Source organism: Pseudomonas petrae, from assembly GCF_021728295.1.
GTDB classification, from domain to species: Bacteria; Pseudomonadota; Gammaproteobacteria; order Pseudomonadales; family Pseudomonadaceae; genus Aquipseudomonas; species Aquipseudomonas petrae.
The window spans coordinates 749,731-806,477 of record NZ_JAKJXE010000001.1; the positions used below are offsets into that span (position 1 = coordinate 749,731).

Below are 56,747 nucleotides of genomic sequence, written 5' to 3' on the forward strand. Positions count from 1 at the left end.
GTTGTACGTCATTCCAACCGTAACTCATGACAGCTTCTCGATCAGTGCGGCGCTTCGGCAGCGTGGTTAAGCGAATATTTCGGGATCTCGACGGTCAGGTCTTCCGTGCCGACCTTGGCCTGGCAGGCCAGACGGGACTGCGCTTCCAGACCCCACGCACGATCAAGATAGTCCTCTTCCAGCTCGTCCGCTTCTTCGAGGGAGTTGAACCCCGCACGAATGATGCAATGGCACGTGGTGCAGGCGCAGACGCCGCCGCATGCGCTTTCTATCTCGATGTGGTGATCGTGGGCGAGTTCCAGAATCGACTTGCCGACTTCGGCCTCGACAACCATCCCGTCCGGGCAATGCTCGGCATGTGGCAGAAATGTAACCTGCGGCATCAGTTATTCCTCAATCTCATTCAGGTTGCGCCCTGCCAACGCGGCTTTCACCGTCGAGTCCAGGCGGCGGGCAGCGAACGCATCAGTCACCTGCGACAGACGCTTGGTCTGCAGCTCGATGGCCGGACCGTCATTGCCCTTCATCAATTCACGAAGTTCTTCCATCTGCAGGTCTATGACCATGCGCTCTTCGGCATCGAGCAAGCGATCGCCATCGGCCTGCAACGCGCCTTCGACGGCTTCGAGCAAACGCTGGGCGTCGACCTGCTGTTCACGCAGCGCGCGAGCCACCATGTCATCACTGGCGTACTGGAACGAATCCTTGAGCATGCGGGTGATTTCACCATCAGTCAGGCCATACGAAGGCTTGACCTGAATGCTCGACTCAACGCCCGAAGCCAGCTCGCGGGCGGACACGCTGAGCAAGCCATCGGCGTCGACCTGGAAGGTCACGCGGATTTTCGCAGCGCCGGCGACCATCGCGGGAATACCACGCAGATCGAAGCGCGCCAGTGAACGGCAGTCGCTGATCAGTTCACGCTCGCCTTGCAGCACGTGAATCATCATGGCCGACTGGCCGTCTTTATATGTGGTGAATTCCTGGGCGCGGGCCACCGGGATCGTGGTGTTGCGCGGAATGACTTTCTCCATCAGGCCACCCATGGTTTCCAGCCCCAGGGACAACGGGATCACGTCGAGCAGCAACAGCTCGCCGCCATCGCGCTTATTGCCTGCCAGAGTATCGGCCTGGATCGCAGCGCCGATGGCGACCACTTGATCCGGGTCGATCTCGGTCAACGGCTGACGGCCGAACAGCTCGGCAACGGCTTCGCGAACACGCGGGACACGGGTGGAACCGCCCACCATGACCACGGCTTCGACTTCATCCAGCTCAAGGCCGCAATCACGAACGGCACGACGGCACGCTTTAAGACTGCGGGCGATCATTGGCTCGATGAGGGAATCGAATGCGGCGCGGGTCAGTAAGCCCTGCCAGTCGCCATGGACGACGTCGATGGAATCTGCGTCGGTCAGCGCTTCTTTCGCCGCACAGGCCGTTTGCATCAGGCGGCGCTGGGCAGCCGGATCGAGATCGTCGGACAGACCGGCTTCAGCGATGATCCAGGTCGCGATGGCGTGGTCGAAATCATCGCCGCCCAGCGCGCTGTCGCCACCGGTGGCCATGACCTCAAACACGCCGCCGGTCAGGCGCAGGATCGAGATGTCAAAGGTGCCGCCGCCCAGATCGTAAATGGCGACCACGCCTTCTGCGTTCTGATCCAGCCCGTACGCCACGGCAGCTGCAGTGGGTTCGTTGAGCAAGCGCAGGACGGTCAGGCCCGCCAGCTTCGCGGCGTCTTTGGTGGCCTGACGCTGGGCATCATCGAAATAGGCGGGAACGGTGATGACCGCGCCGACCAGCTCGCCACCCAGTGTTTCTTCAGCGCGCTGGCGCAGCACCTTGAGTATGTCGGCCGACACTTCGACCGGACTCTTCGGGCCCTGCACGGTTTCAATAAACGGCATGTGGGACTCGCCACCGGTGAAGCGGTAAGGCAATTGCCCACCCAAATGCTTCACATCGGAGATCCCGCGACCCATCAGGCGCTTGACGGAAATGATGGTGTTCAGCGGATCAGCCGCGGCAGCGTCCTTGGCCGACTGGCCGACTTCGACGCGATGGGCGTGATAGCGAACGGCAGACGGCAGGATGACCTGACCGTTTGCGTCGGGAAGCGGCTCACTGATGCCGCTGCGCAGGGCAGCCACCAGCGAATTGGTGGTGCCGAGGTCAATCCCGACAGCCAGGCGACGCTGATGAGGTTTTGGAGCTTGGCCGGGTTCGGCGATCTGCAGTAGAGCCATTGCTTTTCTGATATCACTGGCGTGCCGCCCCAGAGGGACGGCGCGGGGTTAATCGTCGAGGCGCTCTTCGAGCTGGCGCACTTCGTAGGAGAGCTTGTCGAGGAACTGCATGCGGCGCATCAGCCTTTCAGCCTGCTCACGCTGTGCAGCATCGTCCCAACAGGCCGCGAAGCTTTCGTTCAGTTCTTCCTGGGCAACCTTCAGCCGGCGCTTGAATACCGCGACACCTGCCAGATCCGCTTCGTCCTGGAGATCTTCGAGTTCTTCGCGCCACTGCATCTGCTGCATCAGAAACTCGGGATCCTGCACAGTGACTTCCAGCGGAACTTCGCCCTTCAGCGCCAACAGATAACGCGCCCTTTTCGGCGCGTTCTTCAGCGTTTGGTAGGCGTCGTTCAGACTGGCGGAGCGCTCCAGCGCAACCCGTTGCTCAGCCTCGGGGGCGTCGGCAAAACGGTCGGGGTGCACGCTCCGGGCAAGCTCACGGTAACGCGTCGCCAGCAGGTCGAGATCCAGATTGAAGCCAGGCTGCAGGTCGAATAAAGCAAAGTGACAAGGAGTACCCACAATTAGCCTCAGACGTTGAAGCTTTCGCCGCAGCCACACTCACCGCGCGAGTTGGGATTGTTGAACTTGAAGCCTTCGTTCAACCCTTCCTTGACGAAATCGAGCTCGGTGCCGTCGAGATAGACCAGACTCTTGGGATCAATGATCACCTTGACGCCGTGGTACTCGAACACCGTGTCTTCATTTTCCGGCTCATCGACGAACTCGAGCACGTATGCAAGGCCTGAACAACCGGTCGTGCGAACGCCCAGACGAATGCCGTCACCCTTGCCACGCCCATCGAGGGAGCGGCGTACATGGTTGGCGGCCGCTTCGGTCATGCTGATAGCCATCGGAACTCCTTACCTCACGCAAGTTACTTAACGCAGCGGAACAGGCTCTGCTTAGAGCAGGCCTTTCTTCTGCTTGTAGTCGCGAACGGCCGCCTTGATAGCGTCTTCAGCGAGCACGGAGCAGTGGATCTTCACTGGCGGCAGGGCCAGTTCTTCAGCCAGCTGAGTGTTCTTGATGGTCTCTGCTTCATCCAGAGTCTTGCCCTTCATCCACTCGGTGGCCAGGGAGCTAGACGCAATGGCAGAGCCGCAGCCATAAGTCTTGAACTTGGCGTCTTCAATGATGCCCTGCTCGTTGACTTTGATCTGCAGACGCATGACGTCGCCGCAAGCCGGCGCGCCGACCATGCCGGTGCCGACATCAGGGTCTTCCGCGTTCATCTTGCCGACGTTGCGTGGGTTCTCGTAGTGGTCAATGACCTTTTCGCTGTAAGCCATGGTGCAATCCTCATCAGGTACAACACGTCGCTCGTGGAGCGCTTCGAACAATCTGTTTTCAAAGCGCCCCAGGTGTGGCGACTTCGAATTAGTGCGCCGCCCACTCGATCTTGGAGATGTCGACGCCGTCTTGGAACATGTCCCACAGCGGCGACAAGGCGCGCAGCTTGGTGACAGCCTCGCAGACTTTCTGCGCGGCGTAGTCGATCTCTTCTTCAGTCGTGAAGCGACCGAAGGTGAAACGGATCGAGCTATGTGCCAGCTCATCGTTACGACCCAGGGCGCGCAGCACGTATGAAGGTTCCAGCGAAGCCGAGGTGCACGCGGAGCCGGACGAAACCGCCAGATCCTTGAGCGCCATGATCAGCGACTCGCCTTCTACATAGTTGAAGCTCAGGTTGAGGTTGTGCGGCACACGGGCAGACATGCTGCCGTTGACGTACAGCTCTTCCAGATGCGCAACCTGCTGATAGAAGCGATCGCTCAAGGCTTTGATGCGAACGTTCTCGGCAGCCATGTCTTCTTTGGCAACGCGGAACGCTTCGCCCATGCCGACGATCTGGTGCGTCGCCAACGTGCCGGAACGCATACCACGCTCGTGACCGCCACCGTGCATTTCGGCTTCGATGCGAACACGTGGCTTGCGGCTGACCCACAGTGCGCCAATGCCTTTAGGACCGTAGGTCTTGTGGGCCGAGAACGACATCAAGTCAACTTTGAGGTTGGCCAGGTCGATTTCAACCTTGCCGGTGGCCTGAGCTGCGTCGACGTGCAAGAGCACACCGCGGGAACGTGTCATCTCGCCAATTGCAGCGATGTCGTTGACCGTACCGATCTCGTTGTTGACGTGCATGATCGAGACCAGAACGGTGTCGTCGCGCATGACCGCTTCGATCATGGCTGGAGTGATCAGGCCATCTTCGGTCGGTTCGAGGTAGGTGACTTCAAAGCCTTCACGCTCAAGCTGACGCATGGTGTCAAGAACGGCTTTGTGTTCGATTTTGCTGGTGATCAGGTGCTTGCCTTTGGAGGCATAGAAATGAGCAGCGCCCTTGATTGCGAGGTTGTTGGACTCGGTAGCACCGGAAGTCCAGACGATTTCGCGCGGGTCGGCGTTGACCAGATCGGCGACCTGACGACGCGCGTTCTCGACCGCTTCTTCGGCCTTCCAGCCAAAGATGTGGGAACGCGACGCCGGGTTACCGAAGTTGCCATCCACCAGCAAGCAATCACTCATTTTCTGCGCAACACGCGGATCGACCGGGGTCGTCGCGGAATAATCGAGGTAAATTGGCAATCTCATTGAATATCTCCTATCGGGCAGGCGCGCCGCGCGTTCATCTGCGTTCACTCAACGGCGGATGTTTCAATCTTGTCCAGTGGCTGCGTCTTGCTACCGCAACGGCGCAGATCCTGACGTTGGGCGACTTCTTGCACTTCACGGCGAGTGACGAGGTCGGCCAGGCTGATACCGCTTAGAAATTCGTGAATCTGCTGACTGAGGTCGCACCATAAGTGGTGGGTCAGACAGGTATCGCCAGCATGGCAATCACCGAGGCCCTGGCAGCGCGTCGCATCAACTGACTCGTTAACGGCGTCGATCACCTGCGCTACCTGGATGCCCTGCATCTCGCGGGACAACTGATAACCGCCGCCGGGACCGCGTACGCTGGAAACAAGGTTGCCGCGGCGCAGCTTGGCGAACAGTTGCTCGAGGTAGGAAAGGGAAATCCCTTGCCGCTCGGAGATATCGGCCAGGGACACTGGCCCATGCTGCGCATGCAATGCCAGGTCGAGCATGGCAGTGACAGCGTATCGGCCTTTTGTAGTCAGTCGCATGGCGTGTACCGCGGAGGTTCGGAATGAGGGCGAGTATGCTATTCCCGAGTATTTAAGTCAACTATTAGACCTAGTGGAACAGTCGGGATTACCCGCAAAAGCGCGGCCGCATCATAGCAAAACACGCCAGGGATTGGCACATGTGCCGTCTGCAGGCGGGCGCTGCTTTATTTGCGAGGAGCATCAGCCTCGCAACGCTCTTTCATGCACTCGAAGACTTCCTGGCGCAACTCGGGCAGCTCCCTCTCGCGGTATTCACCGCCCAGGCTCTTCAACGCCTTGCCCATGTCTTCCACGCGCTCGTCCATCGCTTGCAGGTGGTCGAGCAACTGGCCGATCGCGCGCGCCACTGGATCAGGCATGTCCTCGCTGAGGCCATAAGCATCGAAGCCGAGCTTCTCGGCGATCGCCTTGCGCTTGGCTTCTGCCTCGTCGTCAGACTTCACGATGATCCGCCCCGGAATGCCCACCACCGTTGCACCTGCCGGCACAGGCTTGGTCACCACCGCGTTGGAACCGACCTTTGCCCCGGCGCCCACCGTGAACGGGCCGAGGACCTTGGCGCCCGCTCCGACAACCACCCCGGACTCCAGGGTCGGATGGCGTTTACCCTTGTTCCAACTCGTGCCGCCCAGGGTCACGCCCTGGTAAAGGGTCACGTCATCGCCGATCTCGGCGGTTTCGCCGATGACGATGCCCATCCCGTGATCGATGAAAAACCGCCGGCCTACTTTGGCGCCCGGGTGGATCTCGATCCCCGTCAGCCAGCGACCGAAATTGGAAACCATGCGCGCTGGCCATTTCAGCTCGTTGCGCCACAGCCAGCCGGACAGCCGATGCAGCCAGATCGCGTGCATGCCGGGGTAGCAGGTCAGCACTTCAAAGGCATTTCGAGCCGCCGGGTCACGATGAAACACGCTTTGAATGTCTTCCCGCAAACGCTCGAACATTACTGATCCTTCCGTTTATAGGGTTCGCCGTTCGCCGCTTTCTGGGTCTCGGTGAGAATGCCGCGCAAGATGCTCATCTCGGATCGATTGACCGCAGAGCGCCCGTACAGACGGCGCAGCCGCGCCATCAGATGACGCGGCTTCTCGGGATCAAGGAAGCCAATGGTGACCAGCGTGGACTGAAGATGCTCATAGAATTTTTCCATCTCATCCATGGTCGCCAGCTCGGTACTGCGCACTGAGTTGACCTCGAACTTCTCTACCTTGCTTGCCTGCCCGTCAGCCGCGAGCCAGGCCATGCGGGTTTCGTAACTCAACACCTGCACGGCGGCAGCCAGATTCAACGAGCTGAATTCCGGGTCCGAAGGAATGTGCACGTGGTAATGGCAGCGCTGCAGCTCTTCATTGGTCAGGCCGGCGTACTCACGGCCGAACACCAGTGCGATCTCTTCGCCCAGCGCGGCATGCTCGACGGTCTTGACGCCCGCTTCGCGAGGGTCGAGCAGCGGCCAGGGAATGCGACGATCCCGGGCGCTGGTGCCCAATACCAGATTGCAACCTACCAACGCATCTTCCAGCGTCGCCACCACCTGCGCGCCTTCCAGTATGTCGCCCGCGCCAGACGCCCGTGCATCGGCTTCATGGTGGGGAAACATGGCGGGATCAACCAGCACCAGACGCGAAAGACCCATGTTTTTCATGGCACGCGCGGCGCCGCCGATATTTCCGGGATGACTGGTACCGACCAGGACGACACGAATATTTTGCAGCACTGGTGAAGTCTCGCTAGCAGGTAAAAGAGGGGGACGAATGTTACAGAAGCGCTTGCTTCAATGCCATGAACCTTGCGCCTCAAGAACCTGATGCGCCACTAAAAGGCGACAGGGCACCGCCGAGTTGGTCACACCAAGCCGACCGGACGCGCGGCAAAGTCTGCACTCGCGCTGGAAATCATCCAAGAGAACCAATAGAATGGCCGGCTCTCTTTAACGACCTAGGTGATCCATCCATGCAGCCCATGCTGAATATCGCGCTGCGCGCCGCCCGCAGCGCCAGCGAATTGATTTTCCGCTCCATCGAGCGCCTGGATACCATCAAGGTCGACGAAAAAGACGCGAAAGATTACGTAACCGAGATCGATCGCGCCGCCGAGCAGAGCATCATCACCGCACTGCGCAAGGCGTATCCAACCCACGGCATCCTTGGTGAAGAAAGCGGCCTGCATGAAGGCAGCGGCGAAGGCACCGACTACCTCTGGATCATCGATCCTCTCGACGGCACCACCAACTTCGTGCGTGGCGTTCCTCACTTTGCCGTCAGCATCGCGTGCAAATACCGCGGTCGCCTGGAACACGCCGTTGTTCTGGATCCGGTCCGTCAGGAAGAATTCACCGCCAGCCGCGGTCGTGGCGCTGCCCTGAACGGTCGTCGTCTACGTGTCAGCCCGCGCAAGAGCCTTGAAGGCGCACTGCTCGGCACAGGTTTCCCGTTCCGCGAGAACCAACTCGATAACCTCGACAACTACATGAACATGTTCCGTTCGCTGGTTGGCCAGACTGCCGGCATCCGTCGTGCCGGCGCCGCGAGCCTGGATCTGGCCTACGTGGCTGCGGGCCGTTTCGATGCGTTCTGGGAATCGGGTCTGTCGGAGTGGGACATGGCCGCAGGCGCCCTGCTCATTCAGGAAGCAGGCGGTCTGGTCAGCGACTTCAATGGCGGTCACGACTTCCTTGAAAAAGGCCACATCGTTGCCGGCAGCACCAAATGCTTCAAAGCGGTCCTGACGTCGATCGCTCCGTTCGTGCCAGCTTCGCTGAAGCGCTAAGCCCAGCGCGCTGTACAAAAACCGGCCATGTGCCGGTTTTTTAGTGCCCGACTTCCTATGATTCGGGCAATAAAAAAGCACCCGAAGGTGCTTTTTTTATGAGCTGATCAGGCTATTACTGGCCCGCTTGACTCAACTCCAATTGACCGTCCTTGTTGACGGGGATCTGGCCGCCAGGATCGCGATCCATACGTACTTGCCCGACTTTGTCGTTGAGTTTGTACTTCACGTTGTAGCCGACGACCTTATCGCTGATGTCGTTGACGGTGTTGCAGCGCGATTCGGTGGTCGTGTAGGTATCGCGGTTCTGCATGCCTTCCTGAACCTTGTTACCGGCGTAACCACCGCCGACCGCACCGGCGACCGTGGCAATCTTCTTGCCAGTCCCGCCACCGACCTGGTTACCGAGCAGGCCACCCGCTACGGCACCGATGACACTCCCCACGATCTGATGCTCGTCCTTCACCGGCGCGCGGTGAGTAACGGCAACGTCTTTGCAGACTTGTCGCGGAGTTTTGATTTGTTCTTTAACAGGCTCGACGGCAAGTACGTCTGCGTACTCTGGGCCGCTTTGTTTTACGAGGCTATAGGTGGCCAAAGCACCACCGGCGGTTACACCGATAGCACCCAATACTGCACCAACTAGCAACGACTTGTTCACGTGAACCTCCTGACGATATTCAGCGCGATCGCTCGCACTACTCCCAGCCTTGGAGTACAAAAAAAGGCGCGAGTTCACACTCGCGCCTTTTCAGGTGATGGCCGGTTACCAGTATCGGTTACGGACGGTCATCTACTTTGTCGACGGCGACCGGTGGCAGCAGGTCTTCGCTACGCAGGTTCAGCCAGATCAGCACCACGTTGGCGATGTAGATCGACGAGTAAGTACCCGCCAGAACACCGATAAACAGCGCCACCGAGAACCCGTGGAGGCTGTCGCCGCCAAAGATCCACAGCGCGACGATCGCCAGCAACGTGGAAATCGAAGTGGCCATGGTCCGCAGCAACGTCTGCGTGGTGGAGATGTTGATGTTCTCGATCAGCGATGCCTTGCGCAGCAGACGGAAGTTCTCGCGAACCCGGTCGAATACCACGATGGTGTCGTTGAGCGAGTAACCAATGATCGCCAGCACCGCAGCCAGAACGGTCAGGTCGAAGGTCACCTGGAAGAACGACAGAATACCCATCGTCACCACCACGTCGTGGATCAGCGAGACGATTGCCCCTACCGCGAACTTCCACTGGAAGCGGAAGGCCAGGTAGACGAGAACGCCGCCCAGCGCCAGCAGCATGCCGAGGCCGCCCTGGTCGCGCAGCTCTTCACCCACTTGCGGACCGACGAACTCGACGCGCTTGACGGTCACCGGGTTATCGGCACCTGTCTTGCGCAACGCTTCGGCGACCTGAGTACCCAGCTGCGGGTCTTCACCCGGCATACGAACAAGCAGATCAGTGGTCGCACCGAAGCTTTGCACGACTGCTTCGGTGTAACCCGAAGCAACCAGCTCCTCGCGCACTTTGTGCAGATCGGCCGGACGCTCGTAGGTCAGCTCGATCAGCGTACCGCCGGTGAAATCCAGACCGAAGTTCAGCCCTTTAGAGAACCAGCTGAACAGCGCCAGAGCGGTAAGGAGCATGGTAATGGCGAACGCAATGTTGCGAACGCCCATGAAGTTGATCGTACGTTTCATGGCAGCCCCTTAAATCCACAACTTCTTGAAGTCACGACCGCCAAAGATCAAGTTGACCATTGCGCGGGTCACCATGATGGCTGTGAACATCGAGGTAAAGATCCCGAGGGACATGGTGACCGCAAAACCCTTCACCGGGCCTGTACCCATCGCGAAGAGAATGCCGCCAACCAGCAGCGTCGTCAGGTTGGCGTCGAGGATCGCGGTATACGCGCGGTCGAAACCTTCGTTAATCGCACGCTGGACCGTCAGGCCGTTGGCAATCTCTTCACGAATCCGCGAGAAGATCAGCACGTTCGCATCGACCGCCATACCCATCGTCAAGACGATACCGGCGATGCCTGGCAGGGTCAGCGTTGCACCCAGCAGCGACATCAGCGCCAGCAGCATGACCATGTTGAAGGCCAGTGCCACCGTCGCGATCAGACCGAAGAAACGGTAGATGGCGAGGATGAACAGCGAGACGAACAGCATGCCCCAGAGGGATGCATCGATACCCTTGGTGATGTTGTCGGCACCCAGGCTCGGGCCAATGGTGCGCTCTTCAGCGAAGTACATCGGTGCAGCCAGACCACCGGCACGCAGCAGCAGCGCCAGTTCGGAAGACTCACCCGCGCCGTTCAGGCCCGTGATGCGGAATTGAGCACCCAGCGGCGACTGAATGGTCGCCAGACTGATGATCTTCTTCTCTTCCTTGAACGTCTGAACCGGCACGTCTTTTTCGACGCCGTTGACCATTTGCTTGGTATAGATGGTGGTCGGCTTCTGCTCGATGAAGATCACCGCCATGCTGCGGCCGACGTTCGCGCGGGTTGCGCGGCTCATCAGATCACCACCATGACCGTCCAGCTTGATGTTCACCTGAGGACGGCCATGCTCGTCAAAGCCGGCCTTGGCGTCAGTCACCTGGTCACCAGTGATGATCAGACCACGCTCGACCGGCGCCGCAGGGCGACCGCCTTCGCGGAACTCGAACATTTCGGTGGTGGCTTTGTTGTCGTCGGGACCTGCGCCCAGACGGAACTCAAGGTTGGCGGTCTTGCCGAGAATACGCTTGGCTTCGGCGGTGTCCTGAACACCTGGCAGCTCAACCACGATGCGGTTGGCACCCTGACGCTGAACCAGCGGCTCGGCGACGCCCAGCTCGTTGACCCGGTTACGCACCGTGGTCAGGTTTTGCTTGATCGAGTATTCGCGGATTTCAGCGATCTTGGCTGGCGTCATGGCCAGACGCAGGATTGGCATCTCGCCGCGATCACTCGTGGTGATATCGAAATCGGTGTAGTCCTTGCGGATCAGCGCACGGGCCTGCTCGCGGGTATCAGCATCGCTGAAGCCCAGCTGGACGGCACCGTTGTCTTGCGGCAGGCTGCGATAGCGCACTTTTTCCTTGCGCAGCAGGCTCTTCACTTCGCCTTCGTAGACATTCAGACGCGCACTGAGCGCCTTGTCCATGTCGACTTCGAGCAGGAAGTGCACGCCGCCGGACAGGTCAAGACCCAGCTTCATCGGCGTGGCGCCAATGCTGCGCAGCCACTTCGGCGTGGTCTGAGCCAGGTTGAGCGCGACAACGTAATCGTCGCCCAGCGCTTTGCGTGCGACATCTTTGGCTGGCAGCTGGTCTTCCTGTTTGGTCAGACGCAACAAACCGCCCTTGCCATTCTCGGCCAGAGACGCGCCCTTGACCGCGATGCCAGCATCGGTAAGCGCCTTGCTTACGCGATCCAGATCAGCCTGATTGACCTGCAGCGCAGTGCTTGCGCCAGTGACTTGAATAGCCGGGTCATCAGGGTAGAGATTGGGTGCGGAATAAATAAAACCGATCACCAGCACTGCCAGGATCAGGATGTATTTCCACAGAGGGTATTTGTTCAACATCACGCCGCCTGCTTATAACGCGGGGCGCCTTGCGCGCCCCGTCGATTGGTAAAAGACTGGAATCAGATGGCTTTCAGAGTGCCTTTGGGCAGGGTGGCAGCGATAGCGCCCTTCTGGATCTTCAGCTCTACGGTGTCGGACACTTCGATAACAACGAAGTCATCAGTCACTTTATTGATTTTGCCCGCGATACCGCCGGTAGTGACGACTTCATCGCCCTTCTGCAAGTTACCCAGCAAGTTCTTTTGCTCTTTGGCGCGCTTGGCCTGTGGACGCCAGATCATCAGGTAGAAGATGACCAGAAAGCCGACCAGGAAAATCCACTCGAAGCCACCGCCCATAGGGCCTGCAGCGGCAGGGGCAGCCGCATCCGCGAAAGCGGAAGAGATGAAAAAGCTCATTTAACACTCCAGTTGCATATTTTAATAATAGGAAGCGAAAGACCGGATGTCGCTCAGTCCAGTAACGGCGTCACAAGCCCGCGTTTGGCATAGAACGTGTCGACAAAGGCGGCCAATGTACCTTGTTGAATAGCCTCGCGCAAACCAGCCATAAGCAGCTGGTAATGGCGCAAATTGTGGATCGTATTGAGCATGCTTCCCAGCATTTCGCCGCACTTGTCCAGGTGATGCAGATAGGCGCGGGAGAAGTTTTTGCAGGTATAGCAATCGCAGGTCGGATCCAGCGGCGACTCATCGTAACGATGAAACGCATTACGGATTTTCAGAACACCGGTGTCGATGAACAGATGACCGTTGCGCGCATTACGCGTAGGCATCACGCAGTCGAACATGTCGACGCCGCGGCGGACACCTTCAACCAGGTCCTCAGGCTTGCCTACACCCATAAGGTAACGAGGTTTGTCAGCCGGCATGAGACCCGGCAGGTAGTCCAACACCTTGATCATCTCGTCCTTGGGTTCGCCGACCGAAAGGCCGCCAATCGCCAGGCCGTCAAAGTCGAGTTCGTTCAGGCCCTCGAGGGAGCGCATGCGCAGGTTCTCGTGCATGCCGCCCTGAACGATGCCGAACAGCGCCGCCGTGCTTTCGCCGTGGGCAACCTTCGAGCGCTTGGCCCAGCGCAGCGACAGCTCCATGGAGGTGCGCGCGACTTCTTCGTCTGCAGGGTACGGCGTGCATTCGTCGAAAATCATCACGATGTCAGAGCCGAGATCGCGCTGAACCTGCATCGATTCCTCTGGCCCCATGAACACTTTCGCGCCGTCGACCGGGGAGGCGAATGTCACGCCCTCCTCTTTAATCTTGCGCATCGCACCCAGGCTGAACACCTGGAAACCGCCTGAGTCGGTCAGAATCGGGCCTTTCCACTGCATGAAATCGTGAAGGTCGCCGTGGCCTTTGATGACCTCAGTGCCCGGACGCAGCCACAGGTGGAAGGTGTTGCCGAGGATCATCTGAGCGCCGGTCGCCTCGATGTCCCGAGGCAGCATGCCCTTGACCGTGCCGTAGGTGCCGACAGGCATGAACGCAGGCGTTTCGACAACGCCGCGAGGAAAAGTCAGACGACCGCGACGCGCTTTGCCATCGGTGGCCAGCAGCTCGAAAGACATACGACAGGTGCGACTCATGCTTGATCCTCTGGGGCCGATTCCGGCGGGGTGGATTCCCCGGGAGCGGTCGGCGCGGGATTGCGGGTGATGAACATGGCATCCCCGTAACTGAAGAAGCGGTAACCGTGCTCCACCGCAGCCGCGTAGGCCGCCATGGTTTCGGGATAACCGGCGAATGCCGAGACCAGCATCAACAGCGTCGATTCCGGCAAATGGAAGTTGGTGACCAGCGCATCGACCACATGAAACGGTCGGCCCGGGTAGATAAAGATGTCGGTGTCACCGCTGAAGGCCTTGAGCACGCCATCGCGTGCGGCACTTTCCAGCGAGCGCACGCTGGTCGTGCCAACGGCGATCACCCGACCACCGCGGGCGCGACAGGCCGCCACAGCGTCGACCACTTCCTGAGTGACCTCAAGCCACTCGTTGTGCATGTGGTGATCTTCAATGCGCTCGACGCGCACCGGCTGGAACGTACCGGCGCCGACGTGCAGCGTGACGAATGCGGTCTCGACGCCCTTCTCGGCAATCGCGGCCATCATGATCTGATCGAAATGCAGACCCGCCGTCGGCGCCGCCACCGCACCGGCGCGCTGGGCGTACACGGTCTGATAGCGCTCGCGATCGGCATCGTCGTCGGGCCGATCTATATAAGGAGGCAACGGCATGTGCCCGACGCGCTCAAGCAACGGCAGCACCGGCTCGGCAAAGCGCAGTTCGAACAATGCATCGTGGCGCGCGACCATCTCGGCCTCGCCACCGCCCTCGATGAGGATCGTCGAACCCGGCTTGGGCGACTTGCTGGAGCGCACATGGGCCAGCACACGGTGCTGATCGAGAACGCGCTCAACGAGGATTTCCAGCTTGCCGCCCGAGGCTTTCTGCCCGAACAGCCGCGCCGGAATCACCCGGGTATTGTTGAAGACCATTAGATCGCCAGGGCGCAAATGCTCCAGCAAATCAGTGAATTGGCGGTGTGCCAGCGCGCCGCTTGGCCCGTCGAGGGTCAGCAAACGGCTGCTGCGTCGCTCTGCCAAAGGATGGCGAGCGATCAATGAATCCGGGAGCTCGAAGGTAAAGTCAGCGACACGCATGATGGGGTTCGTCTAGCAGGGCCGGGAAGTTTAGCGGAATAAGTGAAAATTGACCATGAAACATGATTGACCAACGGTAGGCTCGTCTCTATACTTCGCCGCCATTGAGCCCTGATGGCGGAATTGGTAGACGCGGCGGATTCAAAATCCGTTTTCGAAAGAAGTGGGAGTTCGATTCTCCCTCGGGGCACCAAACAGCAACACCTTCAAGTGGTTACGTGACTTGAAGCACAGAAAAACCGGCCAGATTTGAGCCGGTTTTTTTGTGGCCGGGATTTGGTGGAGGCTGTCAGGGGTCGACGCCGACCCCGCATCTGCCCGCTCGCCGAAACTTTACTGATCCAGTCTGACCGCTCACCAATCATTCTGAGAAGGGTTGGGAAGATGTTTCAGTCTTGAGTCGGCAGGTGGATCAATTCAAATTGGGCACAACCTTCAGGCGCGCTCATATGAATTTTAGGTGGAGCCTGACCGGTTGGTATCGAAGGAGCGCGCTGACCGAGAAGTCATGAGTGACGGCAGTCGAAACCGCCGCGCTCAATCTTCGGCAACGGCGCTCAAAACATGCGCCCGCCCGTCAATTTTGACATGAACAGTGCTACCCACTCTCGGAACAGTGTTTTGAAAGGAACGGATCGAGACGGTCATGGCCTGGCTGGCGCCATCCATGCCCCACACTGCCGGATCCATCTTCACGGTCAGCGTGCTACTTCCGCCGCTGTAATCCATCTCGATAATTTGCCCGCGTGGCAAGTCGGATTGCTTATGTTCGGCGCTTTCAATATGCACCTGCTCTGGCCTTAGAAGGATTCGAGCAGCACCGCTCAGATGACGATTGCTCACTGCAACTCTACCTAGCGCACTCACTGCCCAACCGGACGAGAGTTGCGCAGGCAGGACGATTGCATCTCCAAGAAAGTGAGCGGTCTCCTCATCCTTAGGGAAGCGATATAAATCCTCAGGCGGCCCGACCTGTATCAGCTTGCCGTGGCGCATGATTGCCAACTGATTGGCGAATGACAGTGCTTCGGCCTGATCATGAGTCACCAGAATAGCGGTGATGCCAGCCTCCCCCAGAAGCTGCGTCACGGTTCTGCGCATTATAGTCCGAAGCCCTGTATCGAGAGCGGAGAACGGCTCATCCAGAAGCATCAATTTGGGTCGTTGCGCCAATGCGCGTGCCAGTGCAACTCTTTGCTGCTGCCCACCGGACAACTCATGCGGCCACCGCTCATACATCGAGCCGTCCAGTGCAACCATCTTCATCAGCTCCAAGACTCGCTGCCTCTTGAAACTGGCGCCGCCTTGCAGGCCAAAACCAATGTTGCTGGCCACAGAAAGGTGCGGGAACAGCGCTCCGTCCTGAGGTACGTAGCCAATCAACCGTCTGTGTGCCGGCACTTCGGCAGTATTGTCAACGAGTGTGGCGCCATCAAGAAGGATACGGCCGGCGTCTGGAAACTCGAAACCCGCGATCATCCTCAGCAGCGTGGACTTGCCTGAGCCAGAGGCGCCTACGATGGCGACGCGACTTCCAGATGGCACCGACAGGCTGATATTTTCAACCGCATGGACCGCACCAAAACGCTTGGAAATTGAATCAAGTTCGAGAACGCTCATCGGCCGGCCACACGTTTGGATTGTGAATACAGGAGCCAGGTCAGTGGCAGGGATAATAGGATCATCAGCAAGGCATAAGGTGCTGCGGCGGCATAATCAATCTCACTGCTTTTAGCCCAGAATCCAGTGGCCAGGGTACGTGTCCCGTTCGGCGACAACAGTAACGTGGCGGTGAGCTCGCTGGAAATGGCGATGAAAATCATCGCGGCCCCGGCGGCCGCGCCTGGGGCGGCAAGTCTCATCGTTGTAAGGCGCAACGCGTGAATCGGTGAGCGTCCCAAACTTCGAGCAACATCCTCTAGCTCCACGGGCGCCTGGGCTATCCCTGCGCGAAGGCTCACGATGGCACGCGGTAAAAACATCAAAACGTAAGCCAGCAGAACGGTGATCGCGGTCTGGTAAATTGGCCTCGCGAAGTTGATCGTGATAGTCACCAAAGAAAGTGCGACGACGATGCCCGGAAGAGCACTGGCGAAGTAGCTACAGCTTTCGAGTAAACGAGTGAGCGATCCTGGCGAACGAACAGATAACCACGCGATGGGTAATCCGGCGAGGGACGTGAGGAGCGCGCCGCACGCTGCGAGCATCAATGTTTGCCCTAGAGCCGATACAAGATCGGCATTCAGCCAGGCCTCAATACCGCCAGCCATAAGCCATTTTCCGAGGGTCAACAAGGGTACGCCCAATGCCAGAACCGTGGTTATTGCAGGCACTGCACACGCCAGTAATTTCAGGGGCCCCTTCAGCGCCCACAGTCGCTGATCCCGGGCCGTGCCGGAGCCGACGCGCGCGTATCGAGCATTGCCTCGCGCGCCGAACTCCATAACCAACAACAGAAGACAAAGCAGTGCAAGCACCCCGCCGAGCATGTTCGCGGCGGGTCCGTTAAAACTGGATTGGAACTGATCAAATATCGCGGTAGTGAACGTATCAAAGCGGATCATTGCGAACAGACCATATTCGGCCAGTAAGTGAATACCCACCAAAAGCGCCCCTCCGCTGATTGCCACTCTCAACTGAGGCAGCACCACACGGAAAAACACCTTTGTAGGCGTCAGGCCCAATGACTGCGATACGTCCTCTATTCCCGGGTCCAGGCGCCTAAGCGCCGCTGCGGTTGGCAAATAAAGAAACGGAAAATAGGCAAGAACCGAGACCAATACGGCAGCAGGTAGGCCGGAAAGGGACGGCAGCAGGCTTATCCAGCCATAACTGTGCACGAACGCCGGAACTGCAATCGGTGCTATTACCAACAACGACCAAAGACGCCGACCTGGCAGATGGGTGCGTTCGGTTAGCCATGCCAAACCGACACCAAGCGCGACGCACAAAGGAAGGGTCGTCACCACCAGCAACAGAGTATTAATCAATAAATCCAGCACGCGCGGCCTGAAGACCAATTCAACTATGGTCGACCCACCTGTACGAACCGAGATAAAGATGACGAAAATCAGCGGCATTATCGCCACAGATGAAATCAGCAACGACGCGGCGATTATCCAGACAGGAAACCGACCACCAGCGGAACGCCGCCGTGATCGGCTACCCGGGGCATGCGCCGCCCAAGGAGACTTATCGCCCATGGGCAATTCTCGACCTAAACGTGAGGCATGCTCCCTTTTCAACTCAGAGCAGTCCAGCCTGGGTCATAAGCTGAATCGCTTTTTTGCTGTCCAGTTTTGAGGCGTCCACAACAGGAGCATCGAGCTCTTTGAGGGGGACCAGCTTGGCGTTCGACTGCGCACCCTCGCCGACTGCGTACTCAAACGAGCTTCCCGTTTTGAGAATTTCCTGGCCCTGCTTACCCGTGACCCATTTCAAGAAAGCCTGTGCTTGCTCTTTGTGTTTGCTGGAAGCAAGGACGCCACCGCCCGAGATACTGACAAACGCCCCGGGGTCTTTGTGACGGAAGTAATGAAGCGAAGTGTTATTGCTGTTCTCACCGGTTTTGGCCTGATCCCCGAAGCTGTAATAGTGATAAATCACGCCACTGTCGATTTGTCCGGCATTGACCGCTTTGAGAACCGCGCTGTTACCCCGGTAGATCGTCGCGTTCGATTTCATTGCTTTTAGCCAATCCAGCGTCGCGGCCTCGCCTTTCAACTCCAGCATGGCACTGAGAATCGCCTGGAAGTCTGCACCTGCTGGCGAGGCTGCCCAGCGCCCTTTCCATTCAGGCTGGGCAAGCTCCATGAGTGACTTGGGCAAGGCACCTGCAGCGAGTTTGTCCTTGTTGTAAACGAACACTGTTGAGCGGGCAGCGATGCCGATCCACTTGCCATGCGCAGGACGGTAAGCGCTATCGACCTGAGTAAGCGTGGAGGGCGTAATCGGTGCGAAAAGACCCGCATTGTCTACCAACACCATCGACGGAGAGTTTTCAGTCAGGAACACGTCCGCCGGGGACTTGTCTCCCTCCTGCACAATCTGATTCCCCAACTCGCTATCATCGCCGTTACGCAGGGTGACCTTGATGCCAGTGTCCTTTGTAAAGCCATCCACCCATGCTTTGGTCAACGTTTCATGCTGAGCGTTGTACACGACTATGCCGTCTGTATTGTCGGCCGCAAAGGCCAAGCCAATGCCGGATATCGCTATGGATATCAGAAACTTAGTTAACAAATTTCGAGTCATGAACGTCATAGATGAACAGCTCCATATCTATTTTTTGTACGGAAGTTGAAGAAGAAGCGTCCACTTGCCTTCCGTCAATACGAATTATTTGCATCAGCAGGATCGCGCAAAATAGGCCATATAACAGCAAAAATATGTGAAAGCACCGTTTGATCTATCGCCCACTGTTCCCGACGCCTGCGCGAACGACACGATGGGTATGGTTGACTGTCCTGACCTGCGGGAATGGGAGCGCTGAGGCGAACGCAGCGTGAGTGGGGCGCACTCATCATGCTCATCAAGAAGGGTCTCAATGCGCCGGAGGCCAAAGCGGTGAATAGCGCAAGAAGATTCGACTTAACGCGACCGAACCGATGAAGGCCCGCCTAGGTCGAACGCCATGCAATGCGCCCCCCCCCAGGCGCGCACGCTGTTGGATGTTCAGCAGGCACCCATTCACCGAAAACCACCGGCATTCCATGTTCGAACATATCGACTTCAACTATCTGCTTTCAAACTACGGGTACTGGGCTGTGTTTATCGGCTGTCTGCTGGAAGGGGAAACCATCCTGATCCTCGGCGGGCTGGCGGCGCACCAACACGTACTGCAATGGCAGCAAGTGCTCATCTACGCCACGTTGGGCGGGATGTTAGGCGATCAGATTCTGTTCTGGACCGGGCGCTACTTCGGACCGCGTCTGCTGCCACGCTTGCACCGTCAGCAGGCGACCATCGACCGCGTGTCAGACCTGATCAAGCGCTACCCAACGGCGTCCATTTTCTCAGTGCGTTTTCTCTACGGCATGCGCCTGATCGGGCCGTTGGTCATCGGCGCGAGTCGCTTGTCGCCCATTCGTTTTGCAATCATCAACCTGCTTGGCGCCGCTGTCTGGGCAAGCCTCTTTCTCGCGGCCGGCTATTGGGCGGGGGGCTTTCTCGAGACCATGCTCGGCAACTTGAAGCCCTATCGTCTGCCGATCTTCCTGGGCGTGGTCGTGGTGGGCGCCGCCGTCGCACTGTATCGGCATCGCCGGGCGAAAACCCGCCCTGCCCGGCAAGCAGCCAAGCGGGCGAAAGACGTCCCGCCCTCCTCTGCGGGATAACGCTTCCCATCTGCGGCGACCGACTCTATAACGGCAGACAGGCATTTGACGCAGAGGGATCGACTCGATGAACACATGCATCACCGCCGGTTTGCTGTTGGGCATGGTCAGCATCGCACAGGCCCAGGGCGCTGAGACGCCGTCGCACCTGGATACTGTCATGCAAAAGGGTCAGTTGGCCGTTTGCACGACCGGGGATTACAAGCCGTACACGTTTCTCAAGCCCGACGGCCAGTACGAAGGCATCGACATCGAGCTGGCTCAGTCGCTGGCGCAGAGCCTGGGCGTGAAAATCGAGTGGGTCCCGACCACCTGGAAAACCCTGATGACCGATTTCACGGCCGGCAAATGCGACATCGCCGTCGGCGGAATCTCGGTCACCCTGGAGCGGCAGAAGAAGGCGACGTTCAGCAGCACACTGGACATCGATGGCAAGGTGCCGTTGGTCCGTTGCGAAGATGAGTCGAAGTACCAGACCCTCGAGCAGATCAATCAGCCCGGCGTTCGGTTGATCGAGCCTCAGGGCGGCACCAACGAAGCGTTTGCCCACGCCTACCTGCCCAACGCCAGTCTGGCCTTCCACGACAACAAAACCATTTTCCAGCAGTTGCTCGACAAGCAAGCCGACGTGATGATCACCGACGCGTCCGAAGCGCTGTACCAGCAGAAACGCATGCCTGGCTTGTGCACGGTCAATCCTTCGCACTCCATGCAATACGGCGAAAAGGCCTACCTGCTGCCGCGGGATGACGTCGCCTGGAAGGCCTACGTCGACCAATGGCTGCATCTCTCCAAAGCCACCGGCGCTTACAAGAAAGTGGTCGGCGAATGGCTGGCGATGCCCAACGAGTGACAGTACGCAGCATCCCTGGAAGACTTCGGCACAGGACCCCGCCGTATACATGAAAACCAACAGATCCATTACCCGCGCGTTTTGCGTCGAGTTGCAGCAAGAGCTTTCCATTGTGACGGCGCGACGCGAGTACTTTTCTCAAGAGCCCCCTCGGGCGCGATTCAGTTTTCTGTGCTCGTCCGAGCCGTGCCGCGCCTTGGGTGTCAAAATCACCGGGGTTCGCTATGACGTGAAGCCGCAGGAGCATCCGACTTTCGTCGCCGCGCACTACCGGGCCAACCCGAACTACGAACATCACGCCGATTGCGAATGGGTGGATGATGCCGTCGAAACGCCGGTTGGGCAGGATGCAGAAACCGAGGCAGAAACCGAGCTGCGCAAGGTCAAGCGCAAGCTGGATGACTACATCGACGTCTTCGATCCCACCCCGAGGGAACGCGCAACACCCACGGCGTCGACCGATAAGCCTGACGCCGAGCGGCCCGAGAAGACCGCGGACGCCACGCCTCCAACTGACGCGCTCAAGGTCAGGCAGGACAAGCAGAACCGCACCAGCAATCTGGAGCGTCTGGTCGACAGCTTTCGTCAGGCCCAAGCCTCGTTGAGCAAGGAAGAACTCGCGCTGCTGACCCTGCGCATTCCGGGTCAGGGCGAGGTGTCCTTGCGCGCCTATTTCCGCCACATCAAGTTCGCTCAGCTGAATGACGAGCGTCGAGTGCTGTATGGCGGCGGACTGGTGGAGCGCTATGGGACAGGCTTCAAATTCAAGTTTTTTGATCGCCTGCAAAGCAAGTTGGTGACCTTGTACGTGTCACCCGCGCAGATGCAGGCCTACCGCTCCAGCCGCTACCTCAGCGAGCTGCTGAGTCACGCCGATGAGGTACGTTTCTTCACTGTCTTTGCCTTGGGCACACTGGTCGCCAGCCCTTCCGGGAAAAGCGTCAGCGTAGAGATCGAAGACTTGCGCCATCTGGCCATCGTGCTCGGGCCGGCCAAGGACGCCGAGGAGGCTCCTGCAAAAGAGCCGGACAGCTAAGCCAACACATTTATTCAGCTCAAAAAAAACCCGGTTCCTCTCGCGAGCAACCGGGTTTTTTCGTTTCATTCAAGGGACTAAGGCGCTGCGTATGTAACCAGCAGTTCCTTAGTTACCTGAAAATCCAGCGACATCGCCACGCTCAAGGCTGTGATGGTGAAGATGGAGAACACGAACAGCTTGCGTGCCCAAACGGTGTCGTCTTTGGCTTTGTAGCCGGTCCAGGCCATGTACAACCAGTACATGCCCATCGCCGCTGCAACGGCCAGATAATTGAGCCCGGCGTAACCACCGAAGGTCAGCATCAAGGTCGCGAGCAGGAAAGCCAGGATGTAAATCAGGATGTGCCGCTTGGCGACCCGGATACCACGCTTGACCGGCAGGACCGGAATCGACGCAGCCCGATAGTCGTTGAAGCGGAAAATCGCGATGGCGTACGAGTGAGGCATCTGCCAAAGGCTGAACATCACCAGCAAGGTCAACGCCGCAAGGTCGAAGGTGTTGCTGACAGCGACGTAACCAATCACCGGTGGCATCGCGCCAGACAGGCTGCCCACCAACGTGCCATGAACCGACCTGCGCTTCAGGTACAGGCTGTAGAAGCCGACGTAAATCACGAAACCGATCACGGCAAACAGCGCCGCCAGTGCGTTGGCCTTGGTGTACAGCAGACCGACGCCGACAACGCCCAGCACGGTGGCATAGATCAGTGCCAGTTTCACTGACACCAACCCTTGCACCAGCACCCGATTCTTGGTGCGCTCCATCTTCACATCGATATCGCGATCAATGCAGTTGTTGAAGACGCAGCCAGAAGCCACCACCAGTGAAGTCCCGATCATGGCTGCCAGGAACAGGCCGATGTCGACATGTCCCTTGGAAGCCAGAAAAAAGCCACCTGCCACCGAAAGCACGTTACCGAAAATGATCCCCGGTTTGGTGATTTGGATAAAGTGCTTCAGTGACATCAGGTTTTCCTCACTTCGCCATCATGGCGGTGTGAATGCTGAACATGATCCAGGTGCTCAAGCCAACCAGCAGCACGATCACAAGGCCAGCGAAGGCAAACGCGATCACGTTGTTGCGCTGTGCTGCCGAGCGGTCCAGGTGCAGGAAGTACACCAGGTGAACCAGAACCTGCACGACTGCGAAGATCAGAACGACCCACAGCGTGGCCACTTTCGAGATCGTCGGGAACATCACCAGACCGAACGGAATCGCGGTCAGGATGATCGACAGTACGAAACCGACCATGTAGGACTTGAAGCTGCCGTGGCCGGCATCGTCATGGGATTGATGTGAATTCGCCATTTAAATGGTCCCCATCAGATAGACAACGGTGAACACGCAGATCCAGACAACGTCCAGGAAGTGCCAGAACAGGCTGAGCATGCTCAGGCGAGTCTGGTTGGTCCCGGTCAGACCGTGCTTGGAGACCTGGTACATCATGATCGCCATCCAGATCAGGCCGCTGGTCACGTGCAGACCGTGGGTACCAACCAGCGTGAAGAACGCCGACAGGAAGCCGCTGCGGTTAGGACCGTAACCTTCGGAGATCAGCAGGTGGAACTCGTTGACCTCCATGCCGATGAAGCCCAGGCCGAACAGGAAGGTCACGAACAACCAACCCAGTACGCCCGACTTGTTGCCCTTGTGCATCGCCAGCATGGCGAAGCCGTAGGTGATCGAACTGAGCAACAGGCAGGCGGTTTCGCCAAGCACGTAAGGCAGTTCGAAAATATCGTGGCCCGCAGGACCACCCGCTACGTTGTTAACCAGTACCGCGTAAATGGCGAAGATCGACGCAAACAAAATGCAGTCGGTCATCAGGTAGATCCAGAAACCGTAGATCTTCATCTCGCCGGCATCATGGTGACCGTGGTCGTGGCCGTGCTCGTGGTCATGACCGTGGTCGTGACCCTTCGCGCCATCAAATACTAAGTTCGACATTGTTTATGCCTGCTCCAGCTTGTTGACAGGAGTGTTTGTCTGACCGTTACGGACCCGGGCCAGGATCGCGTGCTGTTCGCCTTCGATACGGGCCACTTCGGATGCAGGGACCATGTAGCCCTGATCGTCACGTGCAGCGTGAATCACGAAGTACACGATGGTACCGATCAAGCTGACGGCAGCCAGCCAGAAGATGTGCCAGATCATCGCGAAACCGAAGACGGTCAGCAGGCCGCCCATCACCATGCCTGTTGCCGTGTTGTTCGGCATGTGGATATCGGAGTACCTGGCCGGAACCTTGTACGCCTCGCCATCACGCTTGGCGGCATAGAACGGGTCGATCTCGTTGGCTTTCGGCATTTCTGCAAAGTTGTAGAAAGGCGGTGGCGACGAAGTGGACCATTCCAGGGTGTGGCCATTCCATGGGTCACCGGTCAGGTCGCGGTTCTGCTCGCGATCACGGATAGACACGAAGATCTGGATCAGCTGGCAGGCGATACCGACCGCAATCAGTGCGGCGCCGACGAACGCCACGTGCAGGTACGGCGTCCAGTCCGGGTTGTCAGTGGTGTTCAGACGACGTGTCATGCCCATGAAGCCCAGTGCGTACAACGGCATGAAGGCGACGTAGAAACCCGAGATCCAGAACCAGAACGCGGCCTTGCCCCACTTCTCGTTCAGCTTGAAGCCGAACGCTTTAGGGAACCAGAACGCGAAGCCGGCGATGTAACCGAACACAGCACCACCGATGATCACGTTATGGAAGTGCGCGATCACGAACAGGCTGTTGTGCAGAACGAAGTCAGCACCCGGGATAGCCAGCAGTACGCCGGTCATACCACCGATGGAGAAGGTCACCATGAAGCCCAGGGTCCACATGACTGGCGCGGTGAAGCGCAGACGGCCCTGGTAAATCGTAAACAGCCAGTTGAATAGCTTCACACCCGTCGGGATGGAAATCAGCATCGTCGCCAGCCCGAAGAAGGCGTTGACGCTTGCACCCGAACCCATGGTGAAGAAGTGGTGCAGCCAGACCATGAAGCCCAGGATCGAGATCGCACCGGAGGCGTAGATCATCGAATGGTGGCCGAACAGACGCTTGCCGGTGAACGTCGAGATGACTTCGGAGAAGACCCCGAACGCCGGCAGAATGAGGATGTAAACCTCAGGGTGGCCCCACGCCCAGAACAGGTTCACGTACATCATCGGGTTACCACCCAACTCGTTCGTGAAGATGTGGAAGTCCAGATAACGGTCGAGGGTCAGGAACGCCAGAGTGCCGGTCAGGATCGGGAACGAAGCCACGATCAGGACGTTGGCCCAGGTGCAGGTCCAGGTGAAGATCGGCATGTCCATCAGTTTCATGCCAGGGGTACGCATCTTCAGCACGGTGACCAGGAAGTTGACCCCGGTTAACGTTGTCCCGAGTCCGGATAGCTGCAGTGCCCAGATGTAGTAATCCACACCCACGCCCGGGCTATAGCCCAGCTCCGACAGCGGTGGATAGGCAACCCAGCCGGTACGTGCGAATTCGCCGACGCCCAGAGACACGTTGACCAGGATCACGCCGGAAATCAGCAGATACAGGCTCAAGGAGTTCAGGAACGGGAAGGCAACGTCACGAGCACCGATCTGCAGAGGCACAACGATGTTCATCAGGCCGGTGAAGAACGGCATCGCCATGAAGATGATCATGATCACACCGTGAGCGGTGAAGATCTGGTCATAGTGTTCAGGCGGCAGATAGCCGGGAGAACCTTCAGTGGCCATGGCCAATTGGGAGCGCATCAGCACGGCATCGGCGAAGCCGCGCAGCAGCATGACCATTGCAATGATGATGTACATGACACCGATTTTCTTGTGGTCGACGGAGGTCAGCCACTCGGTGTAGAGGTAAGTCCACTTCTTGAAGTACGTGATCAGGCCCACCAGCGCCACACCACCGATCGCGATCATGGCGACCGTGATCATGACTATCGGCTCGTGGAACGGAATCGCGTCCAGACTTAATTTACCAAACATTGTTTACTCCTCTGCCTGAGCAGCTGAATTCTTACCCATGTCCATCCCTTCCGTACCTGCTACTTCTTTCTTCTCATGGACAATCTTGCCCGGCTTCATACCTTCATACTTGTCGATGATGATCTGGAACAGGTTCGGAGTGACCGAGGAGTAGAGTTCAACGGGATTACGTTCGCTAGGCTTGGCCAGCGCGGCGTATTCGGCCGTTGCCAGTTGTTTAGGTGAATTCTTGACGTCGGCAACCCAGGTGTCGAAATCCGCCTGTGAGGTGGCAGTCGCCTTGAACTTCATGCCGGTAAAACCTGCGCCGCTGTAGTTGGCGGAGATACCATCGAACTCGCCGTTTTCATTGGCGATCAGGTGCAGTTTGGTCTGCATGCCGGCCATTGCGTAGATCTGGCCGCCCAGTGCAGGGATGAAGAACGAGTTCATGACCGAATCGGAAGTGATGCGGAAATTGATCGGCGTGTTGGCCGGGAACACGATCTTGTTGACGGTGGCGATGCCCTGTTCCGGATAGATGAACAGCCATTTCCAGTCCAGCGCGACCACTTCAATGGTCAGCGGCTTGACGTCCGACTCGAGCGGACGGTAAGGGTCCAGCGCGTGGGTCGACTTGTAGGTCACATAACCGAGCACGATGATGATGGCCAATGGAACCAGCCAGACCACCAGTTCAATCCGGGTCGAATGCGCCCAGTCAGGCGTGTACGTCGCGCTCTTGTTCGTAGCGCGATACTTCCAGGCGAAGATGATGGTCATGAAAATGACCGGCACCACTACCAGCAGCATCAGCAAGGTAGCAGTGATGATCAGGTCACGCTCTTGAACGCCGACATGGCCTTTTGGATCCAGCAGGGTGTAATCGCACCCGCTGAGCAGGAGCATGCTGAAAAGGGCCAAGAAGCCAAAAAACCTGGGGTACCTTTTTTTACTCATCTCACGACCTCTAAAAGCAGCTTTCGCATCGCAGTTGGGTTTCGACCGCCAACACTTCACCCTGCCAGGTGCTGGCAAATGCTTGGATTGAAAAGGGGCCTGTCAGGAAGCATATGGCCTCACAACAAATCCGGGTTGAGCTTTGGTTTCTTATTCGAATGGTGGCACCCGCTTATGCGGACCCTATCCCTTGGCGCAGACATTCAGAATGTGACTCGGGAGGCCATTCGAACCGCGTCTACTAGAGCGAAAAGACGCTCCATAACCTCGATTTACACCGTCCCGCAAATGAGGGGGGGCGTGAATTGGGGGCGATTGTAGATACGTAAAGTTTTATTGACTATAAGTTTCTGCGCAACAGTTAATTTCGTAATTGGTAAAAATGCGGTGTTATGTCGCACCTTGAAACGGCGCAAAGCCCCGGTTCCCTTGAAGGATCACAGGGGCTTTGTTACGCAACACTTTGTAATCAGCGTGCTTTCATCCGGTTACGAATAATTCCCACCGGAACCAGCACAACAGTCAGTACAAACGCCACTAACGCCCATTGCGCCAGAGACAAACCGAGAACTGGCGGATATGGCGTCTCGCAGAAACCACCTACCTGAAAGCCTAGCGGAAATAGGGACGCCAGGGGCAGACCGTCGACAATCGGCTGGAGCACGTCAATGCCGCAGCTCTCGGTCGGGTGTGTCTGGATGTACACGTGACGCCCGGCGGCAACCAGCCCGCCCGCTGCGCTCAACACCACCAGCGCTTCGCAGATGGTCAGGCTCAGACGGCCCGGCATTGCTGCGCCGATGAACGCAAACACCGCGATGAACAACAGCGCATACCGCTGCAGAATGCACAGCGGGCAAGGCGCTTCACCCAGCACCACCTGCATGTACAAGGCGCCGCCGATCAACGCCAGACAGATAATCCCCAGCAACACCAGAAACTGCTTTTCACGCCGCAGGTACAACATCTCTTCAGTCATTCACGTGCCCTTTGAATTGGAGTCATCCGGATCGAAGGATGTGGAGCGTTGCGGCCCGGACGCCCCGCAAAGGCGGCGATTCTATCACCGTCGCGACACCCCGTTCACGCAGTGCCATTCGCGACAGAGCGTGAACGCCTTCCGGTCCACTGCCGTAACCCGCGCAATGGTGAACACATCCGCATTAGCCGAGCGTTAACATTCCAATCCAAACGCCAGCGTGAGCTCTCCTGTTTCCTGCCTATATATAGAAGCATGCGGCTTTTTGTCGCAGAGACGGATCGCCGCATTGAGCCCTTCTATATATATGTAGGATGCGTCTAATTGTCGCAGCGATTATTCCAGCGCTGAGGCAGGACCGAAGAACTCGTAACGCGCCTGTGCATCGGGTACCCCGGCCGCCTTCAGTTGACGCTTGATCGCCGCCATGAAGCCTTTTGGACCCAGGAAGTAGGCATCGACGTCGCGATTCTCTGGCAGCCATTGCTCCAGACGCGCCTGATCGAGCAGACCCGTCGCATGGGGCGCCGGGCTGACGCCGTCGTCTTCCGAGTAGCAGTAGAAACGCTTGAGCTGAGGATGCTTGCTCGCCAGGCTTTCGATCCAGTCGCGAAACGCATGCACCGAGCCGTTGCGCGCGCAGTGGATAAAGTAGATCGGCCGTTGGGTCGGCAACGCCGCTTCCAGCATGGTCAGGGTTGGGGTGATGCCAACGCCACCACTGATGAGCACCAGCGGTTTGTCGCTCTCTGTCAGAATGAACTCTCCAGCGGGCGGGTACAGATTGATGCTGTCGCCGACCTGCAGTTGATCGTGCAGATAGTTGGAGGCGACTCCGTCCGGCTCGCGCTTGACGCTGATGCGGTACTGATTGTTCCCGGCCAACGCCGACAGCGAGTAGTTGCGGCGGATCTCTTCGCCGTTCACGTGCAACTGCATGCCGATGTACTGGCCGGCGGTGAACTGCAGGATCGGCTGGCCATCTGCGGGCGCAAAGTGGAACGAGGTGATTTCCGCACTCTCCAGCGTCCTCGCGACCACCTTGAATTCACGCTCGCCACGCCAGCCGCCCGCTGCCTTGGCTTTCTCTTCGTAGATGGCTTCTTCAGCCCCCATCAGAATGCTGGCCAGTTGCCCGTAGGCGTTACCCCACGCGGTAATCACTTCTGGCGTTGCTATCTCGCTGCCCAGCACATTGCTAATGGACTCCAGCAGGCACTCGCCGACAAGTGGATAGTGCTCAGGCAGGATCTGCAGCGCCACGTGCTTGTTGATGATCTTGGCGACCAGATCGCCCAATTGATCAAGCTGATCGATGTGCCGCGCGTACATCAACACCCCGTTCGCCAGCGCGCGAGGCTGATCGCCACTGGCCTGGTGAGCCTTGTTGAACAGTGGTTGCACCTGCGGGTATCTGTCGAGCAGCAGTTTGTAGAAATAAGTAATCAGCGCCTCTCCGCCGCTTTCCAGCAGTGGCACTGTCGATTTAACGATGGCACGATCCGATGCAGACAACATAGAAAAACTCCCGAGAAGTGATGAACAAGCGTTAACTCGGTATTTCAGGAATCGTGCCAGCCACTGGAAGGCCTGAAATCAAGGGCCAGGTCAGCGCGCAGTCAAAATGACCCCATGAGCCCGCAGGTCAAAATGACCCTGCAACAGTCATTTTGACTGCGAAGCTGACAAGCCAGCCAGCCGTGAAAAATCGAAAGGGTTAAAGCCTGACTTCGGCAGGTCGATAAACCGTCATCGAAAGCTATTGGCCGATCCCACGCGGCCAGGCAACGCATCACAGAAGGTTTTTATGTCCAAGAACGTCCGCGCAGATTCACTCTCGCTTCTGCTGTTCACGTTACGCAGCGGAAAGCTGATGGCGATCAACCTGCTCAAGGTCAGTGAAATCATCCCCTGCCCTCCCCTCACGCGCTTGCCGGAATCTCACCCGCACGTCAAAGGGGTTGCCACCTTGCGCGGCAACCCGCTGTCGGTGATCGACCTGAGTCGCGCCATTGGCGAGCGTCCGTTGGTGGACCCGGCCGGCGGCTGCCTGATCGTCACCGATGTCAGCCGCTCCAAGCAGGGGCTGCACGTGCAGGCGGTCAGCAAGATCGTTCACTGCCTAACCACCGATATTCGCCCACCGCCCTTCGGCTCCGGCAACAAGTCGTTCATCACCGGTGTGACGCAGGTGGACGGTACGCTGGTTCAGGTGCTGGACATCGAGAAGGTCATTCACGGTATCGCCCCACCGCGAATCGTCGCCGAACGCGCCGAGCTGAGTGCCGAGGACGCCGCAGTGCTGGCCAAGGCGCGCATTCTGGTGGTCGATGACAGTCAGGTGGCGCTGCAGCAATCGGTGATCACCCTGCGCAATCTGGGCATCGAATGCCACACCGCCCGCAGTGCGCGGGAAGCCATCGATCAGTTACTTGAGCTGCAAGGCACTGCACAGCAGATCAATGTTGTGGTGTCCGACATCGAGATGTCGGAGATGGACGGCTACGCGCTCACCCGCACGCTTCGGGAGACACCGGATTTCCAGGAGCTGTACGTGCTGCTGCACACCTCACTGGACAGCGCGATGAACGCCGAGAAAGCCAATGCTGCTGGCGCCAACGCTGTTCTGACCAAGTTCTCCTCGCCCGAGCTGACACGATGCTTGATCGAAGCCGCCCGCACGGTCGAAGCTCAGGGAATCTGAGACCGACCGCAGGCGATGCCTCCACCGCGCATTACTGGTTGATGCGCCGCGACCTCGGCCCGGACCTTGATGATCCGGGCTGGCCCGCCGCCGTGCGCCCCGTTGAATTCACTGCGCAGAACGCCTCGGCGGTCCACCAATTACTGATGCTGGGACGCGAGTACGGCGGCGGCCGGGTTGCGGACTATGCCACCTGGCTGGAGGCCTTCGAGACTGATCCCGAGTTTGATCAGGCGCTGTGTTTCGTTCTGGAGGACGCTCAGGGTGTGGTGGCCGTAGCGCAATGCTGGACCAGCGCGTTCATTCGCAATCTGGTGGTTCACCCCCGCGCGCACCGTCAAGGCCTGGGTCTGGCGTTGCTGAGTCAGGCGTTCGCTGCCTTCCGCCAGCGCAGCGAAGGCCACATCGATCTCAAGGTCATGGAAAGCAATCTGCGCGCACGCCGGCTGTATGAGCGCGCCGGTATGCAATATATTCAGCGCCACGAACTCGAACCGCGCTGAATCTGCGCCAACCCGCGTTTACCCTCACACCATGGAGATGCCCACTCGTGAAGATGCACACCGCGCTGTTGCTCGTTCTAACCGCCGCCGCTGCTGGCCAGGCCAATGCCTCCAGCCCTGACGCCTGGACCGCCTTCAACAAAACCCTGGTCGACAGTTGTGTCAGCGCCAGTTCACTGAAAAACGCCAAGCCCGCTGGCGCCGACGCGGCCTTCGACGACAGCGTCGGGTTCAACGCACTGTTGATCAAAGGCCAGTACAAACAGGCGTTCATGAAGAACAAGACCGGCACCGAGCTGTGCCTCTACGACCGCAAAAACAAGAAAGCCCTGATTACCGAGTGGGATAACGTCACCACATTGCCGAAGAAGTAAGGCGACTTGCGCCCGGACCGTTCACGACTTGAGCTAATTTGGCGGGATAGGTCCCACAGCAACGGTCGCCTCCGGGCACCCCCTTCCATCTGGAGCGTACCCGCATGAAGCGCGTCGCGATTGTGCTGTTTCCCAACGTGCAGTCCCTGGACGTGGCCGGCCCACTCGATGTTTTCGCCGAAGCCAATCGTTTCCTGCCCGAGGGTGATGGCTACGACATCATCACCATCGGCGCAGCGCCCTACCCGATCATTGCGTCCAACGGCATGCCGCTGGGTGCACAGTATTCCCTGGCAGACGCGCCCAAGCAGTTCGACATCCTCTTGATTCCCGGCGGCCCCTTGCTGCCGGACGGCGAGGAAATGCCCGCCATCACCCAATGGCTATTGGAAGCCGTGCCCCACGCGCAACGCTACGGCTCGATCTGCACCGGGGCGTTCATCCTCGGGCACGCGGGGCTGCTGGATGGTAAGCAGGCCGCTACCCACTGGAGCCACGCTCAGCAACTCGCCGATCGGTTCCCCCACGCCAGGGTCGAGCCCGATCGCATCTATGTTCGCGACGGTGCGCTGATGACATCAGCCGGGGTCACGGCGGGCATCGACATGGCGCTGGCATTGGTGGCGGAGGACCACGGCCCGGCAATTTCCCTGGCGGTGGCCAAGCGTCTGCTGGTGGTGGCCCAGCGTCAGGGCGGGCAGTCGCAATTCAGCCCGTACCTTACGGCGTCGGCGGATGACGATTCGCCCGTGGCCAAGGTGCAGCGCTACGTGATGGAGCACATCGGCGAACCGTTTTCAGTGGAGCGGCTGGCCGACGTGGTGGCGATGAGTCCGCGCACGTTCGCCCGGGTGTTTGCCCGCGACGCCAAGGTCACGCCTGCAGAGTTCGTGCAGCGCGCGCGCATCGACGCCGCCCGCCACTTGCTGGAAGGCAGCGAAATGGTGATCAAGGCGGTGGCTTATCACTGCGGATTTGGCAGCGCTGCGCGGATGCGGCTGATCTTCAGTCAGCGCCTGGGGGTGACGCCGACTCAGTACCGGGACAGTTTTCGCAAGGAACCATGAGCACGGCGGGCGGGGGATTAACCCTGCAGCGTGCGCGCCAGCGAACCTGTAATCAGCGCTTGCCCATCGACCGACGCGTACCTGATGGCGCTACGCCCGGACGCTTGTCGTGGTTCGATTTGCCAGAGCCTTTGTAGTGCTGCTGATCCTTTTTCGCCTGCAACAGCTCGCCCGGTTTGAACGGGAAGCTGAACGCCGGAATCGCAGGTTGTGTATCCGCCGGGGCAGCGTTGGCGTCGACCGAAGCGTGCGATTCACGAGCATCAGGAGCGGGCGTGTGTTCGGGGGTGGTCATGAAAGCTCCGGAATGGCAGACGGTCGATAATACGGGCGGCGCCCGAAGGCCGCGCAGCATACCTGAATCGCCGACGGATCGCTGCTGCCAACGGACCGACTGCGCGCGTCTATTTGTAGAACAGGTCCACCATCACTTCCGCAGAAAACGGGCCCGCGCTCGGCGTGCTGGTTTGCCACAGCAGCTGGGCGTTGAAGTCAGCCGTCTCGGAGTAGTCGCCCTCCAGCAGATCGGTCAGGTGAAAGGGCTCGTGGAATGGCACGGTCGAGTCATCGCGGGCACGGGTAATCCGAATGCCGATGCTATCGTTGTCGACCGGCACCAGTACGTCGCCCTTGAGCATGCCGGACACCGGCGTGATGCGCGCATTGAGGCTGAACGGCGATTCGCAGGTGCGGCTGGTCGCCAGGGCAAAGCGCTGAAAGGTTGCTACTTCTCCCACCCGTACGTTGCGGATGGCCACGTCGCCGAAATCCACGGTCTCGGGCATGACCCGCAATTCAGCGTCGCAGGCGACGAAGCGCAGACCCTCGAGGTTGTTGATGACGTAGCTGAGCGTGCGGTCAAGCCCCGAGTTCTGCCCGCTGCTGCCGTCGAGCTGGAACAGCCGATAGTCATGCAGACCGCTCGCGACGCCGGAGGGCGGGGTCGGCCCGTACTTCTGTATGAACACCGAAAACGGCAGGTTGAACGTCACGCTCGGACAGGCCGAGTTTGCCTCCGTGCAGGCCGGGGCTTGCTGAGGAGTAGGAATACGCCCACTGGTTTGCACGAAATCAACGCCACTCAACGTGAGTCCGGCACGAATCCCCTGTCCGATCTGCAGGTTGTCAGGGTTCAGATTAATGAACACATCCTCGGGGCCACCCGGTTCGTCCCTCGCACATTCGACGGCAAGGTTCAGTCGCTCCGAACGCCAGACTGCGCTGCCATCGGGCAGATTCGCCGGAATGGCAACGGTGCTGCCGAGGTCCGCGCGGACCACCGACTCGCCAGCCCCCTGGGTCTTGCAGGTCAGCGCCAGTGCGCAGCCGGGCATCAGTAACGTCATCATTAACGTCAGCCACCCTCGGATGATGGGTTTTTTCATGTCAGCATTTCCCTATGAGTGAGTGTGAATCCGGTGTGCGTAAGGGCACATTGAACGGCTGCCCTCCCTGAAACGGCGCGCAGTGTTCACGCTGCCCGCCGTAATCGGTCATGGCCTTGAAGCTCAGGGCTTCAGGCACTGAGCGCTTCGTACCGAGGACAGGCAGCGTCAGTGATGCGTCCGAAAAAGGCGCCAGCAACCGGTATTCCGCGACCTCGATTCCATTGATGCGCAGGTCCTGCAGCGAAACGTGATACGGCGTCGGGTTGCGCACCGAAAGCGTGGCATTGGCTGATTGCGCGCGCTGCCAGATCAGCGCTTGCGCAGCATCCGCCGGATTGCCCGCAAGCCCCGCCGGTCGATAGAACACATTGATGCGTTGGCGTATGGCGATGCTCAACTGCTGAACCGCCGGGCTGCGCCGAGGAATTTCCAGCACGTACAGATGCAGCATCGACTCCCGCTCCAGGGACATGCCAATGCCCTCATACAGCAGGCGCAAGGTCTGCTTGCCCATGGCCGGCATGCGCACCAGGTGCGGGGTCAGCGCAAACGGCAGATCAGCGGCGCGCGTATCGCCTGGTTGATCATCCTCGCGCGGCGCATCGAGCCAGGCCTGAATCAGGGTCTCGGCATTGCTGCGGTTGCTGACCTCGATCGTCGCCTCGTTGTAGCGACCGTCGAAGATCAGACGCGTGCCTGACAGAGACACCGCGCCTTGCGCCATGCCGCTGATCACGGCCAACAAAACCCCTGACAGATAAGCGTGCTTCATTGGCATTGCACCTTCAGGCGATCGTAGCTGCGGTGGGCTTCTTTGGGCGGCAGCGCGAAGGTTGCGCGGCAGTGCTGATCGGTCCATTTGACGATGAGCTCGCCGCTGTCTCGCTCGCTCAGCACCAGCGCTCGCCCGCTGGGGTCGACGGTCGCCAGCGCTTTGCCGTGCTCGTCTTCCACCGCTGCGCCCATGGGCAGACGGCTGCCGTCGGCACGCTCCAGTTCAAACTGCACACGCCGACCGACTGCCGTGCGAAAACTGATGAGGGGCGCCGCGCCGCGCCGCGGCACGACTTGATTCACGGCATTCTCCAGTTCGACATCGGCACCCAACTGCCGGGTGTCGAGGTTGACCCAGTTGGTTCGGTACGGCTGGGTGTAGGGCAGGATCGCGTAGCCGTTACCGCCAGTTTCGACGTTGCTGAAATTGGTCAACCGCGCCCCGCTGACGCCTTTCACCTGCACCAGTGCGAAGGTCTCGCCCAGGGGCTGACCGAAATTCACCCCGCCGGCGTGAGCAACCACCGAGCCAGACGCGCCCATGCTCAAGGCCTGATAATCGCTGCCCTGCCCGTACCCCGCATCGAAACGTCCATAAGCCGTGGTGGTGCTGAGCTTGCCGAACCCTGACGACCCCGACTCACTGTCGTGCCCGGCCTGTACCGAGTAGAAGCTGTTGCGGTCGTCAAACACCTGACCATTCAGGCCCGACTGCACGCTGGACGCGCCTGAGCTGTCGCGAACGGCGTTGGCAAACACCCGCGATGAACCGGAATCGCTCCCCAGCGGCAGGCTTAATGTCAGCGCGATGCGGTTGTCAGATTGATTATCTCCGTCGCGCTCGAAGGTCTGGTTGCGTTCGACCGACACGCTGTAGCTGAGGCTGCGCCACGCCGAGTTCCACGACAGGTAAAGCTGACGCGTCTTGCTGCCCCTGTCCCAGTAACGCTGTTCGGACGCTGTAAGGCTTAGCGATGCAGCCTGCTCCGGCAATGCCTGGGTCAGGCTGATTTCGATACGATCCCTGGCCCGTCCACGGGTTAATGCGTCACGCGCTTGCAGCGCCTCGACATGGTCGTCGAACGTGAGGTATTGGTCCGTCGAATAGCGGTAACCGGCCACCGCGAGTGTGGTCCGGGTCAGGTCCAGCGTGTTGGCGTAGCGGATGCGCAGGCTCTGTCCGCTGTACCGTTGCTCGCGCTGCTGGCTAAGCGACTGGGTCACGTCCAGCGATACTGCGCCCAGCCCGGTATTGATCCCGGCACCGACATTGGTCGCCTGATAATCCTCGGCGATTTGTACGCCACCTGCAGCAGTCACCCGTTCAGTCAGTCCGTAAACCAGTGTGCCGCTGGCAAACCCGGGTGAGAGGCCGTCCTCGGTGTTGCTGTCGTATTGGCCGGCGGCCAGGCTGTACCGCAGCGCCCCTTTCGGCACCATGATTGGCAGCGACGCGTACGCCTGGATGAACACGCGCTTGCTGCCGTCGGCTTCGACGACCGTCACTTCAAGATCGCCGTTCGACCCGCTGGGGTAGATGTCGGTGATTTCGAATGGGCCCGGCGAGACGTTGCCGCTGTACAGCATGAAACCGTTCTGACGCACCTCCACCAGCGCGTTGGTGTCGGCAATGCCCCGGATGACTGGCGCGAAGAGCCGCTCGCTGTCAGGCAGCATGCCTTCATCGGACATCACCATGGCGCCGAGGAACCGAACGCTGTCGAACACCTGTGAGTCGGTGAAGGTCTCGCCCAGGGTCAGTTGGCTTTTCAACCCAGTGATGTCGCGCTGCAGGAACGTCCGGTTGCTGCGAAAGCGGTACGGCTGGTCATTGCCATAGGTCAGCGAAGACTCATTGCGCAATCGCCAGGCGCCAAGGTTCACGCCGTTGCGAACACTCAGGTAATACTGATCCTGCGCTTGAGATCGACCTTGGCCGCTGCGGGTACGGCGCGCGCCGCTGAAGTTGTAATTAACGAAACCGACCGTCTCGCCCTCGTCCCATAACTCCGGCGGCACGTAGCCGCGAGCGCTGCGCGACATCATCGCTTGAGGGATGCTGATGTTCAGGCGCAAGCTCGCCGGCTGGTAGTCGACACGGGCAAATTCGACTCGCGCCGGGAGATCGAAGCATTCCGTCGGCGAAGCGTCGCCGGCTTGCGCAGCCTCGGGGTTCATGCCGAACTGGCGGAGCATGTCCGCCGTGAGGCAGGCGTCGACGGTGCCTTTTGCGGCGTTGGCGACGAAGCTGATGTCACGCCGCCCGCTCAAGACACGATTGACGTAGACGTCCACCCGGTAGGTCCCGGGAACCACGCTGTTACCTTGCAAAAACGTCGCGAGATCGGCGGGCTGATCGGTGCCCTGGATGAACGAGGTATTAAATTTCACATCAGCGGTGGCGCTGTTTTGATCAGTCATCGCAGTCGCAGACGAGGCCAGCGCCAACCCTGCCGACGCAAAGATGATCTTCGCCAACGGGCTGAGCCGGATCGGTTTGTACGGCTGATGTCTGCGGTCGATGTGTGAAGAACATGCTGCGATCCGTGCATATCCCTTTTTGTGATCTCGGGGTTCCATTGGCTGGTTTCACTCGTGTTCTCGGTTCCGACGCGCTGGCAAATCAGGTTTGGCAGGCGCAAGGCGCTGGAGCCGCATGGCTGCGACTGAAGAAAGACCTGGGTAAAATCCGACTGGCGACAGCGTGGCTACATCGGAGCTATTCGGCCCGATCGATGGCTTTGCCGGCTTGAGTCGTCTGTCCGCGGGACACCTGCGCGATATACGGCTCCTGAGCACCGAAATCGTTGATGCTGATGAACCTGAGGTCTACGGCGTGGCCGCTGGCCAGCTGCTTGAGTGGCAATTGAACGGTCTGCCTGGGCGCAAGCATCCGGCTGTCCGCGGTGAATAGCGTCTTGCCCTGTTGGCGGGCGTCGATCTGGATCATCGACACGTGATAGGGCGTCGGATTGCTGACCTCCAAGTGGCCGTCATTGACTCGCCATTGCAGGCTTTTTGCAGCGTCGAGGGGATCGCCATTCAATGCGGCGGGGCGGTAAAACAGCTTGATGCGCTGGCGAATCGCGATCTGCAGCTGGTTTTCCTTCGCCGATTGCGGGATCTCCTGGACGTTGAGCCAGAACACCGACTCACGGTCGTCGGGCAGACCTTCGCCGGCGTAGATCACCCGAATCATTTGCCGGGCACTGCCTGCCATTCGAGCCAGCGGCGGGGTAACGACGAAGGGCAGATTCTCGGTGTCGCTCTCCGCTTCCAGCCATGACTGGGCGAGGATGTCAGCCGTGCCGCTGTTGTTAACGACGAAGCTGACCTCCTTGTCCTTGGCCTGATAAATGACGCGCGTGGTGTTGAGCACGATACCCGCCTGCGCCGGGGCAGCCAGAAGCAACCCCAGCCATAGGGCGGAGCGGCGAATGAATTCAGGAAGCATGGTGAGACCGTCTTGGGCTGTGAGGTGGACACGCGAGGTAGGCGAGCGAGCCATTGCTCGCCCGCCCGCTACATCACTGGTAATCCATCACGAACGGCAGGAAGCCGTCGGCGTTACCCGGATTGGTCGGCGCGCCGTTGAGGACATAAACGGCACCGAAGTTGATCTCGGCGGTCGCGCCGTCGGCGCCTTCCTTGACCAGCGGCGTGTCGATGGTTTCGTTGCCGCTCAGGTCCATCAACTGGTTGGAGGCGTTGAGCAGGCCGATGCCCACGCCGTCTGCAGCGCCGGTGGCACGCAGCAGTTTCTGATCGAGGTTATCCAGACCACTGCCCTGACGGGCGACAAAGCGCATGTTCACGGTGTTGTATTGAGCGGCGCCGCCGGTGCAATTGACCAACAGCTGGATGGGCGAAGCGGTTTCGAGTTTGTTGTCGGCGAAGAGACCGATGTCGGAAAAAGAGACGTTGCCCAGGTCAACGTTGATCTCGCCTGGATTGTTGCCAGGGCTTGCGCCAGTCCCGGCGCCGATGTCACACGTGATGTTGGTCAGGGTGCCGCTGAAAACAAGTTTGCCGTTGTTGGCAGCATTCGCGGTCCCGGAAATGCCAAGCCCCATTGCGGCCACGATAGCCAGGGTAAGAGAAAGCTTTTTCATATAACGACGTTCCTTGTGTCGATTCGTGTGTGCCCAAAAGGACGAGAGGAACTATAAGCAGCGCTTCCAATGCCGGCTGTCAGGCGTTCTACATCTGGTGGATTGAAAGGACAGTGGCGCGCGTCGGATCTTTCGGTAGGATGTGACGCTTATATGTCAAGCAGCCCGTAGGCCGGGGCGTGCAGCTTTACCGCCTCAGAAAACCTTGGCCCAACGTTTGCGCGACACGCCGGAACGCGTGGCGGGTAATGAGCACCTGCAAAACGTTCACCCACAAAAAACCCGGCTTGATTGAGCCGGGTTCGTCAGCAGATGCTTCAGGTGCAGATGTCTCGATTGGCGGAGTCAGCTTACTGATAGGTCAGCGTGACGATGCCCGCGTGAACATTCGGCTCGGCTGAAGACAACTTGGCGTAACTGGCCTGCACGGGCACAGCGCGCTGGCCGCAAGCGTCGTCACCGCGGCTCAGGCCCACGGTGACATAGGTATCCGCCCGCAGGGTTTTCAAAGGGAGGGTTACCGACTGAGCGCTAACGATTTGGGCGTCGCATGCCGCATTGACGACGCTGCCGTGAAACATCAGCGCGCCCTGGGTAGCCCAGGCGGCGGGGCCCGTCAAGGCACACGCGCCAATGACCGTGATCGAGAAAAACAGCGAAACAGCCTTTTGGCTTTTCATCGCACTACTCCGGAGTAGGAGTCCGCTGACTGAGGTCAGTCCAGGCCCTGTGAACCAGCATTCAGAACTCACGAAGTTTATGTAGGAATTTTCCCCGTCACAGTAGAACTCGTTCATCAAAACTCGTGCCTTCTACTTGGGTATCGTCGTGTTGCGCTCTTTCTTTACCCACGTTCATCGTCTGCCCTTATTCACCTGACAATATTGACAGGTAGCAGTCATTTTGCTGACCGGGTCGAAGGGTTATAAAGGACGCTCACGTTATCCACCCTTCCCTATTCGTTGGCCTTGTCCCTGTATGCAGAAAAACAAAAAAACTGTGGTGGTCGCGACCCTGTTGGTCGTTGTGGTTGCGATCTGCATCTGGGCGGTCACCCGACCGGCTGCGAAAAAGGTCAGCGCTCCCGTCGCAGTGCCGGTGCGCGTGATCAACGTGACCCAGGAAGATGTGCCCCGCTATGTCACCGGGATCGGCTCGGTGCTGTCCTTGCAAAGCGTAGTGATCCGTCCGCAGGTGGACGGCATCCTGACCAAAGTGCTGGTGAAGGAAGGGCAGCAGGTCAAGGCGGGGGATTTGCTGGCAACCATCGATGATCGCTCGATCCGCGCTGCCCTCGAACAGGCCAAGGCGCTGTTGACCCAGAGCCAGGCGCAGTTGAACGTGGCCAATGTCGACCTCAAGCGCTATAAGCTGCTGACCGTGGACAACAGCATTTCCAGGCAGCAATACGATCAGCAGCAAGCGCTGGTCGATCAGCTCAAGGCCACGGCGCTGGGCAATCAGGCGTCGATCAATGCCTCGCAGGTACAGCTTTCCTACACGCAAATACGCTCACCCGTGACAGGTCGGGTCGGCATCCGCAACGTCGATGAAGGTAACTTCCTGCGCGTCAGCGATGCGACCGGGCTGTTCTCGGTGACGCAGATCGACCCGGTGTCGGTGGAGTTTTCCCTGCCGCAACAGATGCTGCCCACGCTCCATGACCTGATTGCCTCCAGCGCACCGGCGCCCGTCAACGCATATCTGGGAGAGGGCGCCACGGGGACGCTGCTGGGTCAAGGCAAGCTGTCGTTGATCGACAATCAGGTGGCGGCCAGCACCGGCACCATTCGCGCCAAGGCGATATTCGACAATGCCGCAGAGAGGCTGTGGCCCGGGCAACTGGTGACCGTGCGGATTCAGACGGCCGTCGATCGCAATGCCTTGAAGGTCCCGCCGCAGGTGGTGCAGCGGGGCATCGACCAGCATTACGTGTATCGGGTCAAAGGCGACACTGCCGAGGTCGTGCCGGTCAACGTGCTGTACCAAGACAGCGACCTGATGCTCATCAGCGGGGTGGATGCCAATGACGTGCTGGTCAGCGACGGTCAATCGCGCCTGAAAAACGGTGCGCGCATCGAGGTGGTCAAGGGTGATCCTGTGGACACCCTGGCCGACTCAACCGGGGCGGCGAAATGAACAGCCGCGGTTCTATCTCCGCGTGGTGCGTCAACCACCCGATCGCCACGGTTCTGCTGACATTCGCGCTGGTGCTGCTGGGCTGTATCGCCTTCCCTCGCCTGCCGGTGGCGCCGCTGCCGGAAGCCGAGTTTCCGACGATTCAGGTCGCCGCTCAACTGCCCGGCGCCAGCCCGGAAACCATGGCTTCGTCGGTGGCGACGCCCCTGGAAGTGCAGTTCAGCGCCATCCCCGGCATGACTCAGATGACGTCGAGCAGCGCGCTGGGCTCCACCAACCTGACGCTGCAATTCACTCTCAACAAAAGCATCGACACCGCCGCGCAGGAAGTGCAGGCCGCCATCAACACGGCGGCCGGGCGCTTGCCCGCTGACCTGCCGACACTGCCGACCTGGCGCAAGGTCAACCCGGCAGACAGTCCGGTGCTGATCCTCAGCGTCAGCTCCAACCTGATGCCCGGCACCGAACTCAGCGACGTCACAGAATCCCTGTTGGCGCGTCAGTTGAGTCAGATCGACGGCGTCGGACAGGTCAACATCACCGGCCAGCAACGTCCGGCGATTCGTGTCCAGGCTGCACCTGAAAAGCTCGCGTCGATCGGACTGACGCTCGCCGATCTGCGGGAATCCCTGCAACAGACCAGCCTCAACCTGGCCAAGGGCGCGCTGTACGGCAAAGACAGCATTTCCACCCTCGCTTCCAACGACCAACTGTTTCAGGCGAAGGACTACGAGCAACTGATCGTTTCCTACAAAGATGGTGCCCCGGTTCATCTGCGCGACGTGGCGCGGGTCATCAACGGTTCGGAAAACGCCTACGTGCGCGCCTGGTCAGGGGATCAGCAGGGCGTAAACATCGTCGTGTTCCGTCAGCCCGGCGCGAACATCGTCGAGACGGTTGATCGCGTGCTCGGCCAGTTGCCCAAGTTGCAGGAAATGCTCCCGGCGTCGGTGGACGTCTCGGTGCTCAGCGACCGCACCAAAACCATTCGTGCGTCGCTGCATGAAGTAGAAATGACGCTGCTGATCGCCATCGCGCTGGTGATCGCGGTCATGGCGCTGTTCCTGCGCCAGCTCTCTGCGACGCTGATCGTGACCGCCGTACTGGGGGTATCGCTGGTCGCCAGCTTCGCGCTGATGTACGTGCTCGGCTTCAGCCTGAACAACCTGACCCTGGTGGCGATCGTGGTGGCGGTGGGGTTTGTCGTCGACGATGCGATTGTCGTGGTGGAGAACATCCACCGGCACCTGGAAGCCGGCGAAAGCATGCGCGACGCGGCGATCAAGGGTTCCAGCGAAATCGGCTTTACCGTGGTGTCGATCAGCTTCTCGCTGATCGCCGCGTTCATTCCACTGCTGTTCATGGGCGGCGTGGTGGGCAGGCTGTTCAAGGAGTTCGCGCTGACCGCGACGTCGACCATTCTGATTTCGGTGGTGGTCTCGCTGACGCTGGCGCCGACCCTTGCGGCGCTGTTCATGCGCGCGCCCAAACACGATCCCCACGCCAAGCCCGGCTTCGGCGAGCGACTGCTCGCGCGGTATGCCCGTGGCGTGCGCTTCGCCCTCGCCCACCAGCGATTGATGCTGGGGATTTTCGGCCTGACCCTGGTGATGGCGGTGGCCGGCTATGTGCTGATCCCCAAGGGGTTCTTTCCGGTGCAGGACACCGGCATGGTACTGGGCACGAGCGAAGCGGCGGCGGATATTTCCTTCCCGGACATGATCGAGAAACACAAACAACTGGCGAAAATCATCGCGGCCGACCCTGCGGTCAAAGCCTTCTCACATTCGGTCGGCGTCAGCGGCAGTAACCAGACGATCGCCAACGGCCGGGTGTGGATCGCCCTGAAGGACCGCGAAGACCGGGATGTCACGGCCAGTCAGTTCATTGACCGGATCCGGCCGAAACTGGCGCAGATCCCTGGCATCGTCCTGTATCTGCGGGCGGGTCAGGACATCAACCTGAGTTCCGGTCCGAGCCGCGCGCAGTATCAGTACGTACTCAAGAGCAACGACGGCGCGTTGCTGAATGTCTGGACGCAGAAGCTGACCGATAAGCTGAAAACTCTGCCGGCTTTCCGCGACCTTTCCAACGACTTGCAACTGGGCGGCAGCGTCACGCACCTGGACATCGACCGCAGCGCCGCCGCGCGCTTCGGCCTGACCACGGCGGACGTTGATCAGGCGCTGTACGACGCCTTTGGTCAGCGGCAGATCAACGAATACCAGACCGACATCAACCAGTACAAAGTCATTCTGGAGCTGGAGCCGCAGCAGCGCGGCAAGGCCGAAAGCCTGAACTACTTCTACCTGCGCTCGCCGCTGACCAATGAAATGGTGCCGTTGTCAGCGCTGGCCAAGGTCGGTGCGCCGAAGATGGGCCCGTTGTCGATCAGCCATGACGGCATGTTCCCGGCCGCCAACCTGTCGTTCAACCTGTCGGCCGGCGTGGCGCTGGGGGATGCGGTGGTGCTGCTCGATCAGGCGAAGAACGAGATCGGCATGCCGGCCTCGATCATCGGCAACTTTCAGGGTGCAGCCCAGGCGTTCCAGAGTTCGCTGGCCAACCAGCCCTGGTTGATCCTCGCCGCGCTGGTGGCGGTGTACATCATCCTCGGCGTGCTTTATGAGAGCTTCGTCCATCCGCTGACGATCATTTCCACCCTGCCCTCCGCCGGTATCGGCGCGCTGTTGTTGCTGTGGCTGATGGGTCAGGACTTTTCGATCATGGGTCTGATCGGGATCGTATTGCTGATCGGCATCGTCAAGAAGAACGGCATCCTGCTGGTGGATTTCGCGCTGGACGCCCAGCGCAATCGCGGAATGTCCCCGCGTGACGCGATTTATGAAGCGTGTCTGACGCGTTTTCGGCCCATCATTATGACCACGCTCGCCGCATTGCTTGGCGCCCTGCCCTTGATGCTCGGTTATGGTGTCGGCGCCGAACTGCGTCAGCCATTGGGCATTGCGGTTGTTGGAGGATTGCTGGTGAGCCAGGCGCTGACGCTGTTCACCACCCCCGTGATCTACCTGCAACTGGAGCGAATTTTCCATCGCCCGCGTCAGACGCCTACCGCGACAGCGCCAGGCTCCACAGCATCCGGTAAGCCGGTGGCAGCCGAACTGGTCGCTGAAAAGTAAGCCGTTAAAACCAGCACCTAAAAGTAAGCATCTAAAAGTAAGCACCAACAAGTGAGCGTGGACCGATGCGTGTCCTGATTATCGAAGACGAAGAGAAAACCGCCGATTACCTGCACCGGGGCCTGACCGAGCAGGGCTACACCACCGACGTCGCGCGCGAAGGCATTGAAGGCCTGCACATGGCGCTGGAAAGCGAATACGCGGTGATCATTCTCGACGTCATGCTGCCGGGCCTTGATGGCTACGGCGTGCTGCGCGCGCTGCGTGCGCGCAAGCAGACGCCGGTGATCATGCTGACCGCCCGCGAGAACGTTGACGATCGCATTCGCGGCCTGCGCGAAGGCGCTGATGATTACCTGGGCAAGCCCTTTTCGTTTCTGGAACTGGTGGCGCGCCTGCAAGCCCTGACCCGGCGCAGCGGCGGCCACGAGCCGGTGCAGATCAGCGTCGCCGATCTATGGATCGACCTGATCAGCCGCAAGGCCACGCGGGCCGGCTTGCGTCTGGACCTCACCGCCAAGGAGTTCTCGCTGCTCAGCGTACTGGCCCGGCGCCAGGGGGAAATCCTGTCGAAGACGTCGATTGCCGAGATGGTCTGGGACGTGAATTTCGACAGCGATGCCAACGTCGTCGAAGTCGCGATCAAACGCCTGCGCGCCAAGCTCGACGGGCCGTTCGAGCAGAAACTGCTGCACACCATTCGCGGTATGGGCTACGTGCTGGAGAGCCGTCGTGTCGACTAATTCCATCGCCCTGCGCCTGAGCGGCATGTTCGCCCTCGTGGCGTTGCTGGTGTTTCTGTTGATCGGCTGGGCGCTGTACCTGCAAGTGGATAAGGGCCTGGGTCTGCTGCCGGAAGCCGAAGTCGATGCCCGTTACAGCGTGCTCGAATCGGCCGTCCAGCGGTACGGAACGCCCGAGCACTGGGCGAAAATCAACGCCAAGCTCAGGCTGCTCAGCGAGGAAGACAAACGCCTGCGCTTCTGGGTGGTCAGCGACAACCCGACCTATGAATTCGGCAACCCGGACGCGGAAATCCGCGCCTTCGCCAAAGGCCCGCTGGGCATGCGCGACCTGAACCTGAGCGGCCATGATTACCCGTTCAAGGTGCTTGTCAGTCAGTTCCCGGCGAAAGATCAACGCCCGCCGCTGCGTTTTCTGACAGCGGTGGACACCGAAACCTTCTGGCAGACCCAACATTCCCTGCTTGTCGCGCTGATCAGTCTGGCGGCCGTTGGCATCCTGCTCGCGTCTGCGCTGGGTTACTGGGTGGCGCGCATCGGCCTGAAACCGCTGACGGCGCTGTCCCTGGAGGCGCGCAAACTGACGCCGCCGCGGTTGAGCGGGCGCCTGAAATTGTCGCAGTTGCCGCCGGAACTGGATCAGTTTGTGACCTCGTTTAACTCGACGCTGGATCGGGTCGAGCAAGCCTATTCGCGGCTGGAATCGTTCAACGCAGACGTCGCCCACGAGTTGCGCTCTCCCCTGACCAATCTTATCGGCCAGACCCAGGTGGCGTTGACCCGAGGGCGTTCGGCCGAGCATTACTTCGAGGTGCTGCAATCGAACCTCGAAGAGCTGGAACGACTGCGCTCGATCATCAATGACATGTTGTTTCTCGCCAGCGCCGACCAGGGCAGCAAGGCCACACAACTGACCCAGGCCTCACTCGCTCAGGAAGTGGCGAAGACCCTGGATTACCTGGATTTCATTCTGGAAGACGCGCAAGTGCAGGTTGAGGTGCGTGGGGATGCCAACGCGCCCATCGAAACCGCGCACTTGCGCCGGGCGCTGATCAACCTGCTGCACAACGCGGTGCAGCACACCTCGCCGGGGCAGTTGATTCATGTGGACATACGCGATGAGGGCGATCACGTCAGCATCGGCGTGACCAACCCCGGCGCGCCGATCGCCGGGGAACATCTGCCCAAGTTATTCGAGCGCTTCTACCGGGTGGACGCCTCGCGCAGCAACAGCGGCGCCAACCACGGGCTCGGCCTGGCAATCGTCAAAGCCATCGCGCTGATGCACGGCGGCACCGTGTTCGTGCGCAGCGAGCATGGCGTGAATACGTTCGGGATCAATTTGCCGAGTTGAGGTGGGCGTCTGGATTGCCCTGATCGCTCCCACGCTGAGCGTGAGGAACGATCAGCAGGTAAACCGTGAGGAACGATTAGCCTGCCGATCAGGCCAGACGGCGATCAACCCTTCTTCACAAACTCCGATTTCAACTTCATCGCGCCGATGCCGTCGATTTTGCAGTCGATGTCATGATCGCCGTCCACCAGGCGGATGTTTTTGACCTTGGTGCCGACCTTGACCACCAGCGACGAGCCTTTGACCTTCAGGTCTTTGATGACCGTGACGGTGTCGCCGTCCTGCAGCGTGTTGCCCACTGCGTCCTTGATCACCTTGGCGTCATCGCCCGCTTCGGCGCTGGCGCCGTCAGCCGACCACTCGTGGGCACATTCCGGGCACACGAGCTGGCTACCATCTTCGTAGGTGTACTCGGAACTGCATTTTGGGCACGGCGGTAAGCTCACGGCGAATCTCGCATCAGATAAATAGGCGCAGGATTATAAGGGTTTTTACCCACCTGAGGAGCGGGCGCCTGAAAACGCTGGAAACATCGCCCGCTGCGGTAGTCTCAATCGCAAGCGCGGCGAGATGCCGTGGTCAGGGCGAGGACTCAGCAATGAACGATCCATTTGACCTGCAACGATTTGTCGATGCGCAAGCGTCGACGCACGAAAGTGCACTGGCGGAGCTGAAATCCGGGCGTAAACAGTCGCACTGGATGTGGTTCGTGTTCCCGCAACTGGCGGGTCTGGGCCACAGCGACATGGCCCGGCGGTACGGGATCAGTGGGCGTGACGAGGCGACTGCCTACTTGCAGCATTCGGTATTGGGCGAACGGTTGGCGCGCTGTTGCGAGGCGTTGCTTCAATGGAAAGACCGCAGCGCCATGCAGATCATGGGCTCGCCGGATGACATGAAACTGCGATCAAGCATGACGCTGTTCGCGGCGGTGGCGCCGGATCAAGCGGTTTTCCGGGACGTGCTGGAGGCGTTTTTTGGAGGTAAGCCGGACAGTGTGACCTTGTCGAAGCTGGCTTGAGCAATATTCAGCGAGCCGTCCTGACATGAGCGTTGATCGCCTGATGAGACACGCCTGGACGAACGCAAGTCTGCGGGTGTATCGCGATCAGTTGTAGGAGCGCGCTTGCCCGCGAACAGGGGAGGACCAGCTTAATATCAATGACTGATACGACGTCTTCGCGGGCAAGCGCGCTCCTACAGTTGACTGTGTATGGCCAGAAGGTGCGGCAGCCGCGAGTTCGGGTCATGCCCTCCTCGCCGCGCCACGGGTGAAACCCACAGGATTCAGTGCGCCAGCAGCACCATCCAGCCAGCCCTTACGCCAGCGCCGTGTCCATCACCATCATCAAGCAGAACCCGACCAGCAATCCGAAGCTGGCGATTTTGTCGTGTCCGTTGCGCCGGGATTCGGGGATGATTTCGTGGGTCACCACCAGCAGCATCGCCCCGGCCGCCAGCGCCAGTCCCACCGGTAACAGCACTGCGGCCACTTCCACCAGCCAGGCGCAGAGCACTGCGAACACAGGCTCGACCAACCCGGACGCCGCGCCGATCAGGAACGCCTTGAGCCGCGACATGCCGGCCGCCGCCAGCACCAGCGCGATCACCAGCCCTTCCGGCACGTCCTGCAGGGCAATACCCATCGCCAGGCTGTCGGCGTGGGCCAGACCACCACCCGCCGACACGCCCACCGCCATGCCTTCGGGAATGTTGTGGGCAATGATGGCGATGACAAACAGCCAGATATTCGAGGGGATCGCCGGTTTCCCGGCCACCTCCGACAACTGCGGCCCCCTGGAAACCAGCGTGTCTACCAGAAATAACCCGGCCGCCCCGAGCAGTATCCCGAAGCTGACCAACGCCCCGGCGCCCCAAGGGGTAAAGCCCAGATCGTGGGCCGCGCCCAGGCCCGGCACAATCAACGAAAACGCTGTCGCCGCCAGCATGATGCCGGCGCCGAAACCCAGCAGGCCGTCGGACACCGCCACCGGCATGCTGCGGATCACCAGCACCGGCACGGCGCCCAGGGCAGTGCCCAACGCGCAGATGGCGCCGCCTTCCAGCGCTCGCAACATTCTGGGCTCGAGCGCCACCCACGAAAGTCCCTGGGCCACCAGCAAACCGGTGCCGACGAGCACCAGAATCGAGCCCAATGCCAGCCGCAATAACCGCACGCTGCCGAGAGCCAGTATGTCCGAGCGCATAAATCGCCTTATTCGAGGTCTGGGAGGTTTCAGCCGAGCGCCGCTGCGTAGCGCCTGGACACTTCATCCCAGTTCACGACGTTGTAGAACGCGGCGATGTATTCAGGACGACGGTTCTGGTAGCGCAGGTAATAAGCATGCTCCCAGACGTCCAGCCCGAGGATCGGCGTATTGCCGTTCATGAGCGGGCTGTCCTGATTGCCGCTGCTTTCCACGACGAGCTTTTTGCCCGGAGTGACGCTCAGCCAGGCCCAGCCGCTGCCGAAACGGGTCAGCGCTGCTTTGGTGAAAGCGTCCTTGAACGCCTCGAATCCGCCCACCTGTTCGTTGATCGCCGTCGCCAGCGCACCGCTTGGCGCACCGCCACCTTGTGGGCTCATGACTTCCCAGAACAGCGAATGGTTGGCGTGACCTCCGCCCTGATTGATCACCGCTGGGCGCAGTTTTTCCGGAAGTTCGGCGACGCTGGCAACCAGCTTCTCGATGGGCCACTCCGCGTATTCAGTGCCGTCGACCGCCGCGTTCAGGTTGTTGATGTAGGTCTGATGGTGCTTGCTGTAGTGAATCTCCATGGTCTGCGCGTCGATGTGGGGTTCGAGCGCATCGTAAGCGTAGGGCAAGGCAGGCAAGGTAAAGGGCATGTCAGTGGACTCCAAACGAGAGGGTGCCGGCGCGGGCAGCGTGGTGCTGAAGCGCCGAGCGGGAATGTTCGCCGCTGCTGTTGAGCAGACGTTGAGTGCGTGGGTACTCGCCGTATTGGCCGACAAAACCCAAGAGTTCGCTGTAGGTTTTATTGCTGTGCCGCAGCGCTGCCTGTCGCAGGGCGGGCGTCATTTGCGGATCCTGAATCACATTCAACAGGCGCTGATGGACGGCGCAGAGGTATTCGGCGCTCTCCTCCGGCTGACCCAGGCTCAGGTGCAGATCCGCCAGGTTGTGGTGCGAAATCACAAACGCCGCCACGGCTTCATCGGCGACGCTCCAGCGGTCGAAGAGCACCTGCGCCAGCGCGAGGGCCTGCAGGTACAGCTCGCGGGCATCGATCAGGTCGCCTCGGTTGAAGCTGCTGTTACCGCTCAGGATGGTACGTTTCCATTGCTCCATGGCACAGGTCCTCACGAGTGGCGCCGGCGATCAGAAGCCGTCGGCAGGGCGTTTTGCGGATTCGATGGCGCGGGTTCCGTCAGAGGAATCGACGGCAGCAGCGCGCAGGTCGCCAAGCGCTGGGCGAAGGCCTGAACGCGTTGCCGTTGCGCAGCGGATTCGGCGAGTGCCTGCATATCACGCAGGGGACGCCATGCCTGGTCCAGGCACAGACAACGCCAATGCCAGGGCAGCGCGGTGTCGCTGGCGGTGTCGATCAGCAGGCGAAAGGTGCTTTCACAGATGAGGGATTTGGGCGTGGCGGTAAAGCGCGCCAGATAGCGACCTTCCGCAAGGTAGTGTTCGATGAGCCGCGGTTCGTCCGGATCCAGCGCGCAACGAATCCGCAGACTCAATGCGCGCCAGTTTTCCAGGTACGGCGACTCGTGCAGAACAGTACCCATGACCGAGGCCCACTTAACTAATGAGATTCATTATTAAATGAGTTTAAGAATCAACACAACCCCGGCGAGGTATTGAGATCATGCGCTGGCCTCAAGCACACTCAACTGCAGGAGCGCGCTTGCCCGCCAATCGCAGTGGATCAGCTCCATTTTCTGTGACTGACACCCCGACATTCGCGGGCAAGCGCGCTCCTAGAGGGTCCGGGTGTGACATAAATCGAAAAACCCTCACAAAAAAGGCCCGCACCGAGATCGGGGCAGGCCTTGGGGATGAAGCGCTAAAGCAGAGCGAACTCAGCTGCCCGCGACCATCATCTTCTCGATCAGCACAGAGCCGGTGCGGATGTTGCTGCGCAGTTCCAGATCACTGCCCACCGCAATGATCTGCTTGAACATGTCGCGCATGTTGCCGGCGATGGTCACTTCCTGAACCGCGAACTGGATCTCGCCGTTCTCGACCCAGAAACCTGCCGCACCGCGAGAATAATCGCCGGTGACCATGTTCAGCCCACTGCCCATCAACTCCGTGACCAGCAGCCCGCGTCCCATTCGGCGGATCAGCGCCGCCTGGTCTTCAGTGCCGTGGCTGACGAACAGGTTATGCACGCCACCCGCGTTCGCGGTGCTCGGCAGGCTGAGTTTGCGGCCCGAATACGTGCTGAGGATGTAGGAAACCAGATCGCCGTTTTCGACGAACGGCTTGGCATAGGTCGCCAGGCCGTCGCCGTCGAAGGCGGAGCTGCCCATGGCGCCGACCAGATGCGGGCGCTCGTCGATGGTCATCCACTCGGGGAACAGGCGCTGACCGATCGCCCCTTCGAGGAACGACGACTTGCGATACAGGTTGCCGCCGGAAATCGCGCCCAGAAAACTGCCGAACAGACCGCCCGCCAGCTCCGCGGAGAACAGCACCGGCACTTCGCAGGTCGGCACCGGCCGTGCGCCCAGTCGGCTCGCGGCGCGCTCGGCGGCTTTCTGGCCGATGAGTTTGGCATCCATCAGCAGCTCGCCACGGCGATTGACGTCATACCAGTAGTCGCGCTGCATCTGCCCTTCGCCTTCGGCGATCATCACGCAGCTCAGGCTGTGACGGGTCGACGCATAACCGCCGATGAAACCGTGACTGTTGCCGTAGACGCGGCAGCCCTGATGCACGTTCAGCGTGGTGCCGTCGGCGTTCTTGATCCGGCTGTCGGCGTCGAAGGCAGCGGCTTCGCAGATCAGCGCGCGTTCGATGGCCTGCTCGGGGGTGATGTCCCACGGGTGATAAAGATCGAAATCCGGTTGGTCTTTCGCCATCAATGCGGCATCGGCGAGACCCGAGGCCTCGTCTTCCGACGTGTGTTTGGCGATGGCCAGCGCGGCAGCAACGGTCTCGCGAATGGCATCGGGGCCGCTCGCGGAGGTGCTGGCCGAACCCTTGCGGTGGCCGACGTACAAGGTGATGCCGAAACCCTGATCACGGTTGAATTCGACTGTCTCGACTTCGCGCTGGCGAACCGTGGTGGACAGGCCCTGCTCCAGCGACACGGCGACTTCGCACGCGGTGGCGCCCTGACGTTTGGCTTCGGCGACGATCTGCTCGACCTGCTGCTGCAATGCCGGCAAAGCCTGCGGGCCGACGGTTTCTGATGCACTCATGACGTTCTCCATCAAATTCTGATTTCAGCAGCCGGGCCGGACAATCGGTCCCTGACTGGTTATCATGGCGGCGTTTATTTGCGGACGGCCCCCATGGTTGATTCTTACGACGACTCCTTCGACGGAGAGAAAAGCAAAACCCAGGTCAAACGAGAGCTTCACGCTCTGGTGGAGCTGGGCGAACGCTTGACGACATTCAAGCCCGATGTGCTGGCCAAGCTGCCTTTGACCGACCCTTTGCGTCGGGCATTGGCCGATGCTTCCAAGCACACCGCGCACATTGCGCGCAAACGCCACATTCAATTCATCGGCAAGCTGATGCGCGATCAGGATCTGGATGAAATCCTGGTGCTGCTCGATCAGCTTGACGCCTCTACGCGCCAGTACAACGAGCGCTTCCACAATCTGGAACGCTGGCGTGATCGCCTGGTGACCGGTACCGACGACGTGCTTGAGCAGTTCGTCAGCGAATACCCGGACGCCGACCGTCAGCAACTGCGCTCGCTGATCCGTCAGGCTCAGCATGAAGCTGCGCAGAACAAGGCCCCTACCGCGACCCGCAAAATCTTCAAATACATCCGCGAGCTAGACGAAAGCAAACGCGGACTGCGCTAAAAAATTGCTGCGCCGTTTGAATCACTCAACCGGCGCAAGCCCCTCAACTATCAAGCCCCGCCTGTGCCGCCAACGGTGATCGCATCGATCTTCAGGGTCGGCTGACCGACGCCTACCGGCACCGATTGACCGTCCTTGCCGCAGGTGCCGACTCCGCTGTCCAGGGACAGATCGTTGCCGACCATTGACACGCGACTCATGCATTCCGGACCGTTGCCAATCAGCGTCGCGCCCTTGACCGGTGCGGTGATTTTGCCGTCTTCGATCAGATAAGCCTCGCTGGTGGAGAACACGAACTTGCCGCTGGTGATGTCCACCTGCCCGCCGCCGAGGTTGGCGCAGTAGATGCCGCGCTTGACCGAGGCGATGATTTCCGCCGGATCGCTCTGGCCGCCGAGCATGTAGGTATTGGTCATGCGCGGCATCGGCAGGTGCGCGTAGGACTCGCGACGACCATTACCCGTGCGCGCGACGCCCATCAGACGCGCGTTGAGCTTGTCTTGCATGTAGCCCTTGAGCACGCCGTTTTCGATCAGCGTGGTGCACTCGGTCGGGGTGCCCTCGTCATCGACGGTCAGGGAGCCGCGTCGATCCGCCAGGGTGCCGTCATCGACGATGGTGCAGAGTTTCGACGCAACCATCTCGCCCATGCGACCGCTGTAAGCCGAGCTGCCCTTGCGGTTGAAGTCGCCCTCGAGGCCGTGGCCGACCGCTTCGTGCAACAACACGCCAGACCAGCCGGAGCCCAGTACCACCGGCAACGTGCCAGCCGGGGCCGGAATGGCTTCGAGATTGACCAGCGCCTGACGCAGCGCCTCACGGGCATAGCCCATGGCGCGGTCGTCGCTGAGGAAATAACGGTAATCGGTGCGACCGCCGCCGCCGTGTCCGCCGCGCTCACGACGGCCGTTCTGCTCGACGATCACGCTGACGTTGAAGCGCACCAGCGGACGTACGTCGGCGGCAAGACCGCCGTCAGTGGACGCCACAAGAATGCGTTCCCAGACACCGGCCATACTCACGGTGACTTGCTGAATACGCGGGTCCAGCGCACGGGTGGCGGCGTCGACGCGCTTGAGCAGTTCGACTTTCTCGGCGCGGGTCATGACTTCCAGCGGGTTGTCCGGCGCGTACAGCTGGGCGACGTCCTGGGTGGTGAACGCCTGAACGCGGCCGTTCTGGCCGGCGCGGGAAATCGAGCGAGCGGCACGGGCCGCCTGGGTCAGGGCTTCAGGAGTAATGGCGTTGCTGTAGGCGAAGCCGGTTTTCTCGCCTGACTGCGCGCGTACTCCGACGCCCTGGTCCAGGTTGAAACTGCCTTCCTTGACGATGCCGTCTTCCAGCGCCCAGGACTCGGAAATCTGCCCCTGAAAATACAGGTCGGCTGCGTCGATGCCTGGGCCGGCCAGCTCGCCGAGCACCGATTGCAGGCTGTCGATGCTCAGGCCGCCTGGTGCCAGAAGGTGTTCGCTGACAGAGGACAAGTGGCTCATATTCACTCCGGGGTATTGGCAGGTCGCACGGCGGCCTGCGAAAAAAATCGCCGGTGATTCGCTACCGGCATGCGCGCCCGTATGGACGCTTGTTCTACGCTGTCTCGTTCGGCCAGCAGCACGGCTTCACCCTGTGCCTGCTCGGCCAGCACGCGGCCCCATGGATCTATGATCGCCGCGTGCCCAAATGTTTCTCTCGGCCCCGGATGAATTCCGCCTTGCGCCGCCGCCAGCACGTAGCACTGGGTTTCGATGGCCCGGGCGCGCAGCAGAATCTCCCAGTGCGCCGCGCCGGTGACAGCGGTGAAGGCCGACGGCGCGGTAATCAATTCAGCCCCGGCTTCCCTGAGCGCGGTGTACAGCTCGGGAAAACGCAGGTCGTAACACACCGAAAGCCCCAGACGCCCGACCGGCGTGTCGGCCACCACGACGTTGTTGCCGTGGGCGTAATCGTCGGATTCCCGATAGCGCCCTCGTGCATCGGCGACATCCACGTCAAACAAATGCAGCTTGTCGTAACGCGCGACTTGCTGGCCCTGGTCGTCAATCAGCAGCGAACACGCCGTGACTTTGCCATCAGGCTGGCCTTGAGGGGGCAGCGGCAATGTCCCGGCAACTACCCATAAGGTGAGGTCGCGAGCGGCAAGTTTCAACCATGGCAGGATCGGACCTTCGCCAAGGGCCTCGGCGCGGCCGATGGCAGCCACATCACGACGACCCATCGCGGCGAAGTTTTCCGGGAGCGCGGCCAGCTTCGCACCCGACGCAGCGGCCTGTTCCAGCAACCTGCGCGCCTGGGCCAGATTGCCGAGCACGTCGCTCTGGCTGACCATCTGAATGACTGCGAAGGACATAAGCGCTCCCTGATCGATAGAACCGCACTCTACTCCATGCACCGTCGATGGGCTCGCCCGGCCGCTCGAATTCATCGTTACTGCACCACCCTTCCCGGCTAAAGCCGGTCCTAAAGCGTAGGCACGGACTACCAGTGTGCGTCGGATGTACCGGCCTCTTCGCGGGCAAGCGCGCTCCTGCACCGATCCGCGCCGGCCAATGAGCTCTCGTGGCGTACACACTGGCCTCTTCCCGGCTGAAGCCGGTCCTACTGACACACCGCGTTTCCCTGTAGGACCGGCTTCAGCCGGGAAGACGTCGGAAGCCACACCAAAAATTCAGGGCGCTAATACTGGCCTCTTCCCGGCTAAAGCCGGTCCTACACACCGCGTTCACTTAGTGGGACCCGCTTTAGCCGGGAAAGCGTCAGGCGCTACACCACCGCTTTGATTACTGCGGTTTCTCGAACGGCTTGTCGAAGGTGATCTTCGGTTCTTTCCATGGCCCTTCGACCTTGTACTGGACGCTGGCAAAGCGCGATACGCGATCACCCAGCAGCTTGTCGACCAGGAACAACGCGCCACCAATCGCCGGTGCGCCGACGATCAATGCGGCGATTGGCAGATTATTGGTCACGGGCAGGGTCACCAGAAGCTTGGCGTCGACGCGGTCGCGGACCATGTCCAGCGTGCCGTCGAGCTCAAGGTTGGTGGACGGGCCGGTCATGGTGATTGGGTCGCGGGTCACGTACACGCCATCGCTCGCCACCAGCAGCCCTTTGACCTTGTCGTAGCTCAGGCCTTTGCCCAGCAGGTCGGAGAAGTCCAGGCGCAGACGCCGGCCAATCGAATTGAAGTTGAGCAGGCCGAATACCCGCAACGCCTGCGCGCCACCCTCGACCTCAACGAACTGGCCGTTTTTGAGCGTCGCATCCAGGCTCCCCGAATACCGTTTCAACCCAACCCAGGCGGGCGAGCCCGGCCAGCGACCGTCAGCGTTCAGCTCGAACTCCTGACTGGTGACCGTCGGCGCGAAACCCCAGGCCTTGAGCACATCGGCAAGATTCTTGCCGCTCACCTGGCCTTTGAACCAGCTGCTGGTCGTACCGGGCGTGCCCTCCCAACCGCCATTGCCCTGCAGCGCAATGCCCTTGAGGCCCAGATTGAGGTCCGCCAGCTGGATGCCGTTTGGCGTCGGCCGGACCTTGAGCGACCAGGCGCCCATCAACTGATCGCCTTGAAACAACTGAGTGATTTTGATGTTCAGCGCGGGGATCTTGCGCGGGTCGACGTCCGCCAGCGGGTCCGGCGCGTTTTCAACGACCGCCGCGTTCGGGTCCGGCGCGGGCAAACGTACATACAGCAGGCTGATGTCGATCGGCGCGGTTTTGCTGTCTGGCAACGTCGCCGTGCCTTTCACCTTCGAGCTGTCCAGCGACAGCGCCCATGCGGTATCACTGCGTTTGAGCTGGACGCCTGCCTGCTCCAATGTCGTGCCCATCGCGGTCAGCTTGCCGATCTGCAAATCGACGCTATTGAGCAACTGCTTGGCGCTGCCGCCCGGGTCATTGCCGGCATAACGCTCAGCCATGGCTTGCCAGGGCGCGATGTCCAGTTCCGACAACGAGCCGCGAACACGCAATCCCTTGCTGTCCGGCACGATCGCCCCGCCCTCACCGAGGAACAGCTCGCCACGCCCGTCGCCGAATTTGCCCGGCGGCGACGCGAACGCGAGGTTGGCGATATTGCCGTAGCCGACGTCGATGCGCCGTTCCGGGCCTTGCAGGTTCATGCGCAAATCGGTGTCGCGTGTGTCATCAGCGGTTTTGCCGAACGGTGCCGGCAGATCGACCGCGAGCCCCTTCAGGTTCGAGTTGATCTGCAACTGACTGGCGTTGCCGTTCAATGTCAGCTGCAGCTGATAGGGCAGATCCCCCGAAATCGGCAGCGGCTGCGTCACGCCCAGCCAATCGGTCAGGCGCTTGCTGGCGATCTGGCTGCTGGCGGTGATGCGCGTCACCGGCGCCCCCGGTTTGCCTTCGCCGAAAATCTCGGCGTTCACTGGCTTATCGAAGGCGACGGCCTTGATGTTCTTGCCGCTCAGCCCTTTGGTGTAATCAAAACGGAAGTCGCCGCGCAGTTGCGTCAGCTCCAGCACCGGGTCCGCGAGCTTGAGCCTCGCGCTGTCAGTGCTGAAATCGACCACGACTTTAGGCTCTTGCCCCTTGACCAGCGGAATATCCAGATTGATATGACCCTGCAGCGGCCCTTCCGCCTGCCAGCCGGCGAAGGTCTGGCCGGTGCCGATCGGCGCTTCCTGAAGGATCTTCATGCCGTCCTGAAGGCTGCCCTTCAAGTCACTGTCCACCAATAGATGGCTGGACTGGCCCGCCGGGACATGGGGAATGTCCACCGCGACGTTGCTGACCTGGGTGTTCAGCAACTGACCTTTGTTGGCCCGAATGCGCACGCCGCTGTTTTCGACGAACACATCACCGTCGACATTGTTCAGCTGCGGCCACCCCGGCTGGAACGCCAGGCTCGCGTTGCGCACTTTGAAGAACA

The 56,747-nt window shown here is 60.0% G+C and carries 56 protein-coding genes and 1 tRNA gene (2 of these 57 only partly in view); 15 read left to right on the plus strand and 42 right to left on the minus strand.

What is annotated here, in order from left to right:
• The 10 genes from iscX to trmJ form a co-directional block, all read right to left on the minus strand.
• A protein-coding gene (gene iscX, locus L4G42_RS03195) for a Fe-S cluster assembly protein IscX (protein WP_237251209.1) crosses the window boundary here: on the minus strand, window positions 1-28 show its 5' portion. Its footprint begins 173 nt before the window's first position; only the first 28 of its 201 coding nucleotides appear in the window; it begins with the start codon at window positions 26-28; its stop codon lies beyond the left edge, outside the window.
• Between the two features lie 13 nt (window positions 29-41).
• Complete coding sequence (gene fdx, locus L4G42_RS03200; RefSeq protein WP_065990018.1) at window positions 42-383, minus strand: ISC system 2Fe-2S type ferredoxin; 342 nt, start codon at window positions 381-383, stop codon at window positions 42-44.
• Between the two features lie 3 nt (window positions 384-386).
• Window positions 387-2,249 carry a Fe-S protein assembly chaperone HscA gene (gene hscA / locus L4G42_RS03205; protein WP_237251210.1) on the minus strand — a complete coding sequence of 621 codons (1,863 nt, stop codon included), beginning with the start codon at window positions 2,247-2,249 and terminating at the stop codon, window positions 387-389.
• 48 nt (window positions 2,250-2,297) lie between these two features.
• Entirely contained in the window at window positions 2,298-2,816 is a 519-nt protein-coding gene (gene hscB / locus L4G42_RS03210) for a co-chaperone HscB (protein WP_237251211.1), read from the minus strand.
• 8 nt (window positions 2,817-2,824) lie between these two features.
• Window positions 2,825-3,148, minus strand: coding sequence for an iron-sulfur cluster assembly protein IscA (iscA, locus tag L4G42_RS03215; RefSeq protein WP_237251212.1), 324 nt, complete (start codon window positions 3,146-3,148; stop codon window positions 2,825-2,827).
• A 51-nt stretch (window positions 3,149-3,199) separates the two neighbouring features.
• Window positions 3,200-3,586 carry a Fe-S cluster assembly scaffold IscU gene (gene iscU, locus L4G42_RS03220; RefSeq protein WP_062383507.1) on the minus strand — a complete coding sequence of 129 codons (387 nt, stop codon included), beginning with the start codon at window positions 3,584-3,586 and terminating at the stop codon, window positions 3,200-3,202.
• Window positions 3,587-3,674: 88 nt separating this feature from the next.
• Entirely contained in the window at window positions 3,675-4,889 is a 1,215-nt protein-coding gene (locus L4G42_RS03225; RefSeq protein ID WP_237259178.1) for an IscS subfamily cysteine desulfurase, read from the minus strand.
• Between the two features lie 44 nt (window positions 4,890-4,933).
• Window positions 4,934-5,425, minus strand: a complete 492-nt coding sequence (gene iscR, locus L4G42_RS03230) for a Fe-S cluster assembly transcriptional regulator IscR (protein WP_237251214.1) — start codon at window positions 5,423-5,425, stop codon at window positions 4,934-4,936.
• 167 nt (window positions 5,426-5,592) lie between these two features.
• Window positions 5,593-6,375 carry a serine O-acetyltransferase gene (gene cysE / locus L4G42_RS03235; protein ID WP_237251215.1) on the minus strand — a complete coding sequence of 261 codons (783 nt, stop codon included), beginning with the start codon at window positions 6,373-6,375 and terminating at the stop codon, window positions 5,593-5,595.
• Window positions 6,375-7,148 carry a tRNA (cytosine(32)/uridine(32)-2'-O)-methyltransferase TrmJ gene (gene trmJ, locus L4G42_RS03240; RefSeq protein WP_122623401.1) on the minus strand — a complete coding sequence of 258 codons (774 nt, stop codon included), beginning with the start codon at window positions 7,146-7,148 and terminating at the stop codon, window positions 6,375-6,377. Before trmJ ends, cysE begins: the two co-directional genes overlap by 1 nt.
• Before the next feature lie 236 nt (window positions 7,149-7,384).
• On the opposite strand from trmJ, the gene suhB reads away from it, so the two are divergent.
• Entirely contained in the window at window positions 7,385-8,200 is an 816-nt protein-coding gene (suhB, locus tag L4G42_RS03245; protein WP_237251216.1) for an inositol monophosphatase family protein, read from the plus strand.
• Window positions 8,201-8,315: 115 nt separating this feature from the next.
• Here suhB and L4G42_RS03250 read toward each other — a convergent pair whose 3' ends face one another.
• The 6 genes from L4G42_RS03250 to queA form a co-directional block, all read right to left on the minus strand.
• Window positions 8,316-8,861: a glycine zipper 2TM domain-containing protein gene (locus tag L4G42_RS03250; protein ID WP_237251217.1), complete on the minus strand. Its 546-nt coding sequence runs from the start codon at window positions 8,859-8,861 to the stop codon at window positions 8,316-8,318.
• A 118-nt stretch (window positions 8,862-8,979) separates the two neighbouring features.
• Window positions 8,980-9,891, minus strand: a complete 912-nt coding sequence (secF, locus tag L4G42_RS03255; RefSeq protein ID WP_237251218.1) for a protein translocase subunit SecF — start codon at window positions 9,889-9,891, stop codon at window positions 8,980-8,982.
• Between the two features lie 9 nt (window positions 9,892-9,900).
• Entirely contained in the window at window positions 9,901-11,769 is a 1,869-nt protein-coding gene (gene secD / locus L4G42_RS03260; RefSeq protein ID WP_237251219.1) for a protein translocase subunit SecD, read from the minus strand.
• 62 nt (window positions 11,770-11,831) lie between these two features.
• Complete coding sequence (gene yajC, locus L4G42_RS03265) at window positions 11,832-12,170, minus strand: preprotein translocase subunit YajC (protein ID WP_037012510.1); 339 nt, start codon at window positions 12,168-12,170, stop codon at window positions 11,832-11,834.
• Window positions 12,171-12,223: 53 nt separating this feature from the next.
• Window positions 12,224-13,339, minus strand: coding sequence for a tRNA guanosine(34) transglycosylase Tgt (gene tgt, locus L4G42_RS03270; protein ID WP_237251276.1), 1,116 nt, complete (start codon window positions 13,337-13,339; stop codon window positions 12,224-12,226).
• A 14-nt stretch (window positions 13,340-13,353) separates the two neighbouring features.
• Window positions 13,354-14,433 (minus strand): tRNA preQ1(34) S-adenosylmethionine ribosyltransferase-isomerase QueA, encoded by a 1,080-nt coding sequence (gene queA / locus L4G42_RS03275; protein ID WP_237251220.1) that lies wholly within the window; start codon window positions 14,431-14,433, stop codon window positions 13,354-13,356.
• 108 nt (window positions 14,434-14,541) lie between these two features.
• Here queA and L4G42_RS03280 point away from each other — a divergent pair.
• Window positions 14,542-14,626, plus strand: a tRNA-Leu gene (locus L4G42_RS03280).
• A 344-nt stretch (window positions 14,627-14,970) separates the two neighbouring features.
• Here the strand turns inward: L4G42_RS03280 and L4G42_RS03285 are convergent.
• The 3 genes from L4G42_RS03285 to L4G42_RS03295 are packed head-to-tail and all read right to left on the minus strand — an operon-like array spanning window position 14,971 to window position 18,687.
• Window positions 14,971-16,053 (minus strand): ABC transporter ATP-binding protein, encoded by a 1,083-nt coding sequence (locus L4G42_RS03285; protein ID WP_237260530.1) that lies wholly within the window; start codon window positions 16,051-16,053, stop codon window positions 14,971-14,973.
• Window positions 16,050-17,636 (minus strand): ABC transporter permease, encoded by a 1,587-nt coding sequence (locus tag L4G42_RS03290; protein ID WP_419789325.1) that lies wholly within the window; start codon window positions 17,634-17,636, stop codon window positions 16,050-16,052. Before L4G42_RS03290 ends, L4G42_RS03285 begins: the two co-directional genes overlap by 4 nt.
• Before the next feature lie 43 nt (window positions 17,637-17,679).
• Window positions 17,680-18,687, minus strand: a complete 1,008-nt coding sequence (locus tag L4G42_RS03295; protein WP_237251278.1) for an iron ABC transporter substrate-binding protein — start codon at window positions 18,685-18,687, stop codon at window positions 17,680-17,682.
• A gap of 458 nt (window positions 18,688-19,145) precedes the next feature.
• Between L4G42_RS03295 and L4G42_RS03300 the strand changes: the two genes are divergently transcribed.
• From L4G42_RS03300 to L4G42_RS03310, 3 genes are all read left to right on the plus strand, one after another.
• On the plus strand, window positions 19,146-19,769 hold the full coding sequence (locus L4G42_RS03300) for a DedA family protein (protein WP_237251222.1): 624 nt from the start codon (window positions 19,146-19,148) through the stop codon (window positions 19,767-19,769).
• A gap of 67 nt (window positions 19,770-19,836) precedes the next feature.
• A complete protein-coding gene (locus L4G42_RS03305; RefSeq protein WP_237251223.1) occupies window positions 19,837-20,622 on the plus strand; it encodes a transporter substrate-binding domain-containing protein in 786 nt (261 codons plus the stop codon).
• A 49-nt stretch (window positions 20,623-20,671) separates the two neighbouring features.
• Window positions 20,672-21,658 carry an ATPase gene (locus tag L4G42_RS03310; RefSeq protein WP_237251224.1) on the plus strand — a complete coding sequence of 329 codons (987 nt, stop codon included), beginning with the start codon at window positions 20,672-20,674 and terminating at the stop codon, window positions 21,656-21,658.
• A 77-nt stretch (window positions 21,659-21,735) separates the two neighbouring features.
• Here the strand turns inward: L4G42_RS03310 and cyoE are convergent, their stop codons facing one another.
• From cyoE to hmpA, 7 genes are all read right to left on the minus strand, one after another.
• Window positions 21,736-22,626 carry a heme o synthase gene (gene cyoE, locus L4G42_RS03315; RefSeq protein WP_237251225.1) on the minus strand — a complete coding sequence of 297 codons (891 nt, stop codon included), beginning with the start codon at window positions 22,624-22,626 and terminating at the stop codon, window positions 21,736-21,738.
• Between the two features lie 10 nt (window positions 22,627-22,636).
• Complete coding sequence (gene cyoD / locus L4G42_RS03320; protein WP_237251226.1) at window positions 22,637-22,969, minus strand: cytochrome o ubiquinol oxidase subunit IV; 333 nt, start codon at window positions 22,967-22,969, stop codon at window positions 22,637-22,639.
• Complete coding sequence (locus L4G42_RS03325) at window positions 22,970-23,608, minus strand: cytochrome o ubiquinol oxidase subunit III (RefSeq protein ID WP_237251227.1); 639 nt, start codon at window positions 23,606-23,608, stop codon at window positions 22,970-22,972.
• A gap of 3 nt (window positions 23,609-23,611) precedes the next feature.
• Window positions 23,612-25,630 (minus strand): cytochrome o ubiquinol oxidase subunit I, encoded by a 2,019-nt coding sequence (gene cyoB, locus L4G42_RS03330; protein ID WP_237251228.1) that lies wholly within the window; start codon window positions 25,628-25,630, stop codon window positions 23,612-23,614.
• Between the two features lie 3 nt (window positions 25,631-25,633).
• On the minus strand, window positions 25,634-26,569 hold the full coding sequence (gene cyoA, locus L4G42_RS03335; protein ID WP_237251229.1) for a ubiquinol oxidase subunit II: 936 nt from the start codon (window positions 26,567-26,569) through the stop codon (window positions 25,634-25,636).
• A 469-nt stretch (window positions 26,570-27,038) separates the two neighbouring features.
• Window positions 27,039-27,548 (minus strand): disulfide bond formation protein B, encoded by a 510-nt coding sequence (locus L4G42_RS03340; RefSeq protein WP_237251230.1) that lies wholly within the window; start codon window positions 27,546-27,548, stop codon window positions 27,039-27,041.
• A 336-nt stretch (window positions 27,549-27,884) separates the two neighbouring features.
• On the minus strand, window positions 27,885-29,066 hold the full coding sequence (gene hmpA / locus L4G42_RS03345) for an NO-inducible flavohemoprotein (RefSeq protein ID WP_237251231.1): 1,182 nt from the start codon (window positions 29,064-29,066) through the stop codon (window positions 27,885-27,887).
• A gap of 289 nt (window positions 29,067-29,355) precedes the next feature.
• Here hmpA and L4G42_RS03350 point away from each other — a divergent pair, with 289 nt between their 5' ends.
• The 4 genes from L4G42_RS03350 (at window position 29,356) to L4G42_RS03365 (ending at window position 32,196) form a co-directional block, all read left to right on the plus strand.
• A complete protein-coding gene (locus tag L4G42_RS03350) occupies window positions 29,356-30,252 on the plus strand; it encodes a chemotaxis protein CheV (protein ID WP_237251232.1) in 897 nt (298 codons plus the stop codon).
• A 41-nt stretch (window positions 30,253-30,293) separates the two neighbouring features.
• Entirely contained in the window at window positions 30,294-30,755 is a 462-nt protein-coding gene (locus tag L4G42_RS03355; RefSeq protein WP_237251233.1) for a GNAT family N-acetyltransferase, read from the plus strand.
• Window positions 30,756-30,802: 47 nt separating this feature from the next.
• Complete coding sequence (locus tag L4G42_RS03360; protein WP_163023052.1) at window positions 30,803-31,129, plus strand: hypothetical protein; 327 nt, start codon at window positions 30,803-30,805, stop codon at window positions 31,127-31,129.
• 104 nt (window positions 31,130-31,233) lie between these two features.
• Complete coding sequence (locus tag L4G42_RS03365) at window positions 31,234-32,196, plus strand: GlxA family transcriptional regulator (RefSeq protein WP_237251234.1); 963 nt, start codon at window positions 31,234-31,236, stop codon at window positions 32,194-32,196.
• Between the two features lie 52 nt (window positions 32,197-32,248).
• Here the strand turns inward: L4G42_RS03365 and L4G42_RS03370 are convergent, their stop codons facing one another.
• From L4G42_RS03370 to L4G42_RS03400, 7 genes are all read right to left on the minus strand, one after another.
• A complete protein-coding gene (locus L4G42_RS03370; protein WP_237251235.1) occupies window positions 32,249-32,491 on the minus strand; it encodes a hypothetical protein in 243 nt (80 codons plus the stop codon).
• A gap of 109 nt (window positions 32,492-32,600) precedes the next feature.
• Window positions 32,601-33,581 carry a fimbrial protein gene (locus L4G42_RS03375; protein WP_237251236.1) on the minus strand — a complete coding sequence of 327 codons (981 nt, stop codon included), beginning with the start codon at window positions 33,579-33,581 and terminating at the stop codon, window positions 32,601-32,603.
• 1 nt (window position 33,582) lies between these two features.
• Complete coding sequence (locus L4G42_RS03380; RefSeq protein WP_419789326.1) at window positions 33,583-34,362, minus strand: fimbrial biogenesis chaperone; 780 nt, start codon at window positions 34,360-34,362, stop codon at window positions 33,583-33,585.
• The gene (locus L4G42_RS03385) at window positions 34,353-36,779 is read right to left on the minus strand and encodes a fimbria/pilus outer membrane usher protein (protein ID WP_237251238.1); all 2,427 of its coding nucleotides are present in this window, start codon (window positions 36,777-36,779) and stop codon (window positions 34,353-34,355) included. The genes L4G42_RS03380 and L4G42_RS03385 overlap by 10 nt, the downstream gene beginning before the upstream one ends.
• Window positions 36,780-37,077: 298 nt before the next feature.
• Window positions 37,078-37,812, minus strand: coding sequence for a fimbrial biogenesis chaperone (locus L4G42_RS03390; RefSeq protein WP_237251239.1), 735 nt, complete (start codon window positions 37,810-37,812; stop codon window positions 37,078-37,080).
• Between the two features lie 73 nt (window positions 37,813-37,885).
• On the minus strand, window positions 37,886-38,470 hold the full coding sequence (locus L4G42_RS03395) for a fimbrial protein (RefSeq protein WP_237251240.1): 585 nt from the start codon (window positions 38,468-38,470) through the stop codon (window positions 37,886-37,888).
• Window positions 38,471-38,820: 350 nt separating this feature from the next.
• Window positions 38,821-39,150: a hypothetical protein gene (locus L4G42_RS03400; protein WP_237251241.1), complete on the minus strand. Its 330-nt coding sequence runs from the start codon at window positions 39,148-39,150 to the stop codon at window positions 38,821-38,823.
• 298 nt (window positions 39,151-39,448) lie between these two features.
• On the opposite strand from L4G42_RS03400, the gene L4G42_RS03405 reads away from it, so the two are divergent.
• From L4G42_RS03405 to L4G42_RS03420, 4 genes are all read left to right on the plus strand, one after another.
• Window positions 39,449-40,609 (plus strand): efflux RND transporter periplasmic adaptor subunit, encoded by a 1,161-nt coding sequence (locus L4G42_RS03405; protein WP_237259181.1) that lies wholly within the window; start codon window positions 39,449-39,451, stop codon window positions 40,607-40,609.
• A complete protein-coding gene (locus L4G42_RS03410; protein WP_237251243.1) occupies window positions 40,606-43,749 on the plus strand; it encodes a multidrug efflux RND transporter permease subunit in 3,144 nt (1,047 codons plus the stop codon). The genes L4G42_RS03405 and L4G42_RS03410 overlap by 4 nt, the downstream gene beginning before the upstream one ends.
• 65 nt (window positions 43,750-43,814) lie before the next feature.
• Window positions 43,815-44,492 (plus strand): heavy metal response regulator transcription factor, encoded by a 678-nt coding sequence (locus tag L4G42_RS03415; RefSeq protein WP_237251244.1) that lies wholly within the window; start codon window positions 43,815-43,817, stop codon window positions 44,490-44,492.
• Window positions 44,482-45,846, plus strand: a complete 1,365-nt coding sequence (locus tag L4G42_RS03420; protein ID WP_237251245.1) for a heavy metal sensor histidine kinase — start codon at window positions 44,482-44,484, stop codon at window positions 45,844-45,846. The genes L4G42_RS03415 and L4G42_RS03420 overlap by 11 nt, the downstream gene beginning before the upstream one ends.
• Before the next feature lie 104 nt (window positions 45,847-45,950).
• Here L4G42_RS03420 and L4G42_RS03425 read toward each other — a convergent pair whose 3' ends face one another.
• Entirely contained in the window at window positions 45,951-46,292 is a 342-nt protein-coding gene (locus tag L4G42_RS03425) for a zinc ribbon domain-containing protein YjdM (RefSeq protein ID WP_237251246.1), read from the minus strand.
• Between the two features lie 152 nt (window positions 46,293-46,444).
• Here L4G42_RS03425 and L4G42_RS03430 point away from each other — a divergent pair, with 152 nt between their 5' ends.
• Window positions 46,445-46,867 carry a DUF1810 domain-containing protein gene (locus L4G42_RS03430; protein WP_237251247.1) on the plus strand — a complete coding sequence of 141 codons (423 nt, stop codon included), beginning with the start codon at window positions 46,445-46,447 and terminating at the stop codon, window positions 46,865-46,867.
• Window positions 46,868-47,165: 298 nt separating this feature from the next.
• Here L4G42_RS03430 and L4G42_RS03435 read toward each other — a convergent pair whose 3' ends face one another.
• The 5 genes from L4G42_RS03435 to pmbA all read right to left on the minus strand — a co-directional run bounded on the left by L4G42_RS03435 (window position 47,166) and on the right by pmbA (window position 51,241).
• Window positions 47,166-48,053, minus strand: a complete 888-nt coding sequence (locus L4G42_RS03435; protein ID WP_237251248.1) for a ZIP family metal transporter — start codon at window positions 48,051-48,053, stop codon at window positions 47,166-47,168.
• Window positions 48,054-48,082: 29 nt separating this feature from the next.
• Window positions 48,083-48,694, minus strand: coding sequence for a superoxide dismutase (locus L4G42_RS03440; RefSeq protein ID WP_237251249.1), 612 nt, complete (start codon window positions 48,692-48,694; stop codon window positions 48,083-48,085).
• A 1-nt stretch (window position 48,695) separates the two neighbouring features.
• Complete coding sequence (locus L4G42_RS03445) at window positions 48,696-49,157, minus strand: DUF2753 domain-containing protein (RefSeq protein ID WP_237251250.1); 462 nt, start codon at window positions 49,155-49,157, stop codon at window positions 48,696-48,698.
• 11 nt (window positions 49,158-49,168) lie between these two features.
• Complete coding sequence (locus tag L4G42_RS03450) at window positions 49,169-49,600, minus strand: FagA protein (protein WP_237251251.1); 432 nt, start codon at window positions 49,598-49,600, stop codon at window positions 49,169-49,171.
• A 294-nt stretch (window positions 49,601-49,894) separates the two neighbouring features.
• A complete protein-coding gene (gene pmbA, locus L4G42_RS03455; RefSeq protein WP_237251252.1) occupies window positions 49,895-51,241 on the minus strand; it encodes a metalloprotease PmbA in 1,347 nt (448 codons plus the stop codon).
• 93 nt (window positions 51,242-51,334) lie between these two features.
• On the opposite strand from pmbA, the gene yjgA reads away from it, so the two are divergent.
• Complete coding sequence (yjgA, locus tag L4G42_RS03460; protein WP_133776245.1) at window positions 51,335-51,856, plus strand: ribosome biogenesis factor YjgA; 522 nt, start codon at window positions 51,335-51,337, stop codon at window positions 51,854-51,856.
• Window positions 51,857-51,906: 50 nt separating this feature from the next.
• On the opposite strand, the gene tldD is transcribed toward yjgA, so the two are convergent.
• The 3 genes from tldD to L4G42_RS03475 all read right to left on the minus strand — a co-directional run.
• Window positions 51,907-53,349: a metalloprotease TldD gene (tldD, locus tag L4G42_RS03465; protein WP_237251253.1), complete on the minus strand. Its 1,443-nt coding sequence runs from the start codon at window positions 53,347-53,349 to the stop codon at window positions 51,907-51,909.
• A 2-nt stretch (window positions 53,350-53,351) separates the two neighbouring features.
• Window positions 53,352-54,203: a carbon-nitrogen hydrolase family protein gene (locus tag L4G42_RS03470; protein ID WP_237260534.1), complete on the minus strand. Its 852-nt coding sequence runs from the start codon at window positions 54,201-54,203 to the stop codon at window positions 53,352-53,354.
• Window positions 54,204-54,633: 430 nt separating this feature from the next.
• Window positions 54,634-56,747, minus strand: partial view of a YhdP family protein gene (locus L4G42_RS03475; protein ID WP_237260536.1) — the 3' portion only. 1,702 nt of this gene lie beyond the right edge of the window; the window shows 2,114 of its 3,816 coding nt (coding positions 1,703-3,816); the start codon falls outside the window, past its right edge; the stop codon is at window positions 54,634-54,636.

Coding starts and splice junctions, on each gene's coding strand:
- L4G42_RS03350 (WP_237251232.1), top strand. CDS start 29,356: ATGTCCAAGAACGTCCGCGCAGATTCACTCTCGCTTCTGCTGTTCACG.
- L4G42_RS03375 (WP_237251236.1), bottom strand. CDS start 33,581: ATGAAAAAACCCATCATCCGAGGGTGGCTGACGTTAATGATGACGTTA.
- cyoA (WP_237251229.1), bottom strand. CDS start 26,569: ATGAGTAAAAAAAGGTACCCCAGGTTTTTTGGCTTCTTGGCCCTTTTC.
- L4G42_RS03405 (WP_237259181.1), top strand. CDS start 39,449: ATGCAGAAAAACAAAAAAACTGTGGTGGTCGCGACCCTGTTGGTCGTT.
- L4G42_RS03440 (WP_237251249.1), bottom strand. CDS start 48,694: ATGCCCTTTACCTTGCCTGCCTTGCCCTACGCTTACGATGCGCTCGAA.
- fdx (WP_065990018.1), bottom strand. CDS start 383: ATGCCGCAGGTTACATTTCTGCCACATGCCGAGCATTGCCCGGACGGG.
- tgt (WP_237251276.1), bottom strand. CDS start 13,339: ATGTCTTTCGAGCTGCTGGCCACCGATGGCAAAGCGCGTCGCGGTCGT.
- iscR (WP_237251214.1), bottom strand. CDS start 5,425: ATGCGACTGACTACAAAAGGCCGATACGCTGTCACTGCCATGCTCGAC.
- cysE (WP_237251215.1), bottom strand. CDS start 6,375: ATGTTCGAGCGTTTGCGGGAAGACATTCAAAGCGTGTTTCATCGTGAC.
- L4G42_RS03410 (WP_237251243.1), top strand. CDS start 40,606: ATGAACAGCCGCGGTTCTATCTCCGCGTGGTGCGTCAACCACCCGATC.
- L4G42_RS03370 (WP_237251235.1), bottom strand. CDS start 32,491: ATGACCACCCCCGAACACACGCCCGCTCCTGATGCTCGTGAATCGCAC.
- L4G42_RS03400 (WP_237251241.1), bottom strand. CDS start 39,150: ATGAAAAGCCAAAAGGCTGTTTCGCTGTTTTTCTCGATCACGGTCATT.
- L4G42_RS03390 (WP_237251239.1), bottom strand. CDS start 37,812: ATGCTTCCTGAATTCATTCGCCGCTCCGCCCTATGGCTGGGGTTGCTT.
- pmbA (WP_237251252.1), bottom strand. CDS start 51,241: ATGAGTGCATCAGAAACCGTCGGCCCGCAGGCTTTGCCGGCATTGCAG.
- L4G42_RS03415 (WP_237251244.1), top strand. CDS start 43,815: ATGCGTGTCCTGATTATCGAAGACGAAGAGAAAACCGCCGATTACCTG.
- L4G42_RS03395 (WP_237251240.1), bottom strand. CDS start 38,470: ATGAAAAAGCTTTCTCTTACCCTGGCTATCGTGGCCGCAATGGGGCTT.
- hmpA (WP_237251231.1), bottom strand. CDS start 29,066: ATGTTGTCTGCATCGGATCGTGCCATCGTTAAATCGACAGTGCCACTG.
- iscA (WP_237251212.1), bottom strand. CDS start 3,148: ATGGCTATCAGCATGACCGAAGCGGCCGCCAACCATGTACGCCGCTCC.
- yjgA (WP_133776245.1), top strand. CDS start 51,335: ATGGTTGATTCTTACGACGACTCCTTCGACGGAGAGAAAAGCAAAACC.
- cyoD (WP_237251226.1), bottom strand. CDS start 22,969: ATGGCGAATTCACATCAATCCCATGACGATGCCGGCCACGGCAGCTTC.
- yajC (WP_037012510.1), bottom strand. CDS start 12,170: ATGAGCTTTTTCATCTCTTCCGCTTTCGCGGATGCGGCTGCCCCTGCC.
- secF (WP_237251218.1), bottom strand. CDS start 9,891: ATGAAACGTACGATCAACTTCATGGGCGTTCGCAACATTGCGTTCGCC.
- hscA (WP_237251210.1), bottom strand. CDS start 2,249: ATGGCTCTACTGCAGATCGCCGAACCCGGCCAAGCTCCAAAACCTCAT.
- iscU (WP_062383507.1), bottom strand. CDS start 3,586: ATGGCTTACAGCGAAAAGGTCATTGACCACTACGAGAACCCACGCAAC.
- L4G42_RS03295 (WP_237251278.1), bottom strand. CDS start 18,687: ATGACTCGAAATTTGTTAACTAAGTTTCTGATATCCATAGCGATATCC.
- cyoE (WP_237251225.1), bottom strand. CDS start 22,626: ATGTCACTGAAGCACTTTATCCAAATCACCAAACCGGGGATCATTTTC.
- L4G42_RS03365 (WP_237251234.1), top strand. CDS start 31,234: ATGAAGCGCGTCGCGATTGTGCTGTTTCCCAACGTGCAGTCCCTGGAC.
- L4G42_RS03290 (WP_419789325.1), bottom strand. CDS start 17,636: ATGGGCGATAAGTCTCCTTGGGCGGCGCATGCCCCGGGTAGCCGATCA.
- L4G42_RS03385 (WP_237251238.1), bottom strand. CDS start 36,779: ATGACTGATCAAAACAGCGCCACCGCTGATGTGAAATTTAATACCTCG.
- L4G42_RS03355 (WP_237251233.1), top strand. CDS start 30,294: ATGCGCCGCGACCTCGGCCCGGACCTTGATGATCCGGGCTGGCCCGCC.
- L4G42_RS03470 (WP_237260534.1), bottom strand. CDS start 54,203: ATGTCCTTCGCAGTCATTCAGATGGTCAGCCAGAGCGACGTGCTCGGC.
- L4G42_RS03285 (WP_237260530.1), bottom strand. CDS start 16,053: ATGAGCGTTCTCGAACTTGATTCAATTTCCAAGCGTTTTGGTGCGGTC.
- L4G42_RS03305 (WP_237251223.1), top strand. CDS start 19,837: ATGAACACATGCATCACCGCCGGTTTGCTGTTGGGCATGGTCAGCATC.
- L4G42_RS03435 (WP_237251248.1), bottom strand. CDS start 48,053: ATGCGCTCGGACATACTGGCTCTCGGCAGCGTGCGGTTATTGCGGCTG.
- L4G42_RS03445 (WP_237251250.1), bottom strand. CDS start 49,157: ATGGAGCAATGGAAACGTACCATCCTGAGCGGTAACAGCAGCTTCAAC.
- L4G42_RS03225 (WP_237259178.1), bottom strand. CDS start 4,889: ATGAGATTGCCAATTTACCTCGATTATTCCGCGACGACCCCGGTCGAT.
- queA (WP_237251220.1), bottom strand. CDS start 14,433: ATGCGTGTCGCTGACTTTACCTTCGAGCTCCCGGATTCATTGATCGCT.
- L4G42_RS03300 (WP_237251222.1), top strand. CDS start 19,146: ATGTTCGAACATATCGACTTCAACTATCTGCTTTCAAACTACGGGTAC.
- L4G42_RS03325 (WP_237251227.1), bottom strand. CDS start 23,608: ATGTCGAACTTAGTATTTGATGGCGCGAAGGGTCACGACCACGGTCAT.
- secD (WP_237251219.1), bottom strand. CDS start 11,769: ATGTTGAACAAATACCCTCTGTGGAAATACATCCTGATCCTGGCAGTG.
- L4G42_RS03310 (WP_237251224.1), top strand. CDS start 20,672: ATGAAAACCAACAGATCCATTACCCGCGCGTTTTGCGTCGAGTTGCAG.
- cyoB (WP_237251228.1), bottom strand. CDS start 25,630: ATGTTTGGTAAATTAAGTCTGGACGCGATTCCGTTCCACGAGCCGATA.
- L4G42_RS03380 (WP_419789326.1), bottom strand. CDS start 34,362: ATGCCAATGAAGCACGCTTATCTGTCAGGGGTTTTGTTGGCCGTGATC.
- L4G42_RS03340 (WP_237251230.1), bottom strand. CDS start 27,548: ATGACTGAAGAGATGTTGTACCTGCGGCGTGAAAAGCAGTTTCTGGTG.
- L4G42_RS03450 (WP_237251251.1), bottom strand. CDS start 49,600: ATGGGTACTGTTCTGCACGAGTCGCCGTACCTGGAAAACTGGCGCGCA.
- tldD (WP_237251253.1), bottom strand. CDS start 53,349: ATGAGCCACTTGTCCTCTGTCAGCGAACACCTTCTGGCACCAGGCGGC.
- suhB (WP_237251216.1), top strand. CDS start 7,385: ATGCAGCCCATGCTGAATATCGCGCTGCGCGCCGCCCGCAGCGCCAGC.
- L4G42_RS03430 (WP_237251247.1), top strand. CDS start 46,445: ATGAACGATCCATTTGACCTGCAACGATTTGTCGATGCGCAAGCGTCG.